Source organism: Pedobacter sp. ok626 (genome assembly GCF_900100435.1).
Classification (GTDB): domain Bacteria; phylum Bacteroidota; class Bacteroidia; order Sphingobacteriales; family Sphingobacteriaceae; genus Pedobacter.
This window is the reverse complement of sequence record NZ_FNEX01000009.1, coordinates 173,015-230,685: the sequence shown is the minus strand read 5'-3', so window position 1 is coordinate 230,685 and position 57,671 is coordinate 173,015. Positions and strand designations below refer to the sequence as shown.

The 57,671-nt window shown below is 37.7% G+C and carries 54 protein-coding genes and 2 tRNA genes (1 of these 56 cut by a window edge); 30 read left to right on the top strand and 26 right to left on the bottom strand.

What is annotated here, in order from left to right; genetic code table 11:
* A protein-coding gene (locus BLS35_RS14705) for a sensor histidine kinase (RefSeq protein WP_090782304.1) crosses the window boundary here: on the bottom strand, positions 1–623 show its start. 676 nt of this gene lie to the left of the window's left edge; 623 of the gene's 1,299 nt are visible here — the first part of the coding sequence; its start codon is at positions 621–623; its stop codon lies off the left edge, out of view.
* Between the two features lie 208 nt (positions 624–831).
* Here BLS35_RS14705 and BLS35_RS14700 point away from each other — a divergent pair.
* From BLS35_RS14700 to BLS35_RS28285, 5 genes are all read left to right on the top strand, one after another.
* Positions 832–907, top strand: a tRNA-Lys gene (locus BLS35_RS14700).
* Positions 908–1,133: 226 nt separating this feature from the next.
* On the top strand, positions 1,134–2,915 hold the full coding sequence (locus BLS35_RS14695) for a DUF6119 family protein (protein WP_090782302.1): 1,782 nt from the start codon (positions 1,134–1,136) through the stop codon (positions 2,913–2,915).
* 88 nt (positions 2,916–3,003) lie between these two features.
* A complete protein-coding gene (locus BLS35_RS14690; RefSeq protein ID WP_090782300.1) occupies positions 3,004–4,401 on the top strand; it encodes an AAA family ATPase in 1,398 nt (465 codons plus the stop codon).
* Positions 4,398–5,258 carry a DUF4435 domain-containing protein gene (locus tag BLS35_RS14685; RefSeq protein ID WP_090782298.1) on the top strand — a complete coding sequence of 287 codons (861 nt, stop codon included), beginning with the start codon at positions 4,398–4,400 and terminating at the stop codon, positions 5,256–5,258. Before BLS35_RS14690 ends, BLS35_RS14685 begins: the two co-directional genes overlap by 4 nt.
* Positions 5,259–5,728: 470 nt before the next feature.
* Positions 5,729–5,860 (top strand): hypothetical protein, encoded by a 132-nt coding sequence (locus BLS35_RS28285; RefSeq protein WP_256375296.1) that lies wholly within the window; start codon positions 5,729–5,731, stop codon positions 5,858–5,860.
* 22 nt (positions 5,861–5,882) lie between these two features.
* Here the strand turns inward: BLS35_RS28285 and BLS35_RS14680 are convergent, their stop codons facing one another.
* Positions 5,883–6,128: a hypothetical protein gene (locus tag BLS35_RS14680; RefSeq protein WP_090782296.1), complete on the bottom strand. Its 246-nt coding sequence runs from the start codon at positions 6,126–6,128 to the stop codon at positions 5,883–5,885.
* Positions 6,129–6,315: 187 nt separating this feature from the next.
* On the opposite strand from BLS35_RS14680, the gene BLS35_RS14675 reads away from it, so the two are divergent.
* Positions 6,316–6,681 (top strand): hypothetical protein, encoded by a 366-nt coding sequence (locus BLS35_RS14675; protein WP_254778887.1) that lies wholly within the window; start codon positions 6,316–6,318, stop codon positions 6,679–6,681.
* 87 nt (positions 6,682–6,768) lie between these two features.
* Complete coding sequence (locus BLS35_RS14670) at positions 6,769–7,044, top strand: hypothetical protein (protein ID WP_090782294.1); 276 nt, start codon at positions 6,769–6,771, stop codon at positions 7,042–7,044.
* Positions 7,045–7,298: 254 nt separating this feature from the next.
* On the opposite strand, the gene BLS35_RS14665 is transcribed toward BLS35_RS14670, so the two are convergent.
* The 4 genes from BLS35_RS14665 to BLS35_RS14650 all read right to left on the bottom strand — a co-directional run bounded on the left by BLS35_RS14665 (position 7,299) and on the right by BLS35_RS14650 (position 9,987).
* On the bottom strand, positions 7,299–7,631 hold the full coding sequence (locus BLS35_RS14665; protein WP_090782292.1) for a helix-turn-helix domain-containing protein: 333 nt from the start codon (positions 7,629–7,631) through the stop codon (positions 7,299–7,301).
* A 7-nt stretch (positions 7,632–7,638) separates the two neighbouring features.
* Complete coding sequence (locus BLS35_RS14660; RefSeq protein WP_090782291.1) at positions 7,639–7,992, bottom strand: helix-turn-helix domain-containing protein; 354 nt, start codon at positions 7,990–7,992, stop codon at positions 7,639–7,641.
* 98 nt (positions 7,993–8,090) lie between these two features.
* Complete coding sequence (locus BLS35_RS14655) at positions 8,091–8,780, bottom strand: hypothetical protein (protein WP_090782289.1); 690 nt, start codon at positions 8,778–8,780, stop codon at positions 8,091–8,093.
* 7 nt (positions 8,781–8,787) lie between these two features.
* Entirely contained in the window at positions 8,788–9,987 is a 1,200-nt protein-coding gene (locus BLS35_RS14650) for a site-specific integrase (RefSeq protein ID WP_090782287.1), read from the bottom strand.
* Between the two features lie 274 nt (positions 9,988–10,261).
* On the opposite strand from BLS35_RS14650, the gene BLS35_RS14645 reads away from it, so the two are divergent.
* Entirely contained in the window at positions 10,262–10,729 is a 468-nt protein-coding gene (locus tag BLS35_RS14645) for an SWIM zinc finger family protein (RefSeq protein WP_090782285.1), read from the top strand.
* A gap of 59 nt (positions 10,730–10,788) precedes the next feature.
* Here BLS35_RS14645 and BLS35_RS14640 read toward each other — a convergent pair whose 3' ends face one another.
* Positions 10,789–11,343: a histidine phosphatase family protein gene (locus tag BLS35_RS14640; RefSeq protein ID WP_090782283.1), complete on the bottom strand. Its 555-nt coding sequence runs from the start codon at positions 11,341–11,343 to the stop codon at positions 10,789–10,791.
* Between the two features lie 553 nt (positions 11,344–11,896).
* On the opposite strand from BLS35_RS14640, the gene BLS35_RS14635 reads away from it, so the two are divergent.
* The 5 genes from BLS35_RS14635 (at position 11,897) to BLS35_RS14615 (ending at position 17,210) form a co-directional block, all read left to right on the top strand.
* The gene (locus BLS35_RS14635) at positions 11,897–12,523 is read left to right on the top strand and encodes a YceI family protein (protein ID WP_090782281.1); all 627 of its coding nucleotides are present in this window, start codon (positions 11,897–11,899) and stop codon (positions 12,521–12,523) included.
* Between the two features lie 29 nt (positions 12,524–12,552).
* Positions 12,553–13,935 carry a hypothetical protein gene (locus BLS35_RS14630; RefSeq protein ID WP_254778885.1) on the top strand — a complete coding sequence of 461 codons (1,383 nt, stop codon included), beginning with the start codon at positions 12,553–12,555 and terminating at the stop codon, positions 13,933–13,935.
* A 24-nt stretch (positions 13,936–13,959) separates the two neighbouring features.
* Positions 13,960–14,994, top strand: a complete 1,035-nt coding sequence (adhP, locus tag BLS35_RS14625) for an alcohol dehydrogenase AdhP (RefSeq protein ID WP_090782277.1) — start codon at positions 13,960–13,962, stop codon at positions 14,992–14,994.
* Between the two features lie 121 nt (positions 14,995–15,115).
* Positions 15,116–16,498, top strand: coding sequence for an NAD-dependent succinate-semialdehyde dehydrogenase (locus BLS35_RS14620; RefSeq protein WP_090782275.1), 1,383 nt, complete (start codon positions 15,116–15,118; stop codon positions 16,496–16,498).
* Between the two features lie 16 nt (positions 16,499–16,514).
* Complete coding sequence (locus tag BLS35_RS14615; RefSeq protein WP_090782273.1) at positions 16,515–17,210, top strand: DUF6629 family protein; 696 nt, start codon at positions 16,515–16,517, stop codon at positions 17,208–17,210.
* 2 nt (positions 17,211–17,212) lie between these two features.
* Here BLS35_RS14615 and BLS35_RS14610 read toward each other — a convergent pair whose 3' ends face one another.
* Complete coding sequence (locus BLS35_RS14610) at positions 17,213–17,635, bottom strand: hypothetical protein (RefSeq protein ID WP_090782271.1); 423 nt, start codon at positions 17,633–17,635, stop codon at positions 17,213–17,215.
* 125 nt (positions 17,636–17,760) lie between these two features.
* Here BLS35_RS14610 and BLS35_RS14605 point away from each other — a divergent pair, with 125 nt between their 5' ends.
* From BLS35_RS14605 to BLS35_RS14595, 3 genes are all read left to right on the top strand, one after another.
* A complete protein-coding gene (locus BLS35_RS14605) occupies positions 17,761–18,288 on the top strand; it encodes a GNAT family N-acetyltransferase (protein ID WP_090782268.1) in 528 nt (175 codons plus the stop codon).
* A 174-nt stretch (positions 18,289–18,462) separates the two neighbouring features.
* Complete coding sequence (locus BLS35_RS14600) at positions 18,463–18,918, top strand: SMI1/KNR4 family protein (protein WP_090782266.1); 456 nt, start codon at positions 18,463–18,465, stop codon at positions 18,916–18,918.
* A gap of 132 nt (positions 18,919–19,050) precedes the next feature.
* Entirely contained in the window at positions 19,051–19,656 is a 606-nt protein-coding gene (locus tag BLS35_RS14595; protein WP_090782264.1) for a hypothetical protein, read from the top strand.
* Between the two features lie 45 nt (positions 19,657–19,701).
* Here BLS35_RS14595 and BLS35_RS14590 read toward each other — a convergent pair whose 3' ends face one another.
* Positions 19,702–20,433, bottom strand: coding sequence for a hypothetical protein (locus BLS35_RS14590; protein WP_090782262.1), 732 nt, complete (start codon positions 20,431–20,433; stop codon positions 19,702–19,704).
* A 140-nt stretch (positions 20,434–20,573) separates the two neighbouring features.
* On the opposite strand from BLS35_RS14590, the gene BLS35_RS27835 reads away from it, so the two are divergent.
* Positions 20,574–20,723, top strand: a complete 150-nt coding sequence (locus BLS35_RS27835; protein ID WP_165973418.1) for a hypothetical protein — start codon at positions 20,574–20,576, stop codon at positions 20,721–20,723.
* Between the two features lie 161 nt (positions 20,724–20,884).
* On the opposite strand, the gene katG is transcribed toward BLS35_RS27835, so the two are convergent.
* Positions 20,885–23,158, bottom strand: a complete 2,274-nt coding sequence (gene katG / locus BLS35_RS14585) for a catalase/peroxidase HPI (protein ID WP_090782260.1) — start codon at positions 23,156–23,158, stop codon at positions 20,885–20,887.
* Positions 23,159–23,410: 252 nt separating this feature from the next.
* Between katG and BLS35_RS14580 the strand changes: the two genes are divergently transcribed.
* Positions 23,411–24,325: a DUF6268 family outer membrane beta-barrel protein gene (locus BLS35_RS14580; RefSeq protein ID WP_090782258.1), complete on the top strand. Its 915-nt coding sequence runs from the start codon at positions 23,411–23,413 to the stop codon at positions 24,323–24,325.
* On the opposite strand, the gene BLS35_RS14575 is transcribed toward BLS35_RS14580, so the two are convergent.
* The 3 genes from BLS35_RS14575 to BLS35_RS14565 all read right to left on the bottom strand — a co-directional run bounded on the left by BLS35_RS14575 (position 24,322) and on the right by BLS35_RS14565 (position 26,833).
* Positions 24,322–25,077: a LytR/AlgR family response regulator transcription factor gene (locus BLS35_RS14575; protein ID WP_207909191.1), complete on the bottom strand. Its 756-nt coding sequence runs from the start codon at positions 25,075–25,077 to the stop codon at positions 24,322–24,324. The genes BLS35_RS14580 and BLS35_RS14575 overlap by 4 nt on opposite strands.
* On the bottom strand, positions 25,074–26,135 hold the full coding sequence (locus tag BLS35_RS14570) for a sensor histidine kinase (protein ID WP_090782256.1): 1,062 nt from the start codon (positions 26,133–26,135) through the stop codon (positions 25,074–25,076). The genes BLS35_RS14575 and BLS35_RS14570 overlap by 4 nt, the downstream gene beginning before the upstream one ends.
* Positions 26,136–26,224: 89 nt before the next feature.
* The gene (locus BLS35_RS14565) at positions 26,225–26,833 is read right to left on the bottom strand and encodes a porin family protein (RefSeq protein ID WP_090782254.1); all 609 of its coding nucleotides are present in this window, start codon (positions 26,831–26,833) and stop codon (positions 26,225–26,227) included.
* A gap of 159 nt (positions 26,834–26,992) precedes the next feature.
* Here BLS35_RS14565 and BLS35_RS14560 point away from each other — a divergent pair, with 159 nt between their 5' ends.
* Both BLS35_RS14560 and BLS35_RS14555 read left to right on the top strand, forming a co-directional pair.
* Positions 26,993–27,373 carry a VOC family protein gene (locus BLS35_RS14560; RefSeq protein ID WP_090782252.1) on the top strand — a complete coding sequence of 127 codons (381 nt, stop codon included), beginning with the start codon at positions 26,993–26,995 and terminating at the stop codon, positions 27,371–27,373.
* Between the two features lie 78 nt (positions 27,374–27,451).
* Positions 27,452–29,467 carry a DUF1800 domain-containing protein gene (locus BLS35_RS14555; protein WP_090782250.1) on the top strand — a complete coding sequence of 672 codons (2,016 nt, stop codon included), beginning with the start codon at positions 27,452–27,454 and terminating at the stop codon, positions 29,465–29,467.
* A 1-nt stretch (position 29,468) separates the two neighbouring features.
* On the opposite strand, the gene BLS35_RS14550 is transcribed toward BLS35_RS14555, so the two are convergent.
* Positions 29,469–30,098 carry a response regulator gene (locus BLS35_RS14550; RefSeq protein WP_090782248.1) on the bottom strand — a complete coding sequence of 210 codons (630 nt, stop codon included), beginning with the start codon at positions 30,096–30,098 and terminating at the stop codon, positions 29,469–29,471.
* Positions 30,088–32,013 (bottom strand): sensor histidine kinase, encoded by a 1,926-nt coding sequence (locus BLS35_RS14545; RefSeq protein ID WP_090782246.1) that lies wholly within the window; start codon positions 32,011–32,013, stop codon positions 30,088–30,090. Before BLS35_RS14545 ends, BLS35_RS14550 begins: the two co-directional genes overlap by 11 nt.
* Before the next feature lie 129 nt (positions 32,014–32,142).
* Between BLS35_RS14545 and BLS35_RS14540 the strand changes: the two genes are divergently transcribed.
* Together BLS35_RS14540 and BLS35_RS14535 are read left to right on the top strand one after the other, a co-directional pair.
* Positions 32,143–39,516, top strand: a complete 7,374-nt coding sequence (locus BLS35_RS14540; RefSeq protein ID WP_090782244.1) for a T9SS type B sorting domain-containing protein — start codon at positions 32,143–32,145, stop codon at positions 39,514–39,516.
* Between the two features lie 8 nt (positions 39,517–39,524).
* Positions 39,525–40,496, top strand: a complete 972-nt coding sequence (locus BLS35_RS14535) for a PorP/SprF family type IX secretion system membrane protein (protein WP_090782242.1) — start codon at positions 39,525–39,527, stop codon at positions 40,494–40,496.
* 10 nt (positions 40,497–40,506) lie between these two features.
* Here the strand turns inward: BLS35_RS14535 and BLS35_RS14530 are convergent, their stop codons facing one another.
* The 3 genes from BLS35_RS14530 to BLS35_RS14520 all read right to left on the bottom strand — a co-directional run bounded on the left by BLS35_RS14530 (position 40,507) and on the right by BLS35_RS14520 (position 42,645).
* The gene (locus BLS35_RS14530; protein WP_090782240.1) at positions 40,507–41,364 is read right to left on the bottom strand and encodes an alpha/beta fold hydrolase; all 858 of its coding nucleotides are present in this window, start codon (positions 41,362–41,364) and stop codon (positions 40,507–40,509) included.
* 128 nt (positions 41,365–41,492) lie between these two features.
* A complete protein-coding gene (locus tag BLS35_RS14525; RefSeq protein ID WP_090782238.1) occupies positions 41,493–41,927 on the bottom strand; it encodes an immunity 22 family protein in 435 nt (144 codons plus the stop codon).
* A 73-nt stretch (positions 41,928–42,000) separates the two neighbouring features.
* Positions 42,001–42,645, bottom strand: a complete 645-nt coding sequence (locus BLS35_RS14520; protein ID WP_090782236.1) for a CPBP family intramembrane glutamic endopeptidase — start codon at positions 42,643–42,645, stop codon at positions 42,001–42,003.
* Between the two features lie 90 nt (positions 42,646–42,735).
* Between BLS35_RS14520 and BLS35_RS14515 the strand changes: the two genes are divergently transcribed.
* From BLS35_RS14515 to BLS35_RS14490, 6 genes are all read left to right on the top strand, one after another.
* Entirely contained in the window at positions 42,736–43,143 is a 408-nt protein-coding gene (locus BLS35_RS14515; protein WP_090782234.1) for a hypothetical protein, read from the top strand.
* A 121-nt stretch (positions 43,144–43,264) separates the two neighbouring features.
* Positions 43,265–43,337 (top strand) — tRNA-Lys (locus BLS35_RS14510).
* A 248-nt stretch (positions 43,338–43,585) separates the two neighbouring features.
* Positions 43,586–44,890 (top strand): site-specific integrase, encoded by a 1,305-nt coding sequence (locus BLS35_RS14505; protein WP_090782232.1) that lies wholly within the window; start codon positions 43,586–43,588, stop codon positions 44,888–44,890.
* A gap of 96 nt (positions 44,891–44,986) precedes the next feature.
* Entirely contained in the window at positions 44,987–45,490 is a 504-nt protein-coding gene (locus tag BLS35_RS14500) for a DUF6922 domain-containing protein (protein ID WP_090782231.1), read from the top strand.
* Entirely contained in the window at positions 45,448–46,152 is a 705-nt protein-coding gene (locus BLS35_RS14495; RefSeq protein WP_090782229.1) for a nucleotidyl transferase AbiEii/AbiGii toxin family protein, read from the top strand. Before BLS35_RS14500 ends, BLS35_RS14495 begins: the two co-directional genes overlap by 43 nt.
* 328 nt (positions 46,153–46,480) lie before the next feature.
* Positions 46,481–47,509, top strand: coding sequence for a hypothetical protein (locus tag BLS35_RS14490; RefSeq protein ID WP_090782227.1), 1,029 nt, complete (start codon positions 46,481–46,483; stop codon positions 47,507–47,509).
* 229 nt (positions 47,510–47,738) lie between these two features.
* Here BLS35_RS14490 and BLS35_RS14485 read toward each other — a convergent pair whose 3' ends face one another.
* Entirely contained in the window at positions 47,739–48,167 is a 429-nt protein-coding gene (locus tag BLS35_RS14485) for a helix-turn-helix transcriptional regulator (RefSeq protein ID WP_090782225.1), read from the bottom strand.
* Positions 48,168–48,352: 185 nt separating this feature from the next.
* Here BLS35_RS14485 and BLS35_RS14480 point away from each other — a divergent pair, with 185 nt between their 5' ends.
* Positions 48,353–49,849, top strand: coding sequence for a HEPN domain-containing protein (locus BLS35_RS14480; protein ID WP_090782223.1), 1,497 nt, complete (start codon positions 48,353–48,355; stop codon positions 49,847–49,849).
* Positions 49,839–53,255 carry a DEAD/DEAH box helicase gene (locus tag BLS35_RS14475; protein WP_090782221.1) on the top strand — a complete coding sequence of 1,139 codons (3,417 nt, stop codon included), beginning with the start codon at positions 49,839–49,841 and terminating at the stop codon, positions 53,253–53,255. The genes BLS35_RS14480 and BLS35_RS14475 overlap by 11 nt, the downstream gene beginning before the upstream one ends.
* A gap of 64 nt (positions 53,256–53,319) precedes the next feature.
* On the opposite strand, the gene BLS35_RS14470 is transcribed toward BLS35_RS14475, so the two are convergent.
* The 7 genes from BLS35_RS14470 to BLS35_RS14440 form a co-directional block, all read right to left on the bottom strand.
* Positions 53,320–53,742, bottom strand: a complete 423-nt coding sequence (locus BLS35_RS14470) for a hypothetical protein (protein WP_090782219.1) — start codon at positions 53,740–53,742, stop codon at positions 53,320–53,322.
* A gap of 42 nt (positions 53,743–53,784) precedes the next feature.
* Positions 53,785–54,765 (bottom strand): relaxase/mobilization nuclease domain-containing protein, encoded by a 981-nt coding sequence (locus BLS35_RS14465; RefSeq protein ID WP_090782217.1) that lies wholly within the window; start codon positions 54,763–54,765, stop codon positions 53,785–53,787.
* Entirely contained in the window at positions 54,746–55,159 is a 414-nt protein-coding gene (gene mobC, locus BLS35_RS14460) for a plasmid mobilization protein (protein WP_090782215.1), read from the bottom strand. Before mobC ends, BLS35_RS14465 begins: the two co-directional genes overlap by 20 nt.
* Before the next feature lie 238 nt (positions 55,160–55,397).
* Complete coding sequence (locus BLS35_RS14455; protein WP_090782213.1) at positions 55,398–55,748, bottom strand: hypothetical protein; 351 nt, start codon at positions 55,746–55,748, stop codon at positions 55,398–55,400.
* Complete coding sequence (locus tag BLS35_RS14450; protein ID WP_090782210.1) at positions 55,745–56,005, bottom strand: helix-turn-helix domain-containing protein; 261 nt, start codon at positions 56,003–56,005, stop codon at positions 55,745–55,747. The genes BLS35_RS14455 and BLS35_RS14450 overlap by 4 nt, the downstream gene beginning before the upstream one ends.
* Before the next feature lie 145 nt (positions 56,006–56,150).
* A complete protein-coding gene (locus tag BLS35_RS14445) occupies positions 56,151–56,492 on the bottom strand; it encodes a helix-turn-helix domain-containing protein (protein ID WP_090782208.1) in 342 nt (113 codons plus the stop codon).
* Between the two features lie 89 nt (positions 56,493–56,581).
* Positions 56,582–57,592 (bottom strand): hypothetical protein, encoded by a 1,011-nt coding sequence (locus tag BLS35_RS14440; RefSeq protein ID WP_090782207.1) that lies wholly within the window; start codon positions 57,590–57,592, stop codon positions 56,582–56,584.
* Positions 57,593–57,671: the final 79 nt, after the last annotated feature.

Here is a 57,671-nt window from a genome sequence, read left to right as displayed (position 1 = left end):
GTCTTAGAATCATTAGCTTCTTTTAAAGCCAGGGAAGATTTCAGCGCATTATTCTTTTCCCGTTGATAACTGTTGATCAGATAGGAGAGCACGACGCCTATACACGCGACTACGAAGATGTAAGTCGTTGCCATGTCAACAAATAAATCACTGCGCTTTGCGTAGGTGACTTCGATCAATTCAGTGTTATAGTATTCAACCAGCAATAATCCAACAACAATCCCCACATTGATCAGCATCCAAAATACATACTGACGAGTGGGCATTACGGCCAATGTAAATACCAACGAGAGTAGGTAAAGTATTAATGTGGGGCCATGTATACCTGAATTTATGAAGTAATTAAATACCATGAATACACTGGTGCCGACACTAAATAAAATGAAGCTAAGCTGCAACCGACCATAATATCTGGAATTGATGTACATCGCTACAATCACAATCCAGGTAGCCGAAAGTGCTAAATTGACCAATGGTACCTTTATGAAACCATTTACCAGTAATGCCAGAGGAAGACCGATCATAGCGATAACACTTACTTCATGAAATATTCTGGTTTGGAGCGGTGTGTCAGCAATACTGCCGATCAATTTGGCGTGTAGCCGTCTAATAGATTCGATCATCAAAAAGAATTGCCGGTTTTTAAAGGAGTAAATTTAAGAAAATCTTATCAGTCTATTAGATTTTTATAAACGCTTGTTATTCTGAGTTCTTTTGTTCTATAAATCAGCAGATTATAAGGTGTGATTGAATTTAATTGAAATTAAGTCATTGTCAAGGTATGAAATCTTAATAAATTTCATAGTTTTGCACTCCTTCAAACAAGGAAATGATTCCGTAGCTCAGCTGGTAGAGCATTACACTTTTAATGTAGTGGTCCTGGGTTCGAATCCCAGCGGGATCACCAGAGTAAAATAAAACCTTTGTAAGTAAGATACTTACAAAGGTTTTTTCTTTTTACCGTCAATATTACTGTCAGTTTTAAATAGAACTTTAAGAGTTAATAATAGTCGCTGATTTTTACTTCATTCAGCAGACGATAGAAATTAGTTATCTATGAAGCTTTGAATTCCTTGTTTCTAAGTTGATTAAAAATTTATTGTAAATGATTATATTTCGAGAAATATACTCTCATGACAATTACGCCGAATATTTTTAAGATTGATAGAGAACATCATCTTTTAAAACCACTAACAACTACTATTGCAATAATTAAAGTTTTGATTCGTGATGCATATCGCCGTGCGGAATGGGAATTAGACGAAGGTGATTTAGAAATCCAACCCTACAAAAGAGATAGTTTGACTTATTATCTTTATTTATATACGATTGCAGATAAGCAGTCGGAATGGGCCACCTTTTTACCTGAAGAAATAAAGCAAGGAAAGAACAAATTTCAACAAACAAAACTATCATTAATATTATTCGTAGAAACGGAAAATGAACTTTTCGCAATTGTAGGAGGTGGGGGATATCGGATTATAGTAAATTTTATTGATCATTCTTATGGTTTGATGACTTACGACCGCTTAATCAATTTGACAGAAGACGAAGCTACATCTACTAAATCTAGAGGCATCACTGGGCAGAGGATAGGCATGAGTGAACAGTTTCGAGATCAGTACAAAATGGTCAATTACCTACAGTTCGGGAAAATACCAAAAGAATTACATGTTAAGTTAGCAGAGTCAACAACATCCGACTATTTTACGTTTTTGCTGGGAAAATACAATGAACGTCTCAATATCACAGTGGGTAACGGTTTCAAGATTAACAAGCAAGTAAACTTTGAGGTTCTACACGAGATTATTAAGGAGCTTAACAATCTTTTGGAAATTCCTGCAAAAGAATTACTTAGTTCTTATACTCAAGTTAGAGATAAAAATGAGATCGACGAACTCCAGAAAGCACTCAATAAGCGTATTTTTAATCATATACCTTTTTTGTTGGGCACTAGTCGAGATGAAAGGGATAACTTTGAATTTGACTTAGCGAGTCCTAATAATATCGAAGCGTTTTATGAAGCAGAATCCTATCAATTAAAAGAAAAGATCGATGATAAGCACATATTATTTGATACCGTTTTCCATAGAGATGAGATTTACAAAACAGTTGTTTTAAAGGCGTATGAACACTGCGGTGATGATGAGAATGCAATCCTATTTTATTTACGTGGAGTTAGAGTACATTGCTATCAAGGGACTAAGCAGACTACTAGTGCAGGTTTTATATATCATCTAAATGCGGAAATTTCTCATAATTCCGAATCCGCATTCTTCATCGATTCTAAATGGTATAAAGTAAAAGATGTGTTTGTTAAAACTCTTATAACTCAAACAGAAAGCATTTTTAAAAATTTTAAATTACCGAATGGGATTTTATATGAACCATGGGATTTGCAATCTGGAACTAACGCTTTGATTGATGAAGGAGTGTACAACTTAAAATATAATGGAAAAACTAATTACATTGTAATGGATAAAATACTTCCAGATAATATTGAAGTTTGTGACATCTTGCATATTTTACCAACAGAGATTTATTTGATTCATGTTAAACATAGTTTTACAGCAAGAGTGCGAGAGTTGACAAATCAAATTTTGATTAGCGCGAGAAGACTTTCGGAGGCTATTGCTTCCAAAAATAACGCCTATTTTGAGCAAATGTTTAAGCAAATAGAATCAAACAAAAGAAATATCAATAATCTATCAGAGCTAGAGTTTTTAGATTTATTCTATAAAAAAAAAGTAACGTATGTTTTCGCAACGGCGTCCCAATTCTCAAGTGATTTAATGATTGAGGGGAATGTAAATAAATATCGATCAAACATTGCACGTTTCTCTCTTACAACCTGTTCTTCTGAAATGAGGAATCAATACTTTGATATGTTGACCTATCAGATAAAGCGTACCTAAGTTTTAGTCAAATGTATTGCTATGAATAAATTTGTATTTAAGATAAGTAAGCAATAATGTCATATTTAATTTTTATAATTGATGTAATATGAAAATAACATCAATTGACATTCGAAAACTCCACGGATATTTAGACACCCACATTAATTTAAAACCTAACATCGCCATTTTGGTGGGAATAAACGGTTCTGGAAAAACTAGTACTCTTAATGTTATAAACTGGATGTTCAATCTTTCGATAGAGAGCTTGTCAACAGAATCCTTCGAAACTATTGAGATTCATTTCATACACGAGAAAAGCGAATACCAATACATCTGTAGGCAAACAAATGAAATTTTAGAAATTTCATTATTGAACCTTAATAATCGAACAGTATTTGAACCTATTAGACATTCATTGAAGTCTGATCCAAAATCTATGGCCAGAAGGTCTAGATATAAGGAAATTATATATAATGAAACTTTATTCAATGAAATTAATTTTAATGCTGATGCTACATGGAATTTTATAAAGAATCTTCCTTCGCCTGTGATAATTGGCTTAGATAGAACCTTATATACTAGCGATCGACACGGAGTAAGTATACAACGAGAGGGTAATTTTGGAGGTATTTCAAGAAATGACTTTGCAAAAGACTCTTCCACTCCGCTTGAGAATGTCAGTAGATTGCTATCTGGAAAATTCACACAGCATACGAATGAACTTCTTAAGTTAAACAGGACCCTAAATGAAACAATAGTTTTATCTGCGTTCAACGAAGTCTATTCCCAGGAAAAACTCGAAGAACTATTGGTTCAGCAAACACCGTCGATTAAGAGATTGGATAAGCTTAGAAATCAAGTGATTGAATTTTTAAAAGATAATCATAATTGGAATTCGAGACAGAATAGATGGAGCGACCCAGAAAACTTTAATAACATCCCAGAGCAGAGAATTAGTAATTATTTTGAAAACTTAAAAGATGTAATCCAAAATAGGGTGACCGATAAAATAGATCTGAGATATCTAGTAAATGTTAGCCAGTTTAGAAAGGTAAACGAGCTTATCACGGCATTTAGCGAATTCGAACAGAAAACGCAAGATGAGATTGCTCCTCTAAATGAATTTATGGCTGTTCTCAACACTTTTTTTAAAGACTCATCAAAACAATTGTATTTTGAAAAAGAATCCGGACTGCTAAGATTTAATATTTTAGATAAATATGGGCAAATAATTACAGAGAGTATGAACGTGAATTCATTATCATCTGGAGAAAAACAAATACTTATTCTTTTAACATATATTAAGTATAGACGTGAAAATTTATTCCTCATTGACGAACCTGAATTGTCACTGCACCCCAAATGGCAAGAAGACTTTTTGAATGCTATTAATAAGCTGATGAGAAAAAATTCTCAGCTCATAATAGCGACACATTCGCCAGAAATCATTGGAGATTATAGAGATAATTGTTCTGTTTTACTACCATATGGTGATAACATATGATAAGTGCTATTGATAGTATACCTACAAGATCAGTAAGAGCAAAAGGAAACTTAGATTTAATATGGACACAATTCAATGATTTAAATTTTTTCATTGAAGATGAATACAAGGAAAACTTTTATTTAAATTTATTCAGGAAACTTTACCCTACAATACGGCTGGAAAAAGTATTTGGTTTAGGGGGAAAAAAGTATGTAAAGCAGTCCGCCAGAGACAAAGTAAATAGTAAAAAAGACATACATATCGTGGATCTGGACTTTGATCATTTATTAAATAGTATTGAGGTTTTACCAAATTTATTCTATCTCGAAAGGTACAGTATTGAAAACTATCTAATAGAACATGATGCGATAGCTGAATTTATAAAGGAAGAAAAAACGACGATAAAAGATTCAGAAATAAATTTAAAATTCAATTTAGAATCCAGTTTGCGGGATTTACACGATGTTGTCCAGAAATTGTCTGCATGTTGTTTCATAATCCATAAATTCAGTTTGGGTATTGAATATTTTAAAATTGAAATAAATAGAGATTTTAATTTAACGGCAACACCCTACGGTGTAAAAAATAGATTCATTACTGATTATTATGAAGAGGTCAAAGCAGGCTTGAAATTAAAAAGACCGCGCATGAGTTTTGAGAGGCAGGTATCTCTTGCACAAAGGCATTTTAAAAAAACGAACACATTAGTAAATGTACCGGGAAAGTATTTAATGAATTTGATCAAATTTATAGTTGTCAGGAATTTTGAATTACGAAGCTTACATTCTGATAACTTTAACTACAGGGTTGGCAAAAATTGTAGCTTAAAGTCATTGTCTTTTCTTAAATCTAAGATCGACGAGTTTTTGAACTAGATATATTTCACACGGAAAAAAGAGAAAAATTACAGGTCATTTGTAAATAAACATTCAGACAACAATACGTTCCCGTTTGTCTATAACATACGGGAAGGTGTCTCACTATTGGGACTGTCCAAGTCTCGCCCCATACTTTTGTTATACGTCTATAGTTTGTTTATGTAAATTATATAATTATCTATTTATAAGCATTTTGCTTTGCTGTGAAAATGAAAATAATGTCATGTTGAAGACGTTTCAAGAGGATATTTGCATAAACTCGTGTAATTGTAAAAAGTGTACGTTTTTACAATTGACTTCGCACTCGTGTTTTATAAAGAACAAATCGCCATTATTTCTAGCCCATATTACTCGTTTAGTATGGTTTTTTAGATAGGGATATGGGTTTTGTTTTTGTATAAAATTATTATTAACAGTTGTTTATGCGTTTTACATACTGTGTTCATTTAACTTATAACGCAGTGTAAATGGACGATTATAGAGGCGAGGTTGTGCCTAGTCAAACGGTAAATTGGTTTATTATTTCTGTTTTCTTAGAGATCACTGTAGTTGGACATTCCGGCACTGACCCCACCGTGTACACGGAAGGTTTTAGCTAAGAGTGATTATTATTAATAGCCTTTATTTTGAATCAGTAGATTTTTCTTTGGCAGTGTCTATTAGTTCTAAATCACCAAATAAAAATAAGTGAATTTCATTCAAATCTGCCTCAATAGCTTTGGCAACTAGGTAGACTTCGAATGCCATTGGTCTAGCATTAGACTTAAGGCTAAGATCATTTAATCGTTGTGTAGTTAATCCAGTTCTTTTTGATAAGGAACTTTTGTTGATGTGTCTACGAGCTAGAAATTCTCCAAATCTGGTCATTAAATAATTTTATTTTCTATTGATATTTTAAATATAGTCCTCAATAAATTAGATCACGGTATCTATTGTTAAATTGAATGTTATACATTACATTTGTTCTGTTTAACATTATTATTGTTGATTTTGAATATGCTATTATGAATACTAAAGGTTTATTGCGCGAATTAAAAAAGCTAGGTAAGAAGCTATGACCTCACCGATAACTCGTTTGTGTTTGGATTGCAGCAGCCCCCTATATGGGCGGATTGATAAGAAATTCTGTGATGATCATTGTAGAAGTAGCTACAACAATGAAGTAAAATCAGCAAACAATGGCATGATCAAATCGGTTAACCTCATCTTAAAAAGAAACCGGGACATCCTCGAAAACCTAAATCCAAGCAAAGAAACAAAGGTTAGCGGGAGCAAGTTGATGGCTTCAGGTTTCAATTTCAATTACCATACACATCGTTATATCAACCATAAGGGCAGTAATTGTACCTTTTGTTATGATAATGGCTATCTACGGTTACCCAATGACGAATATTTATTGATCAAAGATAACGCAACTTGAACAGCAAGCATTGTCGTATCAAGAAGCTAAAAGCTAATAAAATCTACAACTCATCATTTATTCAATACTTACTTTAAATTTATCATTATGGAAGAGCTTTTTAAAAAGCTGAATTATCAGCCAACAAGTTTAACAGCCTTAGAGCTGGAGAGGCCAGAAGAGGTAATAGAATGCTTCTTTGAAAACTACCCAATTCACACAACAAGAGAGCATTTATGGAATTTATATAAAGGTTGGGTGCATCATGCTTCTGAATACACCGATGCTGAAATAGCCATGTCAATGATGAATTTCTACAGCCAGTTTGTTGATTTTTTAGACGCATCCTTGATTTGTGCAGAAAAGAGAAAAGGGGAGAAGTAAGTACTTGTTTTAGAGTCAGAAGTTCAGCTTCCTTCATTGTTTCAGCTAAATTCTTAAATCGGGCGCAGCCGATAAGCCGTAACGTGTAGTGGGTACTTTTGGGAAAGTTTGCTAATCTTCAAATAATTCATCTATACAATTAAGCCTCGATTTATCGAGGCTTAATTGTTGATTTTAAATGGTATGAAGCCCTATAACATATGCCGAACCCGCCCACCAATGAGACTAGTCTACATCATTGCTTTACATCACGGTCAAACATGCTTACTATAATAAGTTGGTAACCTCTCATCAAAAGAGAAGTTGATTTTCTTGTATCGTTCTATATAAGCTCTGTCAAAAAAGCGTTGATTACCCTTTTTTATGCTCATTATTTTGTCCTTATTGATCCAGTTATTGAGTGTGGTTCTGGATATATCAAAATAAGCGGTCACTTGATTAGTCGTCATCAAGCTCTGTTCTGCGTCTTTATTTTCCGGTGGTTTCATTCCCTCAAAAATCCTTTTAAAAAACTCATCTGCTTTTTGATCAAATAGCCTTTTAAATTCTTTCCTGAATTCATCAAGCGTCATTGGTAAATCTCCCATGTCCCAGTTAAATAGTGTTTAAAGAATATTTCTGTCTCTTAATCGCGTCCAAAAGCTCTGAGCGTTTGAAATAGAGCTTTCTGCCCATTTTATGGCTTTTTATGATGCCTTTCTTTTTCCAGTTATGAATAGTAACCTTTGAAACCTTTAGGAATTTAAGGGCTTCTTCCATGTCCATTAGATCAGGATTGTCATTAAGGCGCTCACCATTCTTCAAATTAACGTCCTTAGGGTTTAGATTTTGTAGTGCATTTCCAATAACACTATTTAGCATGGATTTCAGTGTGGCCATGTCGATTAATACTAAAGGGTTTCTTTCAGCTTCTTCCAAGCGTAATGTTTTTGTGTTTGTGTAACTCATGTTTTTAAATTTTGTGAGCTGCAAAACAACAACGAAACGTGCTGGGAATAGGGGTAATCTTACGGGTAAATAACAGTAATCGACTGTATCCTAGTTTATTATTTTTTAGTTTTCTTGTCCTTAAGTTTATCGACAGCTTTATCTAGATTCAGCAATTTTGTCTTTAATTGTTCTTTTTCCGTTTTGGAAAACTCCCGCGTATTTATGTTGCTCAATTCCTGACCGAATTTTTTCGAACTGAGGCCAGTTAATATTTCAACAGCTCTTGCAATCTCTACATTGGTTAAATCACTGGTTATGATTCTTTCGTTTCTCATTTCATTAAAAAGGAAAAGAAGTTGGTTCTGGCTTAGTTCTGTTTCGTTATATTTAAGAACCTCTGTTGTTCTGCCTATTGGTGCTTTATGTTCTGGTTCTGCACAGGATATTAATGAATCTCGTTCTAAAAACAGCCTATACTCTTTAATGCGATTGTTTAACTCAAAGATCGCTCTGTGAAACTCCGCATCAGCAGGCAGGACAGAATAGCTTTTAATCTCTAGTAATTGAGTATTATGATCTATGAGCTTATTTAGAGCTGTAATTTTCTCACTAATGGGACTGTTAGTTTCACTTAATGACTTGAATTTTGAATATAAGTCATTGTATAAATGATGGTTATGTTTGCTTAATTCATTGTCGTCTGAATTCGTTTTCTTCTTTACTTCTCTGTCTTTTGGTTTGGCTATTGGATTTTCTGCACTATCCAATATAATTTTTGAAAGTGTGTTTAAAATATCTTCGTTCATAATTTCTTTAGTTCCAAGCGTTATTCATTTCGGCTAACTTAACGTTTTCCGTTAGTTTGATGTATTTTTTAAATGTAGGATAGTCTTTATGGCCTGTTATCGACATTACAACCTCTGGCCGCATTCCTTTTTCAAGTGATAGGGTTACAAAGGTTCTTCTGGCGGTATGGGTAGAAAGAAAGTTGTATTTAGGTTCAGCTTTTTCTATTCTGATTGCCCCCTGGTATTGGGTAAGTATGATATTGCCGTTTATTTCAGCCAGTTCTCCAATTTCTTTGATGTAGTCATTCATTTTCTGGTTGCTGATTACTTGTGGTGGATTCCCCTTGTGTTTGTTTAAGATAGCCTTTGCATAGTCATTCAGCGGTATGCGTAAAAAATCGCGCGTCTTTTTTGATTTTAATTCAATAAAATCCTGTTTTAAATTCGCAAACCTAAGCTCCGCTAAATCAGAAAACCTAAGGCCAGTAAAACAACCCAAACAAAAAGCATCTCTGACGGCATCTAGTCGGGGAGGTAGATTCTTAAAATGGTAAATCTTTAATAGTTCTTCTTCTGTTAAATAAATGATGTCAGCGTCCTGTTTAATGACTCTAAAGGATTTAAATTTATAATTATTGGTATATCCACGTTCAGCGGCAAAGTGCATGAACGATTTAATGGTTTTAATGTACCTGCCAATGGTATTGTTGACTAATTTATGGTCATTGATTAAATAGTCGGTGAATTTGCTTTCAAATTTGCTGTCTACGTTATCAAAAGATAACTGGTAGCGTTTATCTTCATTGAAAGCTTTAATCTTATTTAAAGTCACCTCATATATCTTTTTAGAGCTTATGGTCTTAGTGATCTCTGCCTCCCTAATGTATTCTTCAAATGCATCAAAAATCGTAAACGCGGCTTTTTTCTTGCCAGTAGCATCTTCAAGCTTGCTTCTGATCAAATCAAGTGTTAAACTGGAAGGGTCAAATTTGGTATCCAATTCAGCTTTGGTAATTACCCTTTTAAATTCATCCAAAGCAAAATTGATTTCACTTTCATTTGCGCCATTTCTTTTAACCTTTTGCTCTTTTGGATTCCAATCTTTGTCGGTAGTTTTAAGCTTTGTTGAAAAGCGTATTTTTGCCCCATTGAGGAGGTAAGTAAGCAAGATCGGTCTCTGATCTTTCCTGTTTGGTTTGTCTAGATAGAAGTTAACTGTAGCCATAGAATTGACAGTAAAATTGTTTCACTGTCAATATTACTGTCAATTTTTGGTTAATTCAAATGTTTTTTAATTTATTTTACTTTGCTGTAAACCGTCACTTATTAGCTTATAAAAGGCTTTATTGATGTTAATAAGCTAATATTTGATAAAATAGAGTATGGTAGGTTAGAGTCCCAGCGGGATCACAACAAAGACTATCAAAACGTATAAAACCCTGCAATTGCACGATTAGCAGGGTTTTTGCTTTTAGCGAATTGCCAGCGAAAGTAAGAATATGGAAAACCTGATGGTTCAACTACCGGAAGAATGGTTATTTGGCATCAATAATTATTTTAAAACCAATGAGGTTTTTCAGCCCACGCTGGTTTCCATAGAACATGACATTCAGCTGGGAACGATGGAAACTTTGCAGGCTTCACTATCCAGTATGGGATTATTGGGGTACGATTTATCGAGCAACAATTATTTTTATAGAAAGCTTCCATTTAAGCTCTCACGGTTAAAACGCTTTAATCCAAGGTTACAAAATGCGATAAAGTTGTTCGATGAAGATGGTGTGGTAATAATGCAAAATGACAAAAGCGGTATTAAAGCTGAAGTTAAAGGCAGTGCTGGTGTGAGTCATATCGTCGCCGGTAAAGGCAACGAGCTACAATGTACCTGTACCTGGTTTACTAATAACAAGACGAATAGAGGGCTCTGCAAACATATAATGGCTGTAAAGATGAAGCTGAGTGAATAAGTTTACTCATTTTTTGTCGACCCTTAGGATATTGAAAAGGGAAGGAATTTTCATGTCAATTAAGACGGAATTCGTAAACCACAATCTGCGACAAATACCCTTAATTCTTCATTTTTTAGTCTTTTCCTCATATTCCCATTAATTGCTCTTCTTTTCATTTGATTAACCATCTGTGCAAAGTAGAAACCATGTCCAATAATAATACAGTCCTGTTTCTTACTTAGAATATGATCTAAAAAATTGTTTATTCGCTCTTTGGAGTTTTTTCTTGTTTCCGGTTGGGTTGAATAATTAAAATACCATTGTAACCTACCCAAAACCAACCATATTATTGTTGGAAGTTGTAGTTTTGTATTGATAAAAGGTTTTAAAGGAATTTCATTTAAGAGATCTGTTTTTATTACTTCAATTTCCTCCTGAAAGAGATTTTTAGCGGTCGCCTCGGTTCTTATCAGGTTACTTATATAAACAGATTGCCTTTCAATTCTCATTTTTTTTCCCGCCTGAACCGGAGAAAGGTCATACTCTTGACAAGCTAGATCAAATGAATTTGTATTATAAAGTTTTCCCCAGTTAAATAATACTTTTGAATGCCTTATAAATGTTATTTTCATTATCTATTATTTTTCAAAGATACTGCAATTTATTTGTTGGTTAAATATGGGGGATATATTGTACAATTAAATAAAATTCCGAATATTTAGTTATAGCATTTGCAGCTAAAATATACTGAGAAAAGGCGCGTTATTCGTGGAGTCGAATTTCAAAACGATGCTCATACTGTTTAAACGTTGATTTTCGCACTAGGTGTGAATCCCAGCGGGGTCACACCTAAGACTATCAAAACATATATGAATCTGCATCCGTACCATTAGCACTATTCATTTCTTTCTCCATCAAGGTTTACAAGCAAATCGGAGAGCTTGTCGGTATAGTTATTTAGCTAGGTAGCCAGACTAGAAAGCAAAAATCAAGGAAATATTAGTTGCCCGATTTGCCTACAATTGCCGAGCTGATTTGTTATTTCTTTTTGAGAAATTTAAAAAGTTGTTGATTTAGTTTTTTTTTATCAATAAGATGATGAATGTCATTATTTTAAGTGTTTGAGATCAGCTGTCTAAGATTTGTTTGGTTGTACTTTTGGTTAAATTATTTAATCATGTAATTATGACCAAGAAGCTGTATCAACCCAAGCTACCTATCTATTTTAGACATCTGTTCGTTTTAATCATTATTTGCACGGCTGCTGGCATGGACCTGCATGCACAGGCATTGTATAAATTAAATGGCTCGAAAGATAATGTCGTAAAAATCTCTGGTAAATCAAATATTCACGACTGGACAATGATAGCGCAAAACCCTGTGTGTGAAGCAAATTTCGGCGCTGTTTCCGGAGAGAGCGGAGTACCTAAAAATCTGATTTCTTTAAATTTCAATGTTAAGGCTAAAAACCTCAAAAGCGAAAGCGAATCCATGAATAACCGTACCTACAAAGCCATTAAGGCTGACGCTTATCCGGATATCGATTTTAAACTCCGGGAAGCTTCTGTTACACCCCTTCAAAAAAATAAGTTTTCTGTTAATGCTACAGGGACACTTACCATTGCCGGGGTTTCCAAACTCATTACTATACAGGTAATAGGGGAAGTTAGTGCTGACAATACCATTTTATGTACTGGTCAGGAAAAAATAAAGCTGACTGATTATGGTATACAACCACCAAGTTTTATGCTCGGAGCAATGAAGGTGGGTAACGAGCTGACTATTTCATTTATCCTCAATTTTAAAAAGTAACCTGTTAAAAAAACTATAAATAAAAGATCATGAAAATTAAAATTACTCAACTTTTAGTTCCAATAACGCTGTTAATGTGGATTTGTTTTATTCCCCTTATCGGTAAGTCCCAGTTTCAAAAGGTAGACAATCTGAGACCATATGACAAGACTGGTATCAATGTATTTGAAGCTCCAAAAGATACCGTCACCACATTTGATGGAATGAAGTTAAAATTCGGCGCTGGCTTTACTCAACAATTTCAAAACCTGAAACATAAAAATCCAGGAGCCTTAAATAACAACATTGGGTCATTTAACCCGGCTGTAGCTGGCAACAGGTTGAAAATAATTACCCCGGGATTCCAGACAGCGCAAGCCAATCTATATATGGATGTTCAGCTGGCTGACGGGATCCGGTTAAACATCACCAGTTACCTTTCTACCAAACACCACAATGAAACTTGGGTTAAAGGTGGATACATTCAGTTCGATAAATTGCCGTTCAAAGGACAGATCTGGGACGACATCATGGAAATCGCAACCATTAAGATCGGACACTTTGAGGTCGATTACGGTGATCAACATTTCCGCAGAAGCGATGGGGGGAATGCGATCTATAATCCGTTTATGGAAGGCAATATTGTTGACGAGTTTGCAACCGAGATCGGCGGACAGGTGATGTTAAGGAAAAACGGTTTCTTTGGATTGATTGGAGCGACCAACGGCATGATCAAGGGTAATGTAGATTCTTTGTATGCTGCTTCAAATCCTGACGGTAAATACCATAAATCCCCATCGGTTATATTAAAAGGTGGATTTGACAAACAAGTGATGAAAGATGTCCGTGTAAGGGTAAGCGGCTCATACTATGGCAACCAAAGTTCAGGAAGTAACACCATTTTTGGTGGTGACCGTTCAGGATCTAATTATCAGTATGTGATGGAACTGAATTCTGCTAATCCCAGTAGTACAACAGGTGCGGGTACCCCATTAGCATTCTCTGGCCGCTTCAACCCAGGATTCAGCAAAAAAGTAAATACCATTATGCTAAACGGGTTTTTAAAAGTAAAAGGATTGGAATTGTTCGGTACCTACGAAACTGCTTCTGGAAGAACCGCCAAAGAAACAGACACCAGAAAAATGCAACAATTTGCTGCCGATGTAGTTTACCGTTTCGGAAAAACAGAAAATTTCTTTATAGGTGCTAAATACAATACGGTTACTGCGCGTTTGGCCAATACTACGGCTATTACCTATACTGATGATGTTAAAGTTGACCGTTTTGCAGGAGCTGCAGGCTGGTTTATGACTAAAAATATCCTTTTAAAAGGAGAATATGTAGTGCAGAAATATAAAGATTTCCCAACTCAGGATTATCGTTCCGGGGGCAAATTTAACGGCTATGTGATAGAAGCTGTGGTTGGATTTTAAATTAACAGTATAATATTCATAATTATGATACCTAAAAAAATGAAAGCGGCGGTGATCCATGCATTTGGAGAACCGTTGCATATTGAGGAAATGCCGGTCAGAGCACCTGGTGAAAATGAAATTCTGGTTAAAGTAATTGCTTGCGGGGTATGCCACACGGACCTGCATGCCTGTCAGGGAGACTGGCCGGCGAAGCCAAAAATGCCCTTGATACCCGGACACGAAGCTATTGGATACGTAGTCGCTTTAGGGAATGGTGTGAAAAAAATCAAAGAGGGGGATATTGTTGGTGTGCCCTGGTTATATAGCGCATGTGGTTGCTGTGATTACTGTTATACCGGCTGGGAAACGCTCTGCGAAACTCAGCAGAACGGTGGTTATAGTGTTGACGGTGGTTTTGCAGAGTATGTGGTTGCGGACTCCAGGTATGTTGCGCATTTTCCTTCAAATATCAATTTTATAGAAATGGCACCGATCATTTGTGCCGGTGTTACAGTTTATAAAGGTTTAAAAGAAACTGCAGCGAAACCGGGAGAATGGGTAGCCATTTCCGGTATTGGCGGTTTAGGACACCTGGCTGTTCAATATGCGAAAGCTATGGGCTTGCATGTTGCTGCTATTGATATTTCAGATGATAAGCTGCAACTGGCTAGAGATTTAGGCGCCGACCTTACCGTTAATGCAAAAGAAACTGACCCGGGTACATATCTCAAGAAGGAAACAGGCGGTATGCATGGTGTATTAGTTACTGCACCATCACCAATTGCCTTTAACCAGGGATTAAGTGCGCTCAGGCGTAAGGGGGTGCTTTCATTGAACGGCCTGCCTGCCGGAACTTTTGATCTTTCCATTTTTGATACGGTGATAAATGGTACAACCATCAAAGGCTCGATCGTAGGTACGCGCAAAGATATGGAAGAAGCCATTTCCTTTGCGGTAGAAGGGAAAGTTAAGGCAACGGTTAAATCCGCTAAACTGGAAGATATAAATACTGTATTTGACGAGATGAAAAAGGGAGACATTAGTGGCAGGATCGTCTTAGAAATAGCCAAACCATAATCACGAAAAACGCCTGTAACATTGAGCACAGCTGGTTTTGAAAGTGTTTAGCCAGGACTCTCAAAATTAATCACTGAAATTAAAGCGCTATAAATTAATAAGCTTAATAAAATAACATACCATGGCGATACAAACAATCAATCCTTTTAACAATCAGGTTGTTAAAACATTTCAAGAAATGAGTGAAGAGGCGGTAGATTCCGCCATTGCAAGAGCTGAAAAGACATTTGAGAGCTGGAAGCGAATCAGTTATCAGGAACGTGCAACAATACTGCACAAGGTTGCCGCGCTGATGCGCTCCAAATCCACACAGTTAGCTGAGTTAATTACGCTGGAAATGGGTAAATTAATCGCGCAAAGTAAGGGTGAGATCGCATTAAGTGCTGATATCATAGATTATTATGCTACTAACGGAGCGACTTTTCTGGCAAATAAGCAATTGGATCCGCAATACGGAGAAGCCTATATTACCAGCAGCCCGATTGGGGTTTTATTGGGGGTTGAGCCCTGGAATTTTCCATTTTACCAGGTTGCCCGATTTGCCGCACCAAATATCATGGCAGGAAATGTGGTCCTGGTAAAGCATGCTTCTAACGTTCCCCAGTGTGCAGTTGCCATAGAAGAATTGTTTACAGAAGCCGGTGCCCCTGAAGGATTGTACACTAATTTGTTTGTTTCGGGAAATAACGTGTCTGCCTATATTGCTGATCCAAGGATTAAGGGTGTTTCGCTTACAGGAAGTGAGAAAGCTGGTGCAAGTTTAGCCGCAGCAGCCGGAAGATCACTGAAAAAATCGGTTTTGGAACTGGGTGGAAGCGACGCGTTCATTGTATTGGAAGATGCCGATATTGATCAAGCCGTAGAATGGGGAGTGATTGGCCGGATGAACAACACAGGACAATGTTGTGTAGCCGCGAAAAGATTTATTGTTGTGGAAGCAGTTGCAGAAGAATTCCTGACCAAGTTCAAAGCGAAGCTGACCGGTTTAAAAGTTGGTGATCCGATGGATGAAAGCACTGAATTAGGGCCTTTAAGCAGTGAAAACGCAGCAGTTCAACTGGCAGATCAGGTTCAGCGTTCGGTTTATGCCGGAGCAAGGGTTGTGTTAGGCGGAAAACGAATCGACCGTCCCGGAGCGTTTATGGAAACTACTATCCTTACCGATATCAAACCTGGTATGCCTGCTTATTATGAAGAGCTATTTGGGCCTGTAGCTTCATTTTATACTGTTAAGGATGAGCAGGAAGCTGTAAAACTCGCTAATGATTCACCTTTTGGTTTAGGTGGTTCCGTATTTACTTCAGATAAAAACAGGGGTAAGAATGTAGCCTCGCAAATTGATACCGGCATGGTCTTTATTAATCATCCAACCTGGACGCAGCCCGATCTACCTTTTGGCGGTACCAAGATTTCGGGTTATGGACGTGAATTATCAAGTCTTGGAATTGAAGAATTTGTAAACAAGAAACTGATAAGATTCAGTGAGTATACTGATCCGTTTTAAACTTAAATTAGAATGTATGTGTTTTTCAGCAACAGCAAGTTTTAGTTCTGGAATAGCTTTAATGTTGATCGGAACAGTGACTGTTCAAAGCTCTAATGTCAGGACACATGTTCTTTTTGGATGTATCCCCCTGTTATTGGCTGTTCAACAATTTTCAGAAGGAGTGGTATGGCTTGCTTTGTCGGATCCTGTTTTTGAATATTGGAAAATTCCTGCAACTTTTCTTTTTTTATTTTTTGCACAGGTGCTTTGGCCAGTGTGGATTCCGCTGTCCATATTTCTTTTGGAAAAAGACAGGAATCGAAAGAAAATATTAGCTGCATTACTGATAGTTGGGGCAGGAGTGTCGGCATATTTGGCTTACCGTTTATTTGTAAAGCACATCTTTGCTGAAATTATTGGACATCATATTTATTATCATATCGGTGTGGTCAATTTTTCCTTGCATCTATCAGCACTATTATACTTTTTGGCCACTGTTGTGCCAGCATTAGTTTCATCGGTAAAGAAAATGTGGATATTTGGGATCGCTATTGGTACTTCTTACATCATAGCAAACCTGATCTATGAACGATATGTCTTATCAGTTTGGTGTTTTTTTGCAGCACTTGTGAGTATCATTGTATTTGTGATTTTATTTCGTCTCGATAAAACAGTGCTTTTTGATGTTAATTTAAAACGACAAGATGTAAGCTCATCCAGTTTATTTTAATCCTATACTTCTGCCAGTTCTTCTTCAGAAACTACTTCTTCAACTGGATTCAAGGTTTCATTTAGTGTATTGTATATTTCTATGGCTTTTGGATGCAAGGCTAAAATACCATTAACCTGGTTGGTATTACCTGTAGCAATTAACTCGTTCAAATATTTTACATCTTCAATAGTTAAAGCGTTGTTTTCAAACTTGCTTTTCCATGAGTTTATAAAATTAGTCATGCTCTTGGTTTCAATTTCAGATAAAATAGGTTGCAAACTCTTTTTTAATTCATCAGAATGATAGGTTTCAACATTGTAAAATGGATTGAAAGCCTTAAAAAAAGGCATCTGATGCTGCGAAAGCTTTTTATAAGATTTTGAGAAATAAATTGAGATAATTAAGGCGGCTGGTGTTAATAGGGCAATTAAAGTGTAGTTCATTATAATTTCTTAATAGGGGCTAATTACTAATTGTTTTTTTTTTAATTAGGTGCGGCAAAAGTAATAGAAAAGAAAGAAATAATTCCATTAAATTTTTTAAGTTGTGACATAGAAGAAGAATTTATATGAAGATGATTATTGAAACGGAGCGACTTTATTTTAGGGAATTACTAGAAACAGATGTTGATGGAATTTTTAGTTTGGATTCTGATCCCGAAGTACATCAGTATCTGGGAAAAAATCCAATTAAAACTTCCCAACAGGCAAAAGATGTAATAAGTTCGATTAGAAAACAATATGTTGACAACGGAGTGGGGCGTTTAGCTATAATTGAAAAAGAAACAAATGATTTTGTAGGATGGGGTGGTTTTAAGTTAATCACCGATTTAACGAATGGGCATATAGGCTATCATGATTTAGGATATAGATTTATAAAAACATTTTGGGGGAAAGGTTATGCCACCGAATCTTCAAAGGCAGCAGTGGAATATGCTTTTAATCAACTTAAGCTTCATGTAATTTATGCGATAGCTGATATAGGTAATTTGCAATCCCAGAAAGTTCTAAAGAAATGTGGTTTTATAGAAAAAGGACTATTTGATTATGATCTTGTCCCGCATTATTGGTTTGAGCTTTACAATCCAAACAAATAAGGTCGATTCTAAGATTATATAACAAAAAAGACGTTTACTCAGATATAGCAATTGCAGTCAAAACGTGAAGATATAAATGATTATATTCGATATTATAACGTAAGATAGAATAAAACCCAATTTAAAGGGATGAGCCCGATAAAATAATAGTATATCTAACATCATTATTCCATTATGCATATTCAATCTGCAATAGAAGAACTTAAAGAACGCGCCAAAACTGGTGCTCTTAGGCTGCATAGCGGTGCTTCTGAAACTTCATTAAAAGAAGTAGAAAGAATTTACAGCAAGACCTTGCCTGAAGACTTCAAAATGCTTTACAGATTTAGTGATGGTTTTGATACGGACGAAGACATTTTCAATATGATTAGGATTGAAGAGATTATTGAAAATAAGATGAAATATAACAATCAGCTATACATTGCCGAATATATGACATACTGTGATAGTTGGGAATTAGATATATCTATTCAAAATCCAAATGATTATCAAATCACTAACCTAACTCGTTTGAACACAACAATAACATTAACTAGATCGCTAGCAGAGTTTATACATCGTTTTCTTCAAGGTGGTGTATTTGACGCGGCGGGGTTGTATGACTGGCATGAGGAGACTATGAGGGGATAGTATTGTATAAAAGATAGGCGGAAGATATGGATTATTGATACTCCATTTTTAGTGGAATTGATTAATTTTCGTTTTGTGAGAATCGCTATATTAGCTTTATTAATCATTTAAATTCTTTTTCAGTTCAATCATATGAAGGGACAACTATTTTTAACGCTCATTCTCTTGATATTACTTAGTTGTAGTATTAAAACAAGAAAGAACTTAGAAGATCCTCAAGAAAGTATTATAAAAAGAGAGAAAGCCTCTGGTGAAAAAAGTAATGCTCATTTGGGAAAGTTCCTTGGAAAAATTTCGTTTGAAGTTAAAACAAAAGATACTATCGGTTTCAAAAATGGCCTTATTCCCTGGGCAAGTCTCGAAAAACCAGAACAGGATATATCTGGCTTAAAGAATGCAAGTGAAATTTTAATCAATCAGCCTGGAGTGACAGTTGTCATTGATTACCCTTTAAAGAATGGATATAGATTTGAGCTGAATTCTAACAATGGTTTTAGCAGAGAACTACTGCTTAAAGAAATTAGCAAGGCTTACTATAAAATGTATGAGGAGGAAGAAGCCACGGCTACTATAAAAACTATTCCGGTGGAGAAAAGAACGACGATGTATAATCGAAATGAAACTAATGGGAAGTATGGTATTTGGGGGCATGACATTGCAGACTTAGTGCTGTCAGAGATACATGTCTATGAGGATTCTGACAAAAAATTAATTCTAGCACTCATGATCGAGTCTTAACAATAGGTTTAAGATTTTGATTGAGATAAATTTATCTAAGTCAAGTTATCTAGTGATCATGAAAATACGCTCAATGAATTCCATTTCGCCTTTGCTGTTTATTTCATCAATTTTTATTAAAAAGTCATCTAGCTCCCTAGCCACCATAGCATTGTATCCAGGTGAAGGAACGAAATAGATGCCATCAGGTTGTATAAGCAATTTGCGACCATCATTGGACACCATCCGCAGGCTTCCATTGGACAAGCAGTATATTCCATATGCTAGATTGTCAAAATCCAAATTTAGTTTATTTATAATAATAGCACCGTAATGGAATGTTTTTAACCGTTCACCCTTGTCATATACTGAAAATACACCATTGTCTTCACGGATGAAATAATCTGGATATGAATGTTGTAATTGGGAAGAAATGGAGTCCGCTTTCGGCAATTTGCGATCAACCTTATGCCTATTTATTTGAAACCATCCTGAACTGAAATCCCTGTAAGGTGCTAATCCCAGGTATCGCTCGGATATTTTAAGTGCAAGATCCCCTGTTTCAATACGGTAACCAATAAATTCCCCTTTTTTAACAAAAACAAATTGATTCTTGAACTCTCCTAGGAAGCCCCGATCAATATCATTTAACAAGTAGAGATCCTGCTTTGGATAGTATTTTATCGTGTCAATTTCCTCCTTAAGAAGTTTGTGTTTTTTTAGTACGAATCCGTTCTCCTTGGTGCAGCTAGCAAGTATTCCAAAAAATAAAAAAATAAGGTATGAGACGCGTTTCATTAAAAATTTATTTAGCTGAAATCAATACAATTATAATGTGGTATAAAACTACGCTTTAACAAACTGAGATCGAATTTTTTTTTCAAATCACCCAACTGGTCACCAACATAGTGAATTGATTTTTGTTTTATGAACCTCAAATGCGCGCACCTAAAGCATTAAGTCAGGAGGAATTAACCAAAGCAAAGAATATTCTGCCTAATCCGAGTATCGAGCTTTTAAATAAGTACGTAGGAACTTATTTAGGTGCAAAAATCCAGAACGTGGTAGAAATGATGTTTTTAGATTGAAGCCCGTTAATGATCATATTTTTATACTCGATGAAAACGTTCAAGTTGAATTTGTAAAAGACCTAGCAGGCAATTATTCCAGTATGAGTATGCTTTGGAAGAATAGAAGCCTAAAAAAAGCCGAACTTTTTAGGTTCGGCTTCATTATACTCAAGAAGGTCTTACTTTAAATCAAACCTATCCAGATTCATCACTTTAGTCCAGGCAGCCACAAAATCTTTTGTGAATTTCTGCTGGCCATCAACACTTCCATATACTTCAGCAATCGCTCTGAGTTCTGAATTAGAACCAAAGACAAGATCAGCACGAGTACCTGTCCATTTTATTTCACCAGTATTACGGTCGCGACCTTCATAAACTTCTCTGTCAGCAGATGTAGCTTTCCATACAGTATTCATATCAAGTAGGTTGACAAAAAAATCGTTGCTAAGTTGACCTGGATTGGAAGTAAATACACCGTGTTTAGACCCATCGAAATTAATGTTTATTGTACGTAAGCCACCCAACAATACCGTTAACTCAGGCGCAGTGAGTGTAAGCAAATGCGCCTTATCAATCAGCAATTCTTCGGTGGATACAGGCAATTTCGACTTGCGGTAGTTACGGAAACCATCTGCAGCAGGCTCCAGGTAGCCAAATGATTCAACGTCTGTTTGTTCTTGTGAAGCATCCATACGACCAGGCGTAAAAGGAACCTTCGTAGCTTGTCCTGCATCTGAAGCAGCTTTTTCAATACCTGCGCAACCAGCCAGTACAATTAAATCTGCAATAGAAACTTTTTTGCCATTTGCCTGTGCAGCATTAAACTCTTTTTGAATTCCTTCAAGTTTGTCTAATACCTTTTGCAATTGCGATGTATTATTTACCTGCCAGTATTTTTGTGGAGCAAGACGAAGGCGTGCGCCGTTAGCGCCACCGCGTTTGTCTGTGCCACGGAAGGTAGAAGCCGAAGCCCAGGCTGTAGAAACCAGTTCAGATATACTTAAACCCGAAGCCAATACTTTCGCTTTCAATGCCGCGATGTCGTTTTCATCTATCAGTGTATGGTTTACAGCCGGAATAGGATCTTGCCATAGCAATTCTTCTTGTGGAACATCAGGACCGAGATAACGTTCACGTGGTCCCATGTCTCTGTGTGTTAATTTATACCATGCACGTGCAAAAGCATCCGTAAAGGCATCAGGATTCTCAAAAAAGCGTCGCGATATTTTTTCATAGACTGGATCAAATCTTAAAGCAAGATCTGTAGTCAGCATGGTTGGACGATGTCTCTTTGAGCTATCAAATGCATCGGGAATAAAAGCTTCTGCATCTTTCGCTACCCATTGATGGGCGCCAGCAGGGCTTTTAGATAGTTCCCATTCAAAGCCAAATAGGTTTTCAAAAAAGTTATGGCTCCATTGGGTTGGTGTTCTTGTCCATATCACTTCCAGTCCACTGGTAATTGCGTCTGGACCCTTGCCTGTACCATAGCTGTTGCTCCAGCCTAAACCTTGCATTTCAAGGTCTACTGCCTCCGGTTCCTTACCCACATGATCAGCAGAAGCTGCACCATGGGTTTTACCGAAGCTATGACCACCAGCTATCAATGCAACTGTTTCTTCGTCATCCATAGCCATACGGCCGAATGTATCGCGAATATCTTTGGCGGAAGCAATAGGATCAGGGTTACCATCCGGACCTTCCGGGTTCACGTAAATTAAGCCCATTTGTACGGCCGCAAGTGGTTTCTCCAGATTCCGGGAATGAACATCTCCATCTGCATCATCATCTGAAGCCAATACACCATCGCCTTCTACACCCGGTGAACCATGCGCATAGCGCAGGTCGCCACCCAGCCATGTCTTTTCAGAACCCCAATAAACTGATTCATCTGCTTCCCATACATCTTCACGACCACCAGCGAAACCAAAGGTTTTGAAACCCATTGATTCCAATGCGATGTTCCCTGTAAGAATCATCAGATCGGCCCATGAAATATTACGGCCATATTTTTGTTTAATTGGCCAAAGCAATCTGCGGGCTTTATCCAAACTCACATTGTCTGGCCAACTGTTAAGTGGAGCAAACCGTTGCAGACCTGCACCAGCACCGCCACGCCCATCACCTACACGATAAGTTCCGGCGCTGTGCCAGGCCATCCGTATAAATAAACCGCCATAGTGACCAAAATCTGCAGGCCACCAGTCTTGCGAATCGGTCATAAGTGCATGAAGATCTTTTTTTACGGCCTCAAGGTCAAGGCTATTAAAGGCTTCTGCGTAATTAAAATCTTCACCCATTGGATTGGATAAAGAGGAGTGTTGACGCAGGATATTCAGTTTTAACTGGTTAGGCCACCATTCGCTGTTCCGGGTACCGCCACCACCAACATTATGTTTTATGCTGCCATTATGAAAGGGGCATTTACTGATGTCATTTGATTCTTTTTCCATACTTTAAATATTATGTTTGAATGTTCTTGTACTTCGATATTTGAAAAGTATTATAAATTTAAGGTATTGGATGTTATAATCACAATCAATTAATTCTATGGTGGATAGTTAAAATCTATCCCACAAATGGAGGAAGATGTAGAAAAAGCTGCATTTGGTCATACTCAATTAACCACTCGTCAATAATCTTTTCTCCTTTTAGGGCTGCTTCCGTTCTTCGTGTCTGATATACAATAAGATCAGACACAAAATATGAAAACATTACGTTATTCTCTTACCATAGCTGGTATGGCTTTCGGTTCATCCTTATTTGCACAGAGTGGATTCTCGGGGAAAATTAAAGCCGAATATGTTCCTTTCTCCAATTATGTAAGACCGATAGACAGTCTTAAAACTGGGTCTACCAGTGATTTTAAGCGAATTCAGGCCGCTTTTAGCATCCCCATTTCAACAACATTAGATGAACTTGGGCGACCAAAAATCTGGGCCGTTGGAGTAGAGGGTTCCTATGCTAAAATGACTAACCGAAACTATGAGGAACAGTTATTCCCTACAGAAATGCTTAATGCGCAGATTGGTCTAATTCATTCCAGGCACATTAGTAAAACCTGGTCAATCATGGCGATGGCTTCAGTAGGGGTTTATACGGACATGGAAGAAATTTCATCTAAAGACCTACTTGCCCAGGGTGGTGTTTTGTTTATTAAACATTTCAATCCAAGATTGGCCTTAGGGGTGGGGCCGGTATTAACCAATACCTTTGGTGTTCCTATGGTTATGCCAGGTCTATATTTCAATTGGTCTACCCAGGGGCGGTATAAACTACAAATTAATTTCCCGAATGGAATCGAGTTTGGTGCAAAATTGAACGATGCGGTAGAACTTAAAACTGTCGTCGAACTGAGTGGTATGACTGCTGAAGTAAACCGTAATAATACTTCAATGCTTCTAGGTTACCAACAGGTTGTTGCTGGGCTACGTCCTCAAATTAATTTGAGTAAATCACTGTCTATTCAGTTAACTGCTGGTACATCGCTTGCCCGCTCCTTTAGTTTGACCAGTAGAAGATTGAAGGATTTCTTTAAGATGAAGAATGAAGCGGATCCTCGGTTTACGACTACGTTTTATGGATCCGCTGGATTGTCATGGAATTTTTCCAAACGCTAGCGGCTTAAAAGTTTATTGTAAACCACCTCATTTAGTAAATCCTCCCTGCGGGTTCTGGAAATTGGAAGTTCCTGTCCATTGATGAAAATCCGACCGCCAGATACCTGGTCAATATGCGCAATATTGACTAGGTAAGATTTATGAATTCTAAAGAAGTTATCCCTTGGAAGTGTCTCTTCCAGGGATATCATCGTTTGGTGGATCACCAGTTCCTGATCTTTAAAATGGAGTTTGGCATAATTCTGCATACCTTCAATATACAAGATGTCAACCCAGGAAATCTTTCGGAAGCTATCGCCCTGCCTAACGTATAAAAATGTATCCACAGGTTGCGGATGTCGCGGACTTAAGCTCATCATATGCATCTGTCTGGCTTTCAAGGCCGCCTGGTAAAAACGCTTAAAGGGGATTGGCTTTAATAAATAATCTACGATCTGAAGTCGGAAGCCTTCTAGCGCATGTTCCGAATAAGCGGTGGTTAGGATGGTAAGTGGGGGATGCTCCAGCGATTCTAAAAAGTCGAGCCCGGATAAATAAGGCATATTGATATCCAGAAAAAGAAGATCGATATTCCCTTTTCTTATGTATTCAGAGGCTTCCATCGCCGAAGAACAAGAGCCTGCAACAGTCAGAAAGTCTAACTTTTCAATGAAATCAATAATTCCTGCCCTCGCCAGGGGCTCATCATCAATAACCAGGCACTGCATTGCAGGTTCAGGCTGTAAAGAGTTTGAGTTAAGTGTCGTGGTCATGAGTTTGATGGATTTAATTGTAAGCGCAAATGTACCTTATAGCTTGATTCTGTTTTTTCAATGTTGAGTTCGTGTTTGTCCGGGTATAGGATTTCAAGTCTTTTTTGAACGTTGGTTAAGCCTATTCCTCCACTGTCTTGTTTGCGTGGTTGTTGTGCCGAATTGGAATTATCAATGTTCAGTTCCAGCATGTCGCCTGATTGTTTTAACATCAGATGTACGTAGCCCTTTTCTGTGGGTAAACGGGATACATGTTTAAATGCATTTTCTATAAAGGGTACTAACAATAATGGGGATATTTCACTTTTGCCATTCTGAATGGTCCAGTTATATTTCACTTCAAGTTCATCTGCCCATCTGATTTGTTCTATCGCAACCAAATCTTTCAGGTATTTCAGTTCCTTTTCCAATGTCACAAATTCACGGTTACACTCATACAACTGATACCTGAGAATATCTGAAAAACGGATTAATAACACAGAAGCGCGGTCAGTGTCTTTCTGCATAAGGATATGAATGTGATTAAGTACGTTGAACATCAGATGCGGATTGATTTGATCCTGTAAAATCCTGAGTTGTGCTTCCAGATGTACCTTAAGTAATTGCTCATGATTTTTCTCCATGAGGCTATGTTCCTGATAAAACCGCAGACCACAGGCTGTAGCATTGATCAAAATTGCAGAGGGAAGGTTGCTGTAAAACCTGAGCAGAGATTCGCTATAGGCTTCCATTCTTTCTGGAGTATCGAAAGCAGTCCCCATTACATAATGTTTATAAAACCACAATGGGATGGCTGTTAATACAAGCGCTAAAAGCAAGGTCATTAAAAGGCTTTGGCCTACAAATAACTTCATTTTGCCATTAACAAGGGCATTTGGAAGTAGGACGTCACTAACGGTATGGGCCACAACAATGGCTGCTGTTACAAATGCGATCGATTGTAAAATTGAGGGTACAAGCTGAAAATCTTTTATCATTTGTGCCCAAATGGATATACCCAGGAGTAACCAGTAAAGGCAGATAAAAAGCCAGTGTTTATTGAGTAGAGTCTTTTTCATATATAAGATAGACTGTCCGAAAGGTAACAGTTCTTAGAGAGCCGTTCCGTTCGGACAGTTTGAAATAGAAGGTAAAAGTAGAAAGAATTTTAGAAGATCATGAAGCCGATACTGGCCTGAAAGGAATTAGGTCTTGCCTTAAATTCTTTACTGATATTGGTCAATGCACCTTCATATCTTAAATCGAAGGTTAATTTTCCAACATCTACACCAGCGCCTACCTGATAACCAACATTAGATTTGTCGAATTTCTGAAAAGACTGAAATACTTGTTTTAAAACTGAAGCTTTGTCGTTCAGTACATAAGAATAAACACCACCACCAAAAATTCTAAAGTTTAAATTGTCAGACTGTAGAAGCTTGTAGCCAACCAATACTGGGACTTCAATGCTGCTCCATTTGGCTTGTTCTTTGCCAAAGCTGCTATTTTCAATCTTCGATTTTTTTTGCGAATACAATACCTCGCCCTGCACATACAGTTGAGAAATGTCTACCCGTGTAAACAACCCGCCATGATATCCCAGTGAATATTTGGCGTCAAGATTACTCTTTGCTAACGAAAGGTTAGAGAAATTTGCTCCTCCTTTAAAGCCAATGTGTATTGGGCTTTTGCTTTGCGATTTCGCTTCATTAGTGATAAATGCAGTACCTACCAGAAGTAGCGTCATCAAATTCTTCAATTTTAATTGTGTTTTCATTTGTTTTTATTTTCGACAAAAGAGGGGAATTCGTCAGCGGGACTCAAAATGATTTGACCAATTGCGGGTTTGAATTGACAAATGACTAAAGGAGAAAAGATGTACCTAAAAACTTTATGCGTCCTGACTTGTAGTATTTAAGATTAAAAACTATAGATCATGTTAAAAGAGTCAAAAGCATTTAGTTCATTTTCGGTAGATAACCTGGAAAAAGCAAAGAAATTTTACGGGTCAATACTTGAGCTTGAAGTTAAAGATAATCCAATGGGCGTATTGGAACTACATATTGAAGGATCATCTCCGGTAATGATTTATCTTAAACCCGATCACCAAGCGGCAACATTTACTGTACTCAATTTCCCCGTTCAACATGTTGAAAATGCAGTTACTGAGCTCGAAGAAAAAGGTATCCATTTTGAACACTATAATGATGAGCATCTTAGAACGGATGGGCGAGGGATTTTTCGTGGCGATGGACCGGTGATTGCCTGGTTTAAGGATCCCGCAGGTAATATCCTTTCCATAGTAGAAACGATTTAAAATTGTTAAATTAGATTCAAGATGTTTTAAGCTAACCGATGTATAATTAGTCAAATCAACATCAAAATACTTACAGGCATGAAAAAAATATTCAAGATTTGCTGTTTTTTTACCCTTCTTACGGGGAGTTTATATCTTCTATCTTCCTTTCTGATCAATCCTTCGCCAGTTACCGTATATAAATTTCCTTATAAACGGGCGGGTTTAACGGAACGGCAGGCTGCCGAACACCTGTTGAGCAGGTTCTCTTTTGGAGCAACACCAGGACAAGTTGACTCGGTGATGAAAATAGGCTTGGAGAATTGGTTCAATCAGCAACTCAATGCCGATTTGCCAGATGATTCTTTAAACAAACGCTTGAGCGTTTATGATGCCATTAAACTGAGTAATGCAGAGGTATGCCGTCAGTATCCACCCGGATTTGTAATCCGGTCGATGGCAATCAAAGATTCCGTAATCAGTAAAGATTCTGTCAATAAAGCAGTAGATAAAAAAGCCTTCAACTTGCAGTTGAAGGCCTATATGGATATGAAAGGCTATAAGTCCGATCAGGATCTTTATAAGCAATTTATTAATCAGAAAATACTTAGGGCAGCTTATACCCGCAACCAATTACAGGAGGTGATGACCGACTTCTGGTTTAACCATTTTAACGTTTCCTTTTTTAAAGGCGAATGTGCCCAGTTTATTCCTGCGTATGAAAGAGATGTAATTAGGCCTAATGTTATGGGAAAATTTGGGCAGTTGCTTTTGGCCTCTGCGCAGTCGCCGGCAATGTTGTATTACCTGGATAACTTTAGCAGCGTTGGGCCGCCAACAGCAGCCCCAGCTAAGCCCCAGGCGAAGCCTGCTGCAGCCAATGGTACTGACATGATGATGATGGCAGGTACTGAGGGGGCTAATGTACCCAATAAGGCAAAAACCCTTACAAAGCCTACCAATGTGAATGGTTTGAACGAAAACTATGCTCGTGAGGTGATGGAACTACATACCCTTGGTGTTGATGGTGGTTATACGCAACAGGATGTGACCCAGGCAGCGCGAATACTAACTGGTTGGACTGTTTACCCAATTAGCGACAATGCCTACGGCAGCGCTATGAAAGGCCTTGTTGCCAAAGTAGGAGAGGATAACCTTGCACAGAAAGGTTATGTGCGTAACGGCGATTTTCTATTTACACCAAACCGACACGATCGTGGAGAAAAAGTGGTGCTAGGCCATCGTTTTCCAGCTAGTACTGATCCAACAGTAGGTTATCAGGAAGGAGTTACGTTGTTGGATATGTTAGCACATCAACCCGCTACGGCAAAATTCATTTCGCGTAAGCTTGCTGTACGTTTTGTTAGCGATGCTCCGGCACAGAGTCTAATAGATAGAATGGCGAAGTCCTTTACTGATCATGACGGTGATATGAAACAGGTATTGATCACAATGGTAACTTCTCGCGAGTTCTGGGATAAAAAGACTTTGTATAGTAAAACCAAATCACCTTTTGAGCTTGCAATCAGTTCGGTACGTGGTTTAAATGCGGATATTAAAGATCCTTATCCGCTATTTGGTTGGATTTCCCGGATGGGACAAAAGATTTATTATTACCAGGCGCCGACAGGCTTTCCTGACCGGGGTAAATACTGGATCAATACAGGTTCGCTGCTAAATAGGATGGATTTCAGTCTGGCCTTAGCATCCGGACAAATCGCTGGAATAAAAGTAAATCTAAACAAAATCACAGCGCAACAAAAAGCGCAGGAAAATGCACAGGCTATTATCGATACTTATAGTAAGTTGTTACTGCCAGAGAAAAAGTTGGATCAGACGAGCAAAAAGTTAGCTGATCTATTAAACGATCCGGGCTTGTTGGTTAAAGCAAATAACATTGTTCGGCAGGATAAAACAGCGGTATCGGAAAGACCAGAAGCGGGGGCACCAGGCGATATGATGTTTATGGGCGTCATACCAGACAGCAAGGCGAAAGTGGCCGCTACAGTGGATAAACAGAAAAGCAATTATGATATGTTCAGAAATAAACGCAGTGCGATGCAAGCATTAGCAGCAGGTGTCATTATTGGCTCTCCTGAATTTCAACAACGTTGATCTAGATATTATGGTCACTGGCAAATTGGATCAGCTCACCAACGCCTTTGAGGTTTAATTTTCGGTAGATGTTTTTCCGATGGGTTTCTATGGTATATGTACTCAAGCCCAGTTGAGCCGATATTTGTTTGTTGCCATGACCAACCTTAATCAATTTAATGATTTCTATTTCCCTTGGAGATAGCTTTAAATTATTAGCAAAGTCATCTTGCTGCCAGACTGGCTCAGTAGATGTCTGCGGAAAGGGTGAATCAAAACAGGTACCTCCATTGGCAACATGAATCAATTTTTCTTTTAACAGAGGAGCAATAATATCTTTCAGTATAAAGCCTTTTACACCATTTTCTTTAGCTGAAGCAATGAGTTTAGCATCGAAATACATACTTAGAAATACGATTTTAATATCGGGCATGCGTCGCCCTATTTCTTTAGCGGCATCCAATCCATTCATATAAGGCATATTAATATCCAGCAAAATCAAGTCTGGCATTATCGTATTTAATACCTGTATCAAAAGCTTGCCGTTAGCTACTTTAGCTATTACTTCAAAGTCAGGTACGCTATTTAATATTTGCTCCAGGCCGTCGGCTAACAACAAATGATCGTCAGCAATAATGATTTTAGTTTTCATGTGGTGCTCCTTTAGTCTTGCGATCAAGCGGAATTTCTATAATGATTGATGTTCCCTCTGCGCTGTCATCTATATTAATCTTTCCGTGTAAAAAATCAGTTCTCGAATAGATGTTTTTCATGCCAATACCTTTGGTAAAAGCGGTTGTACTGCCACCTATGCCATTGTCTTCCAGCATCACAATAATTTCATCATCAGTAAGCAGTAGCTGTATGGTGGCTAAACTGGCTTGCGAGTGCTTAAGTGTGTTGTTGATGAGTTCATTTATAATACGGTAAATCGTAATAGAAAAGATGTTTCCAATATCCTGATCGTTTCCTTCCGTAATCAAAGTAAAGCGAATGTTACTAATCGCATTTAGTTCGTCGATTTTGTTTTTCAAGATGTGAAAAATGCCCAATTCGCTAAAGTCTTTAGGTAACAGATTGTGTGATATAGATCTTAAATCACTGATTGCCTTAAGACCTATATCAATCCCCTTTTGATAATGAATCTGGTTATTTTTGTTTTGCGCTTCATCGTTGGGGAGATGGCTAATGTGTAGCAAAAGGGTAGTTAGGGTAGAGCCTAAATCATCATGGAGATCTTGCGCAATGCGTTTGCGTTCGTCTTCTTGAGCAATCACAATTTGCTCCATTGTTTTTGTTTGTTGCTCGTTAAATTCTAACAGCAATTGTTCTTTTTCATTTTTATATAGGTTATATCGATAAATGATACCAATAAAAATGATGATGGCTTCTATGGTCAGACCAATTTGGATATCGTTAGGTAAAGACTGTACAGCACTATTTAAACTGCCCCCCAATAGATAAATGCAATATCTTATAATGCCAAAACCGATAAAACCGCCACCAATTAAATAAAACCAGGCCAGCTTTACTTTCTGAAAAATCTTCTCAATGGTGACTAAATAAAACAAAATAGAAAGCACAATTGCTAAACTGATGAATATATACTCATAGGTCACCTTGAGTGTGGCAGAATTCTCAAACCAGTAATGGATTGTAAAACCTACAACAGGAAGTATAAAAAAAGTATACTTCAATACATCCATACTCCTTTTAAAACGAGAGTTTTTAGATGTAACATCCAAAAATGCGGTAATCAGGTTGGTCATGGTAATGAAACCGAGACTGGCGGCGATGTATTCCGATATGGTAGCCAGAAAAGGTTGATTAGGGTACAGATATTGGAAATCTAGTGCCACATTGCAATACATCCAAAACAACATGGCCAATACATATTGAGCATATATCAAGTGTATTTTTTCCTTTAATGATAGGTATAAGAAAATATTGATGAGGATACTAAATATCATGATCCCAGTTAACACACCCAGAAATAGATATTCCTTTTTCTCTTCCGCTCTAAAGCTGTCACTATCCATTAAAGTAGGGAGGATGTTTAAGCTAGAACCTTTATTGTCAATTGATGCTAAATAAGTACCATAGCTTTGACTACGCAATTTGATAGGGAACACCATGTCGTAGTGCTTGTAAGGCCGTGCATTAAAATTCAGCTTCATGCCCGACTGCCCCACAAGCACATAACCAGTGTCGGTTTGCAAATAGAGCTGTGCTAAATGTAACCAGGGCTGATGCAGTTGGAAGTAAAAAGTGCCATCTGCTTTTTGTTCATTTTTTAGGGTAAAGCTTAACCAGTAATAATTTTTGGTAACTCCTGCGTTGATGGCATGATCGGGATATAGCTTTTTAAAGGATTTGGTGTTTACAAGTTTCGAAACCTCTTTTACCGATATCTTATTTGGGGTTTGATAATAGTATAGGTGTTCGTTAAACTGGAAGCTAGCATTGTCTCTGATATACAAGGTATCCGATCGCAGCTGTGCTGATACATCCATTACCAGAAGTAGAGGTAAGAGTAGGCCCAGCCACTTTAACGCTTTTATGATCACCTTGTCCAGTTTAAGTTACACTGCAAATATCTAATATAAAATAAATATAAAGACGTACCCAATATTGGGTATTGCAGAGCCTGTTACATCATTTTACTTTTGGTTTAATCATCCCTAAAACCAAAATCTATGAATGCTCGCTTTAGCTTCCGTGGTAAAGGCTCATTGGCCCTTATATTCTGTTTAATTCTGATTAGCAATACGGCAAAAAGTAATCCCCTTAAGTGTTTAAATAAACTATTTTATTTACTGTTTGGTGTATTTATGTTTTGCGGAATTAGTGCATGGGGGCAAAACAGCCCTGGGGAATTTAATAATCAAATACATACTGAAATTAATGATTATTACTTAAAGGTATATTGGGGAACAGATTTGCCCTGGTATAATGATGACGATGATCATGCTACTTTAGAAGTGAAAAACTCATCAGGATATCCAGGATGGAATTATTACTACCTGGCGGTTAATAAGAACGATGGTAATTCTAATTATCCGGCAGGACAAAGTATTACTAACTATGGGCCAAACAGGTCGTACAGGTTAGAAATTTTCTATCAATGGGGAAGAAATTGTAATGGATGCCATTTGAAATGGGGTACAAACTATCGCGAAGGAGTAACCCCGAAACTAAAAGCGCCAACAAATGTAAACCTACAAACAACAGTAGTTGATGGCATAAATTACCCAAGTAAATTATCCTGGGCAAAGGGAACAAGCGTTCCGGATAACCTGTTGGATTATTACATCTATTTAAAAAAGGGTAATGCCAGTTTCGAGTTGATTGCAACAGTAGCAGGAGATAAAAGAGAATTTGCTATTGATTATGCGAATATGGAATCAGGAGATTACGTGTATTCTGTACAAACGGTGCTAAATGATAGTGCGCCCGGCGACTGGAACAAAAATAAGGATCAAGATTATGAAGCCCCGACAAGTGCTCCATCCTTTAACCTTTTAAATAAGGGACTTACTGCAAGCTCGGCAGAAAACGGTAAAATTAAATTAGCCTGGCCATCATTTAACGGTACTTTAGGCTTGGATGCAATTGTAATTTATAAAAGAATAACAGGTACTGGCCAGGATACAGAAGTTGCAACCGTAACAAAGGCAAGTAAAACCTACAGCGATCTGGATATTATTCCGGGCAAACGCTATACCTATTATTTAAAGCTGGTACCCGATAATAGTGGTACAAATACCGCCAAAATTAACAGCTATAAATCTTCTGAATCAATTGGGTATTCTAATCCTAATGGTAAATTAAGTGGCTACGTAAAATCATTAACAGGCGTTGGCATTGCAAATACAACTTTAACTGCGGTATCTAAAAATTTGCTAAATGATGGTGCAACAAATAATACACGTACTTACACCGCTACAACCGATGCAACTGGCTATTATGAAATTACAGATGTTTATTACGATGCGAGCGCCGATTATGTAGTAACACCAAAATTACTTACCTATACAGACAGGCACGATCCAGCCAACATTACCCGGAAATTAACGCTGGATGAGTACAATGTGAAAAATATAAACTTTACCGATACAGCATCTTTTACTGTAAAAGGTATGGTTTATTTTCCTTTGGTGGATAAAAACAATGCGAAATTTAAAATAGAAGCCGATTCAGTTGATGTTTATGTAGATGGAATAAAGAAAACAACAACCAGCCAGAGCGGAGAATATAATGTAAGTTTTCCGGTTCAGGGTGTTCACCATATTGCGGCGGTTTATAAAAACCATAATATTCTACCTTCAGGCGATGTTTTTGATGCCTCGACCAATAGTTATGTACAACTAACCAATAGCAGTATAGTTACGAGGAAGAGTAATGATGGTAAAATTGATTTAAAAGGTTTTTCCATAGATGTAAATAAGAATTTTACCAATGTTAACTTTATTAACCTGCAAACCGATACGTTAAAGGTAAATGTATATGCTACGGACGGTAAGCTTGCCATTGGAGAAGAAGCACTGGTTTCTGTATATCCCGTAAAACCAAATGGAATAGCCAACTCTACAGCATTAAACAAGCTAAGTGTATTATCCAACGGAAATAAAACGAAGCAAAGCGGCGAAACTTTAATAGGAGACACCTATAGCTGGGGCGCTTATAGTGTTAGTTTTAACGAAAATAAAGGCGCTGTAAAGGTTGTATTGCCATCTACAAGATATCAGGTAAAAGTAAGCGATGTATTGAAGAAGCAGGATAAAAATGCTGCATATAGCGCTACTAATTCTGTACAAAATACTAATCAACAAGTATTCTTTGATAGAATACCTCAAACTGTATTTTTGGGCGCCAGAGACTCGATAACAGTAACCAGAACGCTTATTACGAAATGTTTGCCAGAAACTGATACGCAGGAAGTCATTAAGGGCCAAAACGGACAAGATTCAGTGATTACTGTTAAAGCCTGTTCTAAAATTAAGGACACCTTAAATGTTCAGGTAAAAGTAATAAAACCAATTTCGCCATTAAATTTCGTATACCATAAGGATGTAGAGATAGTTTGGAATGATGAAAAAGATGGTAGCACCGTAGCCAGCGATTTATTGTTGGCAGGTAAAAATAGGTTGCCCGCAAATATAATTAATCAGTGGAATGCGGCACAAAGAGGTTCTTCATCACTTTATTTAATGACTCAAGGTGATCAAAATGCCTTAAGTTTTAATATTATTGAGAAATACAAAATATACGATGAGGATCAGTATCAATTTTACTATGTGGATTCGGCCCTGGTGGAAGTTTACGATCAAATAGGTGATGTAGCGAATAAGCAATCTTACAATTATGCTGCTACAACAGCACAGCAAAAGTCAAAAGGTTTTACTTATAATCTGGTTCCAGGCGTTCCAAATTTCAGTTCCCTTCCGTTTTATGATAAATCATTTCAAATATATGCTTCAGTTGGTGTAGGCGGAAGCACACTGCGCGTAAGTAAATTAATTTATGGTATGGTGCAAGGCGAACGTGAGGAAGAGGGAAAAGGCGTAACCGTTACGCCAAATATACCTTTTATGGTTTTACATAGGCCGCCAGGTGATAATTCTTATGCTAGACTATCAAAAGGTTCCAAATTTACCTGGAAAAATACAACCCGATATGGTACCAGTGGTGGAGCAGGGGTAATGACCAATTTGAAGTTTGGATCTAAAACCATAGCATCATTTAACCTGGAGTCGCAATTAGTTTTTGGTAGAGATAATGATGGCGAGCGGGGTACCGAAACTACAATGACAATTAGTGAAGAGATTCAAACCAGTGATAATGAAAACAACATCGGTCAGCGTGGCGATATTCTCTTTTTTAACTCAAAGGCATTAAGTTATGGCGTTTATAAAAAATTGAGATACACAGCGCCAATAAACGCAGGATCCGGTAAAATAGATTCCTATTCTGATGCTGCCTTTGCAGACAATGGAATTGCTAGTACTGTTATGTATACCTATGCACAGGTTGTTGATACAGAGATACCTAAATTGAGCAAAATGATTGCTAATAATGAAATTGGTATTGGTGTAGAAAAAGCCAAGCCAGCATCTGATGCCACTTATATTAAAAGCAAACAGTTGGAAAATGCCAATTTAGGCGCCCAAATAAATGCCTATAAAAATGTTATCAAGCAATTAGATTCAATTCAAAATTTAGCGCAGAATAATAAAGATAAACTGAAGCCATTTTACAAAACAATGGTGCAGGACGAGATGGCTAAATATTTAAATGATAGCGATGCAGATAAAAAAGTAAAAGAAAACTTAAAAAATGATAATGGCGATTTATATGCCTTACAAAAGAATGTAACTTTTTCTAATGGTGTTGATTACACCTTTACCGTAGAAAACTCCATGGCCACCATTGATAATTTTGCCTATGAAGTTTATGTAGATATGGACATGTCAGTATATGCACATATTGGCGATAATGAAATGAATTATGCTGAAGTTGGAGCAGTGGCAACATTACACAGTATTTTAGATAGTAAGGTTGTAGAGCGTAGTGGTGAAAAAACAAGTAGCATAGAAATACATCTGGCGGATAAAAACCCAGGCGATTATTACAGTGTGGATATGCTGGTAGATCCAATATACAATACACCGCTATTTGCGGTATATGGCGGCGCATCTTCTTGTCCCTGGGTTCCTGGTACTTTAAAAAGAGATATACCCACAATTGCTGTTGTTGGAGCTCAAAAGCAAGTTAACGTACCGGCAGATCAGGCGGCAACTTTTACCATTCAACTGGGTAACGAAAGTGCAACCGACGAAGGCCGTCAATATAATGTTAAAGTAAATTCGCGTAGCAATCCTTATGGGGCAAAACTTTATTTGGCTGGCCAGGAAATTAATAATGGAGTGGCCACTTTTTATGTGGCTCCAAAAGATTCGGCAAGAGTAACTTTGGAGGTAAGGAGAGGTCCTTTGGCTTATCAGTATGAGAATTTAGAGCTATATATTGGTACTACCTGCGAAAACTTAGAAACTGATAATTCTGACGATTTAGGCTCTGCTATAAAAAGCACCAAAGTAAGTGTTGCTTTTGTTCCATCATGTGGTTCGGTAGATTTGTTTAAACCAGGTGCAAACTGGCTGGTAAGTTCATTAAACAATAATAAACTGCAAATTACTTTTAATAAATACGATGCTAATAATCCTAACATGAGATGGATAGGATTAGAATATCGTAAAAAAACTGGTCAAAATGCAGGCACCATTGAAGAACAATGGAAAGAGGTGGTCACCATAAAACCAAATCAATTACAGGATGCTTTTTATGATTATTTGTTTGATGTTTCTTCCCTTGAAGATGGTGATTATGAATTAAGAGCTAAATCGGTTTGTACGGATGGTTATTATTTCTCTGCAGTATATTCTGGTAAAATAGATAGGGCATCTTTAAATGTTTATGGCTTGCCAGAACCACAAGACGGTATTTTAGGCATTGGTAAATCTTTAAGCGTAACCTATAATTCTGTTTTAGCCGCAAGCCAGCCAACTTTAAAAATAAAACTTACACGGCTTGATACAAATGAAGAAATTCCGGTAACCTATACCATGAATGCTGCTGCAAATGCGATTAATATTGTTTCAGTAAACGGGGATGCAGTATTTGATGCACTTGAAAATATTGAACTCAAAGCAGAGGTTAGCGGGGCAATAGCCAACAATGCCAATGTACAAGCAGATACGATAGTTTGGAATTTTGTAGTGAACAGAAGCTCAGTGTACTGGTCGCCAAGAAATATTACTGTTAATGCAATTGAGAACCAACAAAGCCCATTTAGCGCAAAATTGATAAATAAAACAGCTAAAGAGCAAGCCTTCACGCTTACCAAATATGCTTCTTGGTTAAATCCGATATTAAAATCTGGTAAAATAGTGCCGTTTGGAGAGCTTAACCTGGACTTTACGGTAAATAAAAATTTAAATACCGGAATTTATCAAGATACCGTATATGCTGAAGTTAATGGTAAGCAGCAAATGTTGTACGTAACGGTAAATGTATTGCGTACACCACCTAGCTGGACTGTTGATCCTCAGAAATACAAATACAATATGAGTTTTACTACTCAGTTTAGTATTGATCAAACAGATCATTTGACCTCCCGGGATATCCGCGATAAAATGGCTCTTTTTGTAGGCAAAGAATGTAGAGGCATTGCGCAGATTGAATATGATAAAACTCGGGATAAATACGTGGCCTATATAACAGCATACTCCAATGTGGCTACAGGAGAAGAAATGACTATCCATTTTTGGGATACCTATCCAGGTTTAGAATACCAAGCCAAAGAACGCTTATCCTTTATTGCCAACGGAAATTTAGGCAATTTAGTTAATCCTTATGTACTCCATCCCGAAGGAATCTATCAAACTATTCCCCTTAAAAAAGGCTGGACATGGATTTCGTTAAATGTACAGAATAATGATATGTCCTTAAAAAATGTATTGGCTAATTTAACCCCAACAGAGGGCGATTTAATTAAAACATTGAGCAATAACAACGCTTACAGTCAATATTCTAAAACTATGGGCTGGGTAGGCGTACTTAATGATGTAAACTTGTACAATAGCTACATGATTTATGTGACCAAGCCAGATACCATCCGTATTTTAGGAAATTTTATAAGTCAGGTGGCCAATGTTAAACTGGTTAAAGGTTGGAGCTGGACAGGCTATCCAATGGCCATAAATATGGAATTGAATACTTATTTAAAAAACTTTAGCCCAGCAGATGGTAGTCAAATTGTAAGTCAGGAAGAATTTGCACAGTACAATGCAGGTACGCAAAGCTGGTCTGGAAGCTTAAAATATTTGCGTCCAGGCAAAGGCTATAAATTCTATACAGAGACAGATGGCTTTGCCATTCCTATAATGCCTTATGTGCCCACAGTTGATCCTTTGGTAGAAACCAAGCAGCCAATTACACCTCCCGATAACAACCCAGCCAATCCAATAATTGTAAATAATAACAATACTGTGGTAAATAGTACCGTAAACAATACTTCCGTTAATACGGTGAATTACGAAAACAACAGTTCGGTAACAACAATAATTAATCAAGGCGGTCAGACTATAAACAATACGACCAACAGGTACGAGAGCTATGTGTATGTAGAAAATAAACTGGTCAACATTGTAAATCAAACTGTTTTGCCTAATGGTCAAGCTGTAGGGTTTATACCGGTGAACGGTAGTGCTGCTGATGAAGGGAAAGAGGTACAGATCAAGGTATATGATAAGGAAGAGAAGAAAGAGTACACGGCAAAGATAGAGCAGCCTGTTACACAACAAACCGACTTGATAACGGGTACTGTGACATCCCCAGTGGTGCTGGTACTTGAAGGATTGGCCGACGTGAGCGTTAGCAATAGCCTGGAAGCAAACCAGGTAAATAGAGATGAAGAGTTTGTTTACCAGCTAAAAGTAAAGAATGAAGGAGCGGATTTGGCTGTAAACGTAATATTATCTGATACTTTAGCGAACACCTATGATTATGTGGGATCTGACAATATACTTGTATTTGATCCTATAAAGAGAACGCTTAAAGCAAGCATCCTTCAGTTAAAATCTGGCGAAACTCAACTTTTCAATGTTAAGCTTAGGGCCAATAAAGTGGGTAGCCTAACGATTGGTAAAGGTCTTGTTGCCTTAAACAATGACAACAATCTAGCTAATAATAACATTGGCGCATTGGCGCTCAATGTAGTTGATAAAAGAGCGAACAGTGCCAAATTGCTCATTCCTTCATTGTTTACCCCAAATGGTGATGGTATTAATGATCGATTTGAAATTGTAGGTCTGAGCGAATTTTATGTCGCAAACAGTCTGGTGATATTCAACAAAAATTACAATGAGGTTTACCGCAGACAAAATTATCAGAACGACTGGACGGGCGACAGCTTGCCGATGGGCTCGTACGGCTATATTCTAAAAGTGACCGATAAGGACAATAAGGAAATGGTGTACAAAGGGTTTATTACTATCGTTTATCAATAATCTATACTATGAAAAATTTAAAAATAGTTATATACACATTGTTAGGTTGGATGGTGTGTATGAACAGCAGCTTTGCACAAGTTGAAATGCAGGGGAGTCAGTTTATTTTTGATAAGACCTATGTGAACCCGGCGTTTTCCGGAATCAATGGAGGTTTTACTGGAAATTTACATTACCAATTAAACGACGGTAGTCACCAATTTGGAAAATCTTATACTTTGTCCGCTGGAGCCAATGTAGCTTTAAAGCAAGTAAAATCAGGGCTTGGAATTAATGTTGTAAGGAATGTTTTTGGGAGTGATAGTTATACTATGGGTTATGGAAATTATGTATACCACTTGCCTGTATCAGCTACTACAGTATTATCATCGGGGATCAGCTTGGGTATTCAGCAATTTGACATCAACCTGTCCGACCTTACCACGGTATCGCAAAACGACCCCTTGGCCGCCCGCAATATTTACAGTTCAAAATTCGATGCCAGATTTGGTGTAACCGGGACTTTTAGCAACAAGTTTTACATGGGCGTATCGTTTGACAATATTCTATCTCTTTATACCAGAAAGGACGATTATTACAATCAGATTCCACCTACCTTCAGAAAAATTAATATGTATCTTATCGGAGGTGCAAATCTGCTTTATGACAATGGAATGCAGCTTCAGCCAAGTGTGTTATTTATGAAAAATTTTGGGGGCATTACTTCAGTAGATGTTAATGCCATGGTTACTTTTGATCGCAGTATTAGTTTTGGGTTAGGTTTCAGACAGCGCGTAGAGGAGTCACAAAGTGTTGCCCTCGGCGCGGAGACTAAAAGCTATTCTCAATCTATACTCAGGCCAATGATTCAATATCAACTCAATAAAATGAACCAATCTATTAAAATTGGTTACTGTTATAGTTTTAATGCGGGAAATTCCTTGAATGTTGGCAGTAAGGGCTCACATGATCTTACACTGATATTTGAATTGCCTAAGTAATTCTATCTCATCACTGCTTTGTTCTTCCTTTGTCAAGGAAACTTTCAAGCATTGGAATTACGAAGCCTGCTTCTTTAGAATTAGATTTTAGTGTTGTTATTTCTTCAATATACTCACCATGTACGCCTGGGATTATAGCAAGTTCCGAGTTGGCAATCTGCCTATGCATTTCGATAGCATGCTCGGGTTGTATAACATCTTGGTCTGCGATAATGATAAAGGTAGGCGCTTTAATGGTTTTGATCTGTTCGTCGGGTATATCTTTAAAATTAACCATCCTTTTTGCGTCCTTATCATGCATCACCTGTAGGCCAGCAGGATTTGGAGAAACCTGTAAATAAGCTTCTTTTAGCTCTGCAGGCATATTAGACAGCTTGGCCTGTTTCATAAAGTCCCAAAACTGTGCGGGCATTCCACTGCGTTTGCAAAGTGCAGAACCTAAAATTATTTTATTAACGATTTGAGGGTGACGAGTGGCAATTTGGACACAGGTTGTCCCGCCATTACTGAAGCCGAAGAAATCAGCTTTCTCAATATTTAAATGCTGTAAAAGTGTTGCAACATCGTCTGCGTCCTGTTCAAACGATGCATCCGCTGCCCGGTCACTGGTTCTTCCATGCGCTTGCAACTCAACAGCTATTAGTTTTCTATGCTTTGCAAGCATTGGAATGACTCTTCCAAATGTGGTTTGAATGGTAGAGCCACCGCCGTGAAGCAAAACAAGTGGCTCACCTTGTCCATAAATTTCATAATACATTTTAATTCCGTTGACTTCAGAATATCCCTTACTTTCTTTAGATTGATTTGCATTATTGCAGGATGATACTGTAAGAACTGCAATGATAATGTATACGATTGTCCTTTTCATCTGAGTTGTTTTTAGGTTAACAGATCGCATTCAATAAGGATACCTAAACATATCACCGTGTAACGCAACCATATGATTGCAAATATATATGCAACTATTTAATTGCGCAACTTATTTTAATATTTTTTTTATCCAGGTATGTTAAAACTGCCGATGTAAAGCATGTCGTTATAATTTTCAAGTGGGTTATCTATGCTAAGCTCGTCGTCAGCATAACAAAGTATCACATTTGCAGTCGTAATTCCTTTGTTTACACATGCCTTGTATATGTCAACTTCGGTTTGGTCATTCCAGATTGGTAGTTCTTCGATAGCTGCCTGGATGCTGATTCTTTTGCGGCTGTAGTAAATCGTGATCCAATTTGCATCGTAATCATACTGTTTGTCGATTGCCTTGCTGAACTGGGAGCGGAGGTTAAAGTCGGGGGTGTTTCTTGGATAGTCTTTATCCGTATTGAAGCTGTGGTTATCCTTGAGGAACTTGGTTTGATCAAAATATTTGTAAAATTGTTCTTCTGTTTTATTTGTCGTTCCTGCCCAGATGTGGACGCGTTGCTCTGCCATTTTGTTATTACTTTAATTGAAGTCCAAAGATAGCTATTTCTATTCCCATAAGCTGTCAACAGTAGCTTGCTCTTTATTTGCCAAACACGCCATAGTAGATCATGGTCAGCGCTATGGTGTCATAAGTAGCATGAGAAATAATTACTGCCCAGAGGTTGCCCTTTAAACGTTGAAGTAGTGCGGACCAATAGAGGCCCCCGAGTATGGCAGGAACGATTCCAAAAATTCCTTGCTGGGCATGGTATATACCAAAAAGTAGACTTGTCAACACAGCGCTAATCCAAAATGCATAGTGATTCTTTACAAACCACTTTATGAATGTCTGTTGGATAAATCCTCTGAACACTAGTTCTTCGTATAAGCCGCCAATAATCCATGCAGCTACCAGGGTAAGTATTAATGCAATTGAATTTCCCTGGATAAAATCATATTCTTTGTAGTCGGGTGGCTGAAATAGGTATTTTATGGATGGGATATATACCCACTGCATAAAGGCCAACCACAATATGCCACTGGTTATTCCGTAAAATAGTACTTTTCGATTGACACCATTTTTGATCAGTCCCAGTTCTTGCAGCTTTATCTGCTTTTTTTTGAGATAAAACAGGAGTGCTATGAAACATATAATCGCATAAGTGTAATAGGGCATACCCGAAAAATGTGGGAATGCAAGCAGAAAAATGATCAGCAGCGCTGAAGCGATATTTGCTTTAATCATGGTGAGGTATCTATATGCAATATAGACAGTTACTTCTATTTAAAAAACTTCTTGCGATCCCATTTGTTAGTTTGTTACTAGAAAAGAATTATGGCTAAAATTTCAGAACCCTGGGAACCCTTCGATATTCAGGTAGTCATTGAGGGTAAGATGGAGAAAATCCTGGTTATACCTGATCGGGAAGAAGCTAAGTATGAACTTTTTGATGATCATACTTCTATCGGAAACGTGTGGACTGAACTGAAAGGAACAGCTACGGTCTGGTGTGCCGAAGGTATGATTGCCCGGGAATTATTGGATCAAATAGGGGAGCAGATCGAACAAAATAGAGAATGGCTACTAAGTGAGGAGGGCGAGCAAAATCAGCGTGGATCTGGGATTATTCCCGGAGCTCAAATACAAGGAAGTGATGCCGATCTGGATAAAAGTGATGGAAATGGTTCTGGTTTGATCCCTGATGAGGACCTCAGAGGCAGTGATGCCGATATTGATCGGTAATTTTTTAATCTATGAATCAATCTATTAAGCGAAATATTGGTGCTAATCTAAAATTAAGTTTTAGCCGAGGCTTGAAATACGCATAAATTTTATACTTTTGCACTCCTTCAAATAAGGAAATGATTCCGTAGCTCAGCTGGTAGAGCATTACACTTTTAATGTAGTGGTCCTGGGTTCGAATCCCAGCGGGATCACAAACAACAGTATCAAAAAGACTTAAAGCCCTGCAAATCAAATGATTGCAGGGCTTTTGTTTTTGGTGGGTATGTCAAAATATGCAATATATGACATATAAAATGAGCGTCATTCGGGGCGTTGTTCTTTATCTTATTAAACTCCCCTAATTTTAATTAACCATCTGATATTCAACTAATTCAACAATTGAACATCTTGTATACATAGAACTGCAAAGCTAATTTTGTTTAACCTTAATGTTATCATTATGAAGACTAATTTTAGCGTGCTTTTCTTTTTGAAAAGACCAAAGAACTACAAAAAAGGTGATGCTTACTTTATCTTTTTAAGAATTACAGTAGACGGCATCCGTTCGGAAGTGTCTACCAGCAGGTGTTGTGAGCCGGAAAAGTGGAATGCAAAAGCCGGAAAAGTAATCGGCACAAAAGAGGATGTTAAAACCCTTAATGCCTATCTGGATAGCATAAAAGCAAAGGTTTTTGCAGCGCACACCCTGCTTAGTATAGACGGAGCCCAAATAACTGCCGATAGTGTTAAATGTAAATACTCAGGCAAAGAAGAAAAATCACATACTATACTGGAAGCTATTAAAATCCACAATGAAAAAATGAACGCATTGGTGGATAAAGGCGAGTATGCAGATGGAACACTTAAGAGGTTTGAGGTACTGGAAAGGCATGTTAAAGATTACCTCGCCAATCAATACTTCAAAAAAGACTTAGACGTAAGGTGTATAGACCATGAGTTTATTGATGGTTTCGACTTCTATCTGCACACAAACAAGGAAAACGATACTAATACCGCAAATAAACATCTTAAAAACCTCAAAAAAATAGTTACCATCTGCCGGAAGTATAAATGGATCACTACTGACCCTTTTTTCGGATATATTTTAAAATCCAAACCCGTACACCGGGAATACCTGACCGCAGATGAATTGCGTAAGATCACCGAAAAACAATTCTCGACTACAAGGCTATCACAGGTACGTGATTTTTTTCTTTTTAGCTGTTATACCGGGCTTTCCTACGCAGATGTTCAAAAACTAAAGATAGCAGACATTGGTATTGGGGTTGACGGGGAACGTTGGATATTTACCTATAGAAAAAAAACAGATACAAGGGTAGCAATACCGCTATTACCGATTGCGGCAAATATCCTTGATAAGTACAAAGATCACCCTTACTGTTTGAATAATAACAAAGCGCTGCCCGTTTCAAGCAACCAAAAGATGAACGAATATCTGGTTGAAATTGCGGCTCTTTCAGGCGTTAACAAAACTTTAGGCAACCGCATTGCCAAACGGACATTTGGCACCACGGTAACCCTAACCAATGGTGTGCCTATCGAAAGTGTTTCTAAAATGCTTGGTCATACCAATATACGGACTACGCAATTATACGCTAAAGTGCTGGACAACAAAGTAAGTGAGGATATGGCACCGCTGATGCAAAAATTCGTCAGCCAACATGATAAAGCGGACGTAGTTACGGAAGCCCAAATAAGTGCAGATGTAGCCCTGTTGAGGGAGAAATATCAGCAGGCCATATAATAGCCTGCAATTCTCAACAATTAACCCAAATATTCACCTTCAACTGACAAATATTTAAAAATATTAGGCATTTCTTTCTATTATGGCTAAATTCGTATGATGGCAAAAGAGATTAATAAACGGGTAGTTGTGGTACACTGGAAAAGGTTTGCCGGAACGGATATAGATATTTTTTCCAGTCTTAAAGGCTTTTGCGACAGCTACCCGGTTTATAACTATCATACTTTAAATAACTACCTGTCTAAAAAGAAAATTCCGTTTGAAAATGACGAAATCAAAATTGAACGGCAACCGCTGATCCATCAGGTCAAAAGGCCGGATTTACCCAGAGTGTTGTTTTGGGATTTTGATTTCGATAAACTGGATTGGAACAGAAGTTATAAAACCATAATAGAAAGGGTTCTTGATAAAGGCAGTCCGGCAGAATGGGAAGAAATGATCAGGTTTTATGGAAGGGAAAATGTATTTCTAGCCCTTAAAAATGATATTACCTATCTATCTGACATGACTATGGATGCCGTTTGTAAGTATTTCCAGTTGAGCAAAGAAAAGCTCAAATGTTATACAAAGAAACAGTTAAACCAGGGACACTGGATTTAATTCAAAAGCTGATGCAAGATCAGCACCTCAATTCCTTTTACCTCGTTGGTGGCACCGCTCTGTCTTTAAGGATTGGTCACCGGCAATCCATAGACATCTATCTGTTCAATTCCTCGGATTTTGACGGGGATAAACTGGCTCTGCACTTAAAAGATACTTATGATGCTAATGTAAAACGCCATAAAGGCAATTATGTAAGTGGCAGTATCGGAGAGGTAGATTTTGATTTTATTTCACATAGGTACCCGTCCATAAAGCCGATTGAAACCATTGAAGGGATCAGGATCATGTCTAATGAGGATATTTCGGCCATGAAGATCAATGCGATTGTCAACAGCGGGCAAAGGATTAAAGATTTTATCGATATACATTATCTGTTAAAGGAGATGTCGTTAGATAAGGTTATGGATTACTATTGCATTAAATACCCGAATGTAGACCCTAATATTGCAAAATCGTCATTGCTGTATCAAAAAGATATTGATTTTAATGTTCCGGTGCTGTTGATGGATGGAAAGCTAAAATGGCAGGATGTGCGCTTGGGCATTTTAAAAGCTGTTCAGGAATACACAAGTCTGCAAGAAAGTAGGGAATTGTATCGCAAATTGCAGGAAATAAAAAACGATCCTGATAAAGATCGTGGCAGAGGTATGGGACGTTAGGGATTTTCCGATAAAATTGCACAATCCTTTCCTAAATGGCAGGAACCGGGGTATACTTTCCGTAAAGGCCAAAAGCGAGAACAGCGGGGAGGATGATGTGCGCAGGAGTTTCGCAGGCCACTCCTGTGCGTGGGGATAAATATATGTGTACATTATATCGGGTTGTATTATCTGTCCCGCCATTCCATTGGTACCACTAGCTTCAGGACATTATTAAGAAACCACTTTTTTTGATATTGCAAGTTCCTTTAAGTCCGTTAATAATAATGGCGAAAGTTGAAATAGTTTCGCATATTTGAGAGTTAGGCACAACTTTAGATAGCAAAGAATGGAATATTCCAAAGACGATATTATATTAGAATATAAAAAGCTAAGAGACTATTTTGGTAAGTCTCCTTCTTCTCGTAAATTTTATACTGAAACGGGACTTTCTATTAGACAGTTGGAGAAATTTTATGGTAGTAATGCTTTTAGCAAACTTGTGCAAGAATGTGGTGATGTTGCTAATAATTTTTCAACCGATAAGATCGGAATTGAAGAAATATTATTGCAATGGGGGGAACTAACGAGAGAATGCAAAAAATTACCTGCCATTGCAGACTGGCAATTTAACAACTGCAAACCGCAAATCACCAACATTAAAAAAAGTCATGGACTTAGGTGGGCAGACATTCCGTATAAATTTCTGGAATTGTTTTCAGATAAAGAGGACTGGAAAGATGTTATCGCTTTGATCCCAAACCTTTCAATAAATGAAATTTCAAAACCCAAAACTACTCCAAAGATTGAAGGCTTAACGTACGAAATTCTAAAATTTATTCCTCCCGTGGTTCAGGATTTAGTAGAGCAATCTTCCAATAAAGAAAAAGCGTTAGAGTTTGAAAAAGGTGTAAATCTTGTATTTCAAATGTTGGGTTTTGAAGTAACAGATTATGGCCAAGGAACCGGAAGAAATCCAGACGGAATAGCAAAAACAAGTCAATATAGCTATGCGATTTTAATTGACGCAAAATCCAGAACAGAGAATTATAAAATCGGAACGGATGACAGAACATTTATTGAATACATAAATAAGTTTTCTGAACCACTCAAAAAAAGTGGGTTCAAAAATATTTATTTACTAATTGTATCAAGTGGTTTTGACTTAATATCAGCAACTTCAATAAAAAACATCAAAATCGAGACACAAGTTTCAACCACATTCTTGACTTCAAGATTATTATTAAAACTTCTATCTAATAAAATCAAGACGCCGAGACACTTTGATTTAAAATTATTTCAAGAATTGTTAATCGAAGACGGAGAAATAACAGAAAAGAAAATAGATACTTTAATAGCAAGACAGAATAAAAGCTGATCCTAACACAGGTTTTGCATTATTGGGAAAAGTGTAATAGAAACATTTGGGCAATTAATGGGCTTTATAAAACAGCTATGAACACAGAAAGCGGACTTATGGGCCCGCTTCTAATGGTAGTGTAATTTCCCGTTTACGTGTAGCTTATAGTAGTTTTGGAACTTCCGTACTCCCCCCTTTAAATACAGTTTCCATGACTTTTCTGAAATAAAATATACTCTATTAATGCTTATTTATTCTCTAGGGATTTCAATAAACGTTCATATAACGCCTCTTTTTCCGCATGGAGTTTTTTAATTTCTTCCATTGTTTCCATTAATTTATCTAATGGGTTGAAATTGCAATCACGGAAAACACCCGAAGAGACAGATGCTGCATTGGGATTAGCACCTTCATAATTATTTTGAATATTATAAATTGCGGTTTCCTCGTCAAAATTCCTGATCGCCTCTTCCGGCACGTTCAATATCTTTGCTATTTCCGCCAAAAGTGCATCTTCAATTTTTTCTTTAGATTCTAATACGGAAACCTTTTTCTGGCTCCAGTCTTCACCTAATGAAGCGGCTAGTTTTTCTTGTTTTATGCCCATCATTTCACGGAAACGTTTTACGTTCCTGCCTTCATGCACTTTATTTGGACGGTCAGTTGTAGTACTCATATAGTGTTAATTTGAATCAAATGTAAATATATCTATTTAAACATAAAAATGGCAAGACTTTAGTTTAATCATCCGTCTAAAACAGATGGTATAATATACTAAAAAACGTTTATAAAATACCCTAAAATATTAATATAGACTGTTTTGAGTGTGGTTCTTTGGCTTGAACTAATTAAAAGCCTGATATGAAAAAAGAACTACAAGTTAGCGAAGAAACTTTCTATCGCTATTTAAAAGAAAAGGACGTTAGCAATCCGCATTATCAAATCGTAAGTTTTTTCTGCGATGATGAAAACAGCATTGAAACACTTCGTTTTGGGATGGTAGATTTTATTAAAACCGCTTGTTCAGATAGGTATTATGGTGACAAAAGCAGCTACCATTATACCCAACAGCAATGCGTAAAGTTATTAGAGCTGGCTTATGTCTTGTACAGCCGAAATGAAGAACTTAAACTAAATCCTGATCATTTTCTTTACAGGTGGTTAGAACATCCTTTTGACGTGTACAATCAGGTTAAAAACAAACTATTTCCTGCCTTGCACTTTCGCACCTTATCGGGTACTGAACTAAATGATGTTCAGACTGTTTTTGAAGAATTGTTTAGTTTCAAAGATTTGGAAGCGTGGCGGGCTATTTTAGATTCTCTTTTGTACTGTACGGGCAGGGAATTAAAACCTGATGATGTATGCGATGATAAAATTTTTGAAACAGTTCTGATCAGGGAGTATTTAGAGAAATTAATAGAGGCTATGGGTTTAGTCTGTGAGGCAAAATCCGTTCCTTATGTGAAATTGCATCATGCCGGAGATTTCAGATTTGAAATAGAAGACGAAGAAACAGCTTGTGTATATAATCCTGTGCCATTGATGAAGTTTGCCGAAAAGGACTTTCCGGCAGTGATTAATTTTCTTGCAGATGTAATTGCACCCGAAAAGATTTACTGCCTGAACCACCAAATCGGCAGCGATGGTACGGATCATGCCAATCTGATACTGGTTATCCCAGAAAAGTACCCGCAGACGTTTGAGGAAATCGAAACAGCGTTCAACTTTTCGTGCTTAAAGCACCATCATTTAAGCTGTACCATATTTAAAAGCTCATTTTTTCATAGTATGATTCGTGAAGGTCATGTTTATTTCAGCATGGCCTGCAATGCTGAAAGTCTGGTTTATGACGATGGCAGCAAGCCTATACCTCAATTAAGGTTAGACAGCAGACCGGAAAAAATAGAAAAAACTAATCATATTTTTTATGACGGATTTACAAAGGCCAAAACATTTTATACCGCTGCCGAGGGGTACCAGAATGACAATGTGATCCTTTCGGCTTTTCTATTACATCAGGCGGCTGAATTATGTTTAAGGGCATTAAACAGGTCGTTAACTACCCAAGATAAAACCACACATAGTTTAAAAGCACTGCTAAAATTCAGTTTGCGCCTCACAACCAAATTATTCATGCTAATGGATAGTGGCAGTGCCGAAGATGAACGCCTGTTAACGGTGTTTGAGGGAGCTTACTTAGGTTATAGATATTCCGAGAAATACAATATAGATACCCAAGACTTGAATATCCTTTTTGACAAGGTTAAAAATTTGCATGCTGGTGCCGAAGAAACCTTTTTGAACTGGATGGAAAAATACGATCTGTTAATTAAATCCGCTCAAAATGAACAATAATCCAAAGGATAATATGCCTTTAAGAAAGGCTTCTACGCCCTATAAGTTAAGTTTGGATAAGGAGACCAAACTTCCCAAATTACATGATTTAATATCAATAGATGATCCTGAATTGCCGAAATTCACCTATTTTTCGTATACCCCCAAATCCTTTAAGGGAAGAACCCTAACCATAAGGTCTAGATATAGTTATAACGAATTTTATAATCAGCACATTGTCTTGATTAATGATTACCTATTGGTTTACTGTGACTGCGATACAGAAGTATCAGGCCTTTGCATTCATGTGATCGAACTGTTCGCCCGGCTGATTAAAGACCGGAAACATGGCTATTTCGAACCTTATAAGTCCTTTCCTTATAATGATAGTGCATTTTTTGATCAGTATTTAACCTTAAAGGATGATTACCAAAGTGTCAGAGCTGTACCCAAGCCGGAGTATGGGCATATTTATAATTATAACAATGGTATTAATGCGGAATGCTTTACCTCGGAAAATACTTTTTGTTTAACTCCAATCAAAACTATTGAAGAAGACCCTGTTTTTGTGGGTTACACAATAGCTTATGCTTATGATGCTCCTGTTCCTTTCCTGATACCATTTTCGGCAATCCTGAACTACGAAAGAACGGGTATAAAAGTGTTTGAATGTTTCACTGACCCTACCATAGTGCCGGAAAGATTAAGTCCTGAACAAAAATTACTGTATGCCTATAGCCGTGATTTCAACCAATTGCTTGATTTTGAAAGCGTACATAAAATGCACCGGAATGGAGCTGTTGAAATTGCCCAAATGCGGCAGGTGATTTTTGAACATTGGAAAAAAATCATTCCACTCTTAAAAGTCCAAAAATATTTGTTTTGTCATACTTTCTACCATAAACTCAATTATAAAAGCAGACCGTCCAAACAGAGTATGAGGCCAGTCGTTTTTGCGGATGATCCGGTAACCTTTTGCTTTCTTTTAACTGAATATGAAGGCCATTACAAACTTCAATGTAAAGCATGGATGTCCGGGCAGGATTTTGAAGTTGATACGGTAGTCCCCGAAGCGTATCCGTTTTTCTTTTCCCTGAAACATGCACCTGAGGTACATTACCAATTCAGTAACCTAGAAGAAGGTCAGGCCATTAGTGAATTTGTTAAATCAGGCGGCATTTTTACAATCTTAAAACAAGATTTTGAAGAGTTTAACGCTTCTGTTTTGTCAAAATTAGCCCTTAAATATGTCGTTACCCATCACTGGCTAAAAAAAAGAGAACAACTGGCTGCAACTATTGCAGAAAAACAGATCAGGGTTGAAGATCAGGGTGATTATGTAGCCTTTATTCCAACATTCGTTTATAGCTGTGGTTTAAATATCGCTGTCAATAGTGCGGGTAATGAAATCCTGCACTTTAAAAACGGGACATTTCAGGTAGTAGAACGTGATAAAACAGCAGAAACCGGATTTAAGAACTATTTCATGGAACTGCACCCGGCGTTTAAAAAGCAGGAAAAGCTACCATACTTTTATTTGTCAAAAGAAAGGCTCAAAGCAGAAGAATGGTTTGCCCGAACCATGTATAGCCTGAATGATCCAGATGTTACTTTTATAGGCTTGGAACAGCTTACCGGGATTGATTTTCATATAGAGCTACCCGAAATTTCAATCTATGTACAGGAAGAAAAAGGCTGGTTTGACATTAGGGTTGCTGTGAATTTTGGGGATGTAACCCTAAGCCCCGAAGAAATCCAGAAAGCTTTAAAAAAGCGTTCTTCTACGTTATGGCTGTCCAATGGAAAAACAGCCCATTTGCCGGATGTCTTTTTTAATAAACTAAGTACAGTCTTCCGAAGCGGTACCTTGACGGAGAATGGTGTAAAAATTGCCGGGCAGCATTACACGTTAATTGACCAGCTATATCATAAAGCTGACAGGCCGGATCTGGCAAAACTTATTGCTGAACGGGAAAGGTTATTTGATGAACAGGAAAAAATACCTTTGGTACCCGTACCAGAAAACTTAAATGCCACCTTGCGGCCATACCAATTAATAGGCTATAGCTGGCTATATCATCTTCATTTCTTAAAATGGGGTGGCCTGCTGGCGGATGACATGGGACTAGGTAAGACTTTGCAGGTATTAACCTTATTACAACACCTTAAAAACGAAGGGTTAACAACAGCCCCACATTTACTTTTAGCCCCCACCTCATTGCTGTTTAACTGGCTGGATGAAGCCGCCAAGTTTTGCCCCGAACTGAATGTCCTTGTGTTTCATGGTTTTGAAAGGGAAAAGAATGCAGCCGAACTAAAGAAATACGATTTAATCATTACCTCTTATGGTACGGCTGCTGTAGACATTGAATTTTTATACAGCATTAGATATCATTATCTTATTTTAGACGAGGCACAAGCCATTAAAAACCCCTTCTCGCAAAAATTTAAAATGGTGATGCTGTTTGAAGCATACAACCGGATTGCACTTACGGGGACACCTGTAGAAAACAGTTCGTCTGATCTTTACGCTTTGATGAGTTTCGTAAACCCCGGTTTTTTCGGCACGCTTAAAATGTTTAAAGACAATCTGACCAGCAAAGGGGATGAACAGGATGCAGAGCGAGCAGGTACCTTATTAAAAATGACTAAGCCCTTTATTTTAAGACGCACAAAAAAACAGGTGGCAACCGATTTGCCACCTAAAACGGAAATGACAATTTGGTGCGAAATGGAACCTCCCCAACGGAAAATCTATGATCGGTACCGTAAACAGTTTAGAGCTTATTTGACCGATAAGATTGATTCCGATGGACTGGAAAATTCCAAATTATATGTGTTGGATGGGTTAATGAAACTTAGGCAGATCTGTAATTCTCCTGTGTTAATGAAAGATGCGCCTGCCTTTAATGAGCCTTCCTGTAAAATTATGGAGCTAATGGAACACATTATGGAAAAAACTACAGGCCATAAGCTATTGATTTTTTCAGCTTTTACGGGAATGCTGGGTTTAATCAGAGCAGGGCTTGAACAACAAGGCATTGCTTATGCCTATCTGGACGGGAAAACAACGTTGAATAAAAGAAAAACGGCAGTAACCAATTTTCAGGAAAATGAGACTTGCAGGGTATTTCTGATCAGTTTAAAAGCTGGTGGTACAGGTCTGAACCTGACTGCTGCCGATTATGTATATTTGGTAGACCCGTGGTGGAACCCTGCGGTAGAAAATCAGGCCATTGACCGCTGTTATCGGATCGGACAGGAAAAACATGTGATGGCTTACCGGATGATCTGCAAGGACACCTTAGAAGAAAAAATCTTAGAAATACAGGATAAAAAAAGGAAGCTCGCAGGTGAATTGATCCCGACGGATGAAGGGATATTAAAATCACTCGGTAAGGATGACTTATTAAAGTTGTTTGGATAATTTCAAAACAAGAAAGGGTTGCTACAGCTGTAACCCTTTCTTGTTTTATAGGCTTAATTAAGTATTATTTTAAATGACCTTTTAGCAATTGATAAGTAAAGATCATAAAAACCAAACCTAGTATACATAAAATTACTCTGGTCAGTACAGCCCTAACATATTCTACGCTCCTAAGCTGTTCGGGAAAAAATAAAAATCGGTATTCCTTTTTGAGCGGTTTAGGCCATTTTTCCATATTGTTATTGATACTGGCTAAGGCATTTTTTATGGTCGTATTGACTTCGGAAAAATCAGGTTTAGGGGATTGGATTACCACATTGCCAAATTTTTGCTCAAAATCAGCAATTAAGGCTTGTGTTTGTTCCTCTTTCTTCAAAATGGTTTCATTTTTAGCGGACAGTTCCTTTTCCAGAAAATCTGTCTTTCTGATCAAATTTTCAATTACTTCGTCAATCACTGTTTTTTCGGGTATTTGCTGGTTGCTCATATAGCGTTCCTTTATGATTAAATGTTAAAGTCATTAGTTCTTTTATCTGCTGGGTGTTTGGCCTTTATCCTGCCGTCTCCGGTTTCGGCCATAGATCGCCTCATCATCCACATCCTCCGATATATCAATTTCTAATGCGCCCAGATAATTGTTTTTTGGCTCATGATCTAAATACTGCGTTTTTGGTTCCTTTTTCAGATAATGCGTTTCATTGCCGGACTGTTTTAAAACGTCTCTTAGTTCATCTGCCAAACTTTTAGGTTGTACCATTTTTTCTTGTTTCTCTTGTTTCTGTACACGGTCAGAGATTGTTTTACTGATTTTTCCATAGCTTAAACTGCGGTCAATTTCTGACCCTTTAAACCGATGTTCACCTTTGCTGAAACTGACACCCTGTACTTCCTGTGTGCCACTTTTGTACTTGTACAGCATTTTAATACCCTGCATAGCCAATTGTTTTTGCAAATCGTCCATGGTTTTGACTTTTGGCAGTATGGCCTTGATCTGGTCATGTATTTGGTATTTTGCTTTGTCGGCTCCTTTAAGCCGCTGACGGTTTACCCTGTCTTTGCCTTCTGCCATGTGGAAACCGTATTTTAGGGTAAGTGCCTTGCTTACTTTTACATTGCTCCAACGCTGATTAGCATCACTTATCGTTTTACCTTCGTTGTTCACCCGATTGAAAACAATATGTAAATGGGGATGATTGGTATCGTGGTGCCTGACCATTAGCACCTGTGTATCGGAAATCTTCATTTTTTTCAGGTATTCTTTAGCAATGCTTATCATCAGTTCATCGGTCAGTTTTGGGCTATCCTCCGGGCTCCAGTTTAAAGCAATGTGGCCTACTGCTTGTCCTAAGCCGGGGCGCATTTTCCGCTGCATGTTGAAATCAGCAATAGTGTGTTTTACTTCACCAGTACGCAAGCCCGTAGCATCCAATACAACCGCATCTTTTTTCAGCATACAGTATTCTACGCAGCCCTTAAAAATTTTACCGGACTTAGGTATCTTTCCCATCATCGCTATTAAGATATTTAAGTGTCTGGTCAATTTCTGTTAACAAATGGCCGCACTTGATCGCAATACTCATGATCCCACTGGTATGCGCCAATTTTGTTAATTGGTTTAAGTTGTTGGCCATGCCAGCCAGAAGGTGTAAAATACGCCTGTCTTCGGCTGTTATTCTGCTCACTACCTTAGCTTTTAGGGCGGCCGCCCTGAACCAATCACTGATACGAACGCCTGCCTGCTTGGCTTTTGATTCGATCAGGAAACGTTCTGAAGTGGTCAGCCGGACACGGATGCCACTGGCACGTTTGATCTTTTTTTGTGGCGCACCTCCTTTATGCCTGGCACGTACAGTTGACTTATTTTTAGGGTCTTTAAGACCTGTCTTTGATATTGTTGCGGTCATAACTTCTTACTTATTAAATGACTTATCGGCTCTTAGTTTCTGCGCCCCGCCCTTCATGCGACCATCGGGAGCTTGAAGCAAGTTTCCCCCTTGCCGCAGGCTTGGGGGAGTTTTTGTGTAACAAAAACACAAACTTGCTTCCTACAAACCGCATAAGTTTGGCGTGCTGAAAGCCTCGCCTTACTTCCTGCGGTTTCCATTACCCGGATAGCTCCCCAAAGGAGCATCCGGGTAAATGCTACATCGGGTTTCCCGGCTCCTTTTTCTGGTCTGGTAGCCGCTCGGATAAGAGCGGCCACCAGACCAGGCTTCCCTTAATTGGATGGTAGGATGGCTGATAACGGATATATCCAAATTCATCCAGTTCACGGATGCATTTGTGATAGGTCGCAATTGAGGCAATTCTGGAAAAAGCCATCAGCTTTTTCCGGCTCACGGTAAAGGGATTGGTAAATCCACTTTGTTGCCAAAGGACAAAGAGCGCAGTAAGCAAACTGACATGGGTGGATAGCATTCTGCTATCCGACCCCATACGTTTGATCCATTTACTATAATCAGCGGTCTTACTTTGTTGGCTGGTTTCTGTCATTGCAGACCTCCTTCCAATAATCTAGTAATGTCCGATAATTTGTAATACATCATACCGCCAATCTTTGTGTACCGCAATGTTCCGTTAATGCGCAGGTTTTGTAAGGTTCCCGGTGAGATATTCAGCATCTTGCGCACTTCTGCGCTTTTAAGCCATTCCTTGGCTTCTTCCTGTGGTTTAACAATATCTTTAATGTCGTTCAGCAGTTCAGTCTTAAACTGCTTTAAATCGTCTTTAGTGATAATTTCTAGTTGCATTCTTATTCCTCCTTGATTTGATGATTGTATATATTCCCGCTTCCTTATACTGGATATTGCTCTTTAGCATAATTATATGGCTATACAGCTAACTAGCTATACAGTTATATAGCCTATCAGCTATATGGCTATCTAGATATATAACCTACTCGGGTGGTGGGTTTTCCTCTGTACACTTATGTTTAAGGTCGCTTTGGGTTTCTTCTACGGTTTTCTTTTTGCCCGCTTTTATCCAAGCAGATAATTCACCCGTAGAGAAATAAAGTCTTTTGCCACGTTTGTTTACAGGAATTTCTCCACGGCTTACCTTGGTGTAAAGTGTGGGTACGGAAAGTTTAAGAAATTCAGCGGCTTGGGTAATAGTTAATAAGTCTGAATGGGGGGACTGACTTGCTAGTTGGTTTTCCACTAGCAGGTCTTTAATGCTATCGACCTTTTCGTGTAAGGTACTGATGGCTTCCGGCAATTGTTCAAATGTGTAATTCATATACAGTATCTTTTGTTTTGATACTGCAATGGTAGAGGCTTGTTTTGTACGGTTACAACAGGTCAAACCGCATCCTTACTGTTTCCCTACTAATATTTACTATTTTTCTTGTTTCTGACAGTAGGAATAATGGTAGAAATCTTTTCTTTTATTAAAACTTCCATTATCGGGGATTTACAGTACTTAGTATCTGTAGAGATTACAGAGCTTAGCCAACCTTCTGTATACTCTTTTGGTACGTCTCCTGTAGCATATAGAAAGTGCTGGGCAATCCATTTTTCGAGTTCGGATTTTTTACAACCTACAATCAGGTTGGCTTCATAAAGCTGTTTAAAAGCATCCGCAAGCTGATTGCCATTTCCCTTAAAGATAAGCTGATTTTCAGGCTTTACACCAGCATTGATTAAAGCAGTAAGCCCGATATGATGTGCTTCGGAAAAATAGATTTTCATCAGTTGTAAGAAATCACCAGTAATCAATTCGTTGAATTTTGGCAAGCCTGCATCTTCATTAAAAGGAACTTTAGCAGATAGATCAGTACTTATGCTTTTGTTTGTTTCTGGGCTTTTCTGCTTTGCTTTCCATTCCTCAAACGTTTCCTTAGGGTATAACGTTTCTTCAATGTCATTGATTAGTTCATTTAAAAAAATCTCCCGGAGTTTGACCGAATCGCTCAAACTCTCCACAAATTCATCACCAATAAAAATATCGCTGTGATCGGGTTGTAGGTTTCTGACAATAAATAAACGATCAAGACCGATTGAAAAGATATAACTGCGGGGATATTCTGTTTGAAACTCCCTGTAACTTTGTTGGAAGTTTGTCCAGAACAATTTAAACCTTTCTTTTAATTTTTTTAGTTGTGCAAGTTCCCTTTTTATACTAATGTCATTAAGAGATAGCAGGTCTATCAGCGCAGTATCTTTCAATACCCTGGTTTCACTCTTATAGCTAAACGACTTATAATACTGTGTCTCATGAACAAGGCTATAGGCTTGTTTCTGTTCTTCCTCTTTTATCCGGTTTTGCAGTTCGCCCTTGGTAATAATGCGTAAATCAAAAGTCTGTAGACGGGTTAAAAAAGTGGCTAGATTCTGCATATCGTGGTTAGAGGTTTAATAAGATCGCTAAACGAAAATAACCAAATTTGTTGATCGGATCAAAATAAGTGTTTTTTCT

Bases quoted from the DNA above. Each gene is read 5' to 3' on its own strand.
- BLS35_RS14490 (WP_090782227.1), top strand. From the start codon at position 46,481: ATGGAATATTCCAAAGACGATATTATATTAGAATATAAAAAGCTAAGA.
- BLS35_RS14465 (WP_090782217.1), bottom strand. From the start codon at position 54,765: ATGATGGGAAAGATACCTAAGTCCGGTAAAATTTTTAAGGGCTGCGTA.
- BLS35_RS14680 (WP_090782296.1), bottom strand. From the start codon at position 6,128: ATGACCAGATTTGGAGAATTTCTAGCTCGTAGACACATCAACAAAAGT.
- BLS35_RS14690 (WP_090782300.1), top strand. From the start codon at position 3,004: ATGAAAATAACATCAATTGACATTCGAAAACTCCACGGATATTTAGAC.
- mobC (WP_090782215.1), bottom strand. From the start codon at position 55,159: ATGACCGCAACAATATCAAAGACAGGTCTTAAAGACCCTAAAAATAAG.
- BLS35_RS14540 (WP_090782244.1), top strand. From the start codon at position 32,143: ATGAATGCTCGCTTTAGCTTCCGTGGTAAAGGCTCATTGGCCCTTATA.
- BLS35_RS14450 (WP_090782210.1), bottom strand. From the start codon at position 56,005: ATGCAACTAGAAATTATCACTAAAGACGATTTAAAGCAGTTTAAGACT.
- BLS35_RS14475 (WP_090782221.1), top strand. From the start codon at position 49,839: ATGAACAATAATCCAAAGGATAATATGCCTTTAAGAAAGGCTTCTACG.
- BLS35_RS14685 (WP_090782298.1), top strand. From the start codon at position 4,398: ATGATAAGTGCTATTGATAGTATACCTACAAGATCAGTAAGAGCAAAA.
- BLS35_RS14480 (WP_090782223.1), top strand. From the start codon at position 48,353: ATGAAAAAAGAACTACAAGTTAGCGAAGAAACTTTCTATCGCTATTTA.
- BLS35_RS14565 (WP_090782254.1), bottom strand. From the start codon at position 26,833: ATGAAAACACAATTAAAATTGAAGAATTTGATGACGCTACTTCTGGTA.
- BLS35_RS14555 (WP_090782250.1), top strand. From the start codon at position 27,452: ATGAAAAAAATATTCAAGATTTGCTGTTTTTTTACCCTTCTTACGGGG.
- BLS35_RS14665 (WP_090782292.1), bottom strand. From the start codon at position 7,631: ATGGGAGATTTACCAATGACGCTTGATGAATTCAGGAAAGAATTTAAA.
- BLS35_RS14550 (WP_090782248.1), bottom strand. From the start codon at position 30,098: ATGAAAACTAAAATCATTATTGCTGACGATCATTTGTTGTTAGCCGAC.
- BLS35_RS14590 (WP_090782262.1), bottom strand. From the start codon at position 20,433: ATGAAACGCGTCTCATACCTTATTTTTTTATTTTTTGGAATACTTGCT.
- BLS35_RS14570 (WP_090782256.1), bottom strand. From the start codon at position 26,135: ATGAAAAAGACTCTACTCAATAAACACTGGCTTTTTATCTGCCTTTAC.
- BLS35_RS14610 (WP_090782271.1), bottom strand. From the start codon at position 17,635: ATGAACTACACTTTAATTGCCCTATTAACACCAGCCGCCTTAATTATC.
- BLS35_RS14445 (WP_090782208.1), bottom strand. From the start codon at position 56,492: ATGAATTACACATTTGAACAATTGCCGGAAGCCATCAGTACCTTACAC.
- BLS35_RS14660 (WP_090782291.1), bottom strand. From the start codon at position 7,992: ATGAGTTACACAAACACAAAAACATTACGCTTGGAAGAAGCTGAAAGA.
- BLS35_RS14605 (WP_090782268.1), top strand. From the start codon at position 17,761: ATGAAGATGATTATTGAAACGGAGCGACTTTATTTTAGGGAATTACTA.
- BLS35_RS14645 (WP_090782285.1), top strand. From the start codon at position 10,262: ATGGAAAACCTGATGGTTCAACTACCGGAAGAATGGTTATTTGGCATC.
- katG (WP_090782260.1), bottom strand. From the start codon at position 23,158: ATGGAAAAAGAATCAAATGACATCAGTAAATGCCCCTTTCATAATGGC.
- BLS35_RS14655 (WP_090782289.1), bottom strand. From the start codon at position 8,780: ATGAACGAAGATATTTTAAACACACTTTCAAAAATTATATTGGATAGT.
- BLS35_RS14670 (WP_090782294.1), top strand. From the start codon at position 6,769: ATGGAAGAGCTTTTTAAAAAGCTGAATTATCAGCCAACAAGTTTAACA.
- BLS35_RS14505 (WP_090782232.1), top strand. From the start codon at position 43,586: ATGAAGACTAATTTTAGCGTGCTTTTCTTTTTGAAAAGACCAAAGAAC.
- BLS35_RS14525 (WP_090782238.1), bottom strand. From the start codon at position 41,927: ATGGCAGAGCAACGCGTCCACATCTGGGCAGGAACGACAAATAAAACA.
- BLS35_RS14500 (WP_090782231.1), top strand. From the start codon at position 44,987: ATGATGGCAAAAGAGATTAATAAACGGGTAGTTGTGGTACACTGGAAA.
- BLS35_RS14515 (WP_090782234.1), top strand. From the start codon at position 42,736: ATGGCTAAAATTTCAGAACCCTGGGAACCCTTCGATATTCAGGTAGTC.
- BLS35_RS14530 (WP_090782240.1), bottom strand. From the start codon at position 41,364: ATGAAAAGGACAATCGTATACATTATCATTGCAGTTCTTACAGTATCA.
- BLS35_RS14535 (WP_090782242.1), top strand. From the start codon at position 39,525: ATGAAAAATTTAAAAATAGTTATATACACATTGTTAGGTTGGATGGTG.
- BLS35_RS14600 (WP_090782266.1), top strand. From the start codon at position 18,463: ATGCATATTCAATCTGCAATAGAAGAACTTAAAGAACGCGCCAAAACT.
- BLS35_RS14455 (WP_090782213.1), bottom strand. From the start codon at position 55,748: ATGACAGAAACCAGCCAACAAAGTAAGACCGCTGATTATAGTAAATGG.
- BLS35_RS14650 (WP_090782287.1), bottom strand. From the start codon at position 9,987: ATGGCTACAGTTAACTTCTATCTAGACAAACCAAACAGGAAAGATCAG.
- BLS35_RS14580 (WP_090782258.1), top strand. From the start codon at position 23,411: ATGAAAACATTACGTTATTCTCTTACCATAGCTGGTATGGCTTTCGGT.
- BLS35_RS14575 (WP_207909191.1), bottom strand. From the start codon at position 25,077: ATGACCACGACACTTAACTCAAACTCTTTACAGCCTGAACCTGCAATG.
- BLS35_RS14620 (WP_090782275.1), top strand. From the start codon at position 15,116: ATGGCGATACAAACAATCAATCCTTTTAACAATCAGGTTGTTAAAACA.
- BLS35_RS27835 (WP_165973418.1), top strand. From the start codon at position 20,574: ATGCGCGCACCTAAAGCATTAAGTCAGGAGGAATTAACCAAAGCAAAG.
- BLS35_RS14635 (WP_090782281.1), top strand. From the start codon at position 11,897: ATGACCAAGAAGCTGTATCAACCCAAGCTACCTATCTATTTTAGACAT.
- BLS35_RS14485 (WP_090782225.1), bottom strand. From the start codon at position 48,167: ATGAGTACTACAACTGACCGTCCAAATAAAGTGCATGAAGGCAGGAAC.
- BLS35_RS14560 (WP_090782252.1), top strand. From the start codon at position 26,993: ATGTTAAAAGAGTCAAAAGCATTTAGTTCATTTTCGGTAGATAACCTG.
- BLS35_RS14470 (WP_090782219.1), bottom strand. From the start codon at position 53,742: ATGAGCAACCAGCAAATACCCGAAAAAACAGTGATTGACGAAGTAATT.
- BLS35_RS14520 (WP_090782236.1), bottom strand. From the start codon at position 42,645: ATGATTAAAGCAAATATCGCTTCAGCGCTGCTGATCATTTTTCTGCTT.
- BLS35_RS14495 (WP_090782229.1), top strand. From the start codon at position 45,448: ATGTTATACAAAGAAACAGTTAAACCAGGGACACTGGATTTAATTCAA.
- adhP (WP_090782277.1), top strand. From the start codon at position 13,960: ATGATACCTAAAAAAATGAAAGCGGCGGTGATCCATGCATTTGGAGAA.
- BLS35_RS14595 (WP_090782264.1), top strand. From the start codon at position 19,051: ATGAAGGGACAACTATTTTTAACGCTCATTCTCTTGATATTACTTAGT.
- BLS35_RS14615 (WP_090782273.1), top strand. From the start codon at position 16,515: ATGTGTTTTTCAGCAACAGCAAGTTTTAGTTCTGGAATAGCTTTAATG.
- BLS35_RS28285 (WP_256375296.1), top strand. From the start codon at position 5,729: ATGGACGATTATAGAGGCGAGGTTGTGCCTAGTCAAACGGTAAATTGG.
- BLS35_RS14630 (WP_254778885.1), top strand. From the start codon at position 12,553: ATGAAAATTAAAATTACTCAACTTTTAGTTCCAATAACGCTGTTAATG.
- BLS35_RS14640 (WP_090782283.1), bottom strand. From the start codon at position 11,343: ATGAAAATAACATTTATAAGGCATTCAAAAGTATTATTTAACTGGGGA.
- BLS35_RS14440 (WP_090782207.1), bottom strand. From the start codon at position 57,592: ATGCAGAATCTAGCCACTTTTTTAACCCGTCTACAGACTTTTGATTTA.
- BLS35_RS14695 (WP_090782302.1), top strand. From the start codon at position 1,134: ATGACAATTACGCCGAATATTTTTAAGATTGATAGAGAACATCATCTT.
- BLS35_RS14675 (WP_254778887.1), top strand. From the start codon at position 6,316: ATGACCTCACCGATAACTCGTTTGTGTTTGGATTGCAGCAGCCCCCTA.